The 57,671-nt window shown below is 60.1% G+C and carries 51 protein-coding genes and 1 riboswitch (2 of these 52 only partly in view); of the genes, 32 read left to right on the top strand and 19 right to left on the bottom strand.

Features of this window, described 5'->3' with window-relative positions:
* From murC to ligA, 11 genes are all read left to right on the top strand, one after another.
* A protein-coding gene (gene murC, locus C5L12_RS00540; RefSeq protein WP_105370063.1) for a UDP-N-acetylmuramate--L-alanine ligase crosses the window boundary here: on the top strand, positions 1-266 show its final stretch. Its footprint begins 1,150 nt before the window's first position; 266 of the gene's 1,416 nt are visible here — the last part of the coding sequence; its start codon lies off the left edge, out of view; its stop codon occupies positions 264-266.
* Entirely contained in the window at positions 263-1,237 is a 975-nt protein-coding gene (murB, locus tag C5L12_RS00535; protein WP_105370062.1) for a UDP-N-acetylmuramate dehydrogenase, read from the top strand. The genes murC and murB overlap by 4 nt, the downstream gene beginning before the upstream one ends.
* 192 nt (positions 1,238-1,429) lie before the next feature.
* Positions 1,430-2,116, top strand: coding sequence for an aquaporin Z (aqpZ, locus tag C5L12_RS00530; protein WP_105370061.1), 687 nt, complete (start codon positions 1,430-1,432; stop codon positions 2,114-2,116).
* Between the two features lie 291 nt (positions 2,117-2,407).
* Positions 2,408-3,334: a D-alanine--D-alanine ligase gene (locus C5L12_RS00525; RefSeq protein WP_105370060.1), complete on the top strand. Its 927-nt coding sequence runs from the start codon at positions 2,408-2,410 to the stop codon at positions 3,332-3,334.
* Positions 3,322-4,254 carry a cell division protein FtsQ/DivIB gene (locus C5L12_RS00520; protein ID WP_162712328.1) on the top strand — a complete coding sequence of 311 codons (933 nt, stop codon included), beginning with the start codon at positions 3,322-3,324 and terminating at the stop codon, positions 4,252-4,254. Before C5L12_RS00525 ends, C5L12_RS00520 begins: the two co-directional genes overlap by 13 nt.
* The gene (ftsA, locus tag C5L12_RS00515) at positions 4,251-5,582 is read left to right on the top strand and encodes a cell division protein FtsA (protein WP_105370058.1); all 1,332 of its coding nucleotides are present in this window, start codon (positions 4,251-4,253) and stop codon (positions 5,580-5,582) included. The genes C5L12_RS00520 and ftsA overlap by 4 nt, the downstream gene beginning before the upstream one ends.
* Before the next feature lie 87 nt (positions 5,583-5,669).
* Positions 5,670-7,460, top strand: a complete 1,791-nt coding sequence (ftsZ, locus tag C5L12_RS00510; RefSeq protein ID WP_105370057.1) for a cell division protein FtsZ — start codon at positions 5,670-5,672, stop codon at positions 7,458-7,460.
* Positions 7,461-8,341: 881 nt separating this feature from the next.
* Positions 8,342-9,298, top strand: a complete 957-nt coding sequence (lpxC, locus tag C5L12_RS00495) for a UDP-3-O-acyl-N-acetylglucosamine deacetylase (RefSeq protein ID WP_105370342.1) — start codon at positions 8,342-8,344, stop codon at positions 9,296-9,298.
* 217 nt (positions 9,299-9,515) lie between these two features.
* Positions 9,516-10,358, top strand: a complete 843-nt coding sequence (locus tag C5L12_RS00490) for an outer membrane protein assembly factor BamD (RefSeq protein WP_425350717.1) — start codon at positions 9,516-9,518, stop codon at positions 10,356-10,358.
* A 24-nt stretch (positions 10,359-10,382) separates the two neighbouring features.
* The gene (gene recN / locus C5L12_RS00485) at positions 10,383-12,056 is read left to right on the top strand and encodes a DNA repair protein RecN (RefSeq protein WP_105370055.1); all 1,674 of its coding nucleotides are present in this window, start codon (positions 10,383-10,385) and stop codon (positions 12,054-12,056) included.
* Between the two features lie 69 nt (positions 12,057-12,125).
* Positions 12,126-14,285, top strand: coding sequence for an NAD-dependent DNA ligase LigA (gene ligA, locus C5L12_RS00480; protein WP_105370054.1), 2,160 nt, complete (start codon positions 12,126-12,128; stop codon positions 14,283-14,285).
* A gap of 3 nt (positions 14,286-14,288) precedes the next feature.
* Here the strand turns inward: ligA and C5L12_RS00475 are convergent, their stop codons facing one another.
* A complete protein-coding gene (locus C5L12_RS00475) occupies positions 14,289-14,828 on the bottom strand; it encodes a GNAT family N-acetyltransferase (RefSeq protein WP_105370053.1) in 540 nt (179 codons plus the stop codon).
* A gap of 277 nt (positions 14,829-15,105) precedes the next feature.
* On the opposite strand from C5L12_RS00475, the gene C5L12_RS00470 reads away from it, so the two are divergent.
* Together C5L12_RS00470 and C5L12_RS00465 are read left to right on the top strand one after the other, a co-directional pair.
* A complete protein-coding gene (locus C5L12_RS00470) occupies positions 15,106-15,696 on the top strand; it encodes a 3'-5' exonuclease (RefSeq protein WP_105370052.1) in 591 nt (196 codons plus the stop codon).
* An 82-nt stretch (positions 15,697-15,778) separates the two neighbouring features.
* Positions 15,779-16,276 carry a CreA family protein gene (locus tag C5L12_RS00465; protein ID WP_105370051.1) on the top strand — a complete coding sequence of 166 codons (498 nt, stop codon included), beginning with the start codon at positions 15,779-15,781 and terminating at the stop codon, positions 16,274-16,276.
* A 4-nt stretch (positions 16,277-16,280) separates the two neighbouring features.
* On the opposite strand, the gene C5L12_RS00460 is transcribed toward C5L12_RS00465, so the two are convergent.
* The 4 genes from C5L12_RS00460 to C5L12_RS00445 all read right to left on the bottom strand — a co-directional run bounded on the left by C5L12_RS00460 (position 16,281) and on the right by C5L12_RS00445 (position 21,046).
* Positions 16,281-17,939, bottom strand: coding sequence for an FAD-binding dehydrogenase (locus tag C5L12_RS00460; RefSeq protein WP_105370050.1), 1,659 nt, complete (start codon positions 17,937-17,939; stop codon positions 16,281-16,283).
* Positions 17,940-18,090: 151 nt separating this feature from the next.
* A complete protein-coding gene (locus tag C5L12_RS00455; protein ID WP_105370049.1) occupies positions 18,091-18,414 on the bottom strand; it encodes a hypothetical protein in 324 nt (107 codons plus the stop codon).
* 195 nt (positions 18,415-18,609) lie between these two features.
* Positions 18,610-19,077 carry a chemotaxis protein CheW gene (locus C5L12_RS00450; protein WP_105370048.1) on the bottom strand — a complete coding sequence of 156 codons (468 nt, stop codon included), beginning with the start codon at positions 19,075-19,077 and terminating at the stop codon, positions 18,610-18,612.
* A 1-nt stretch (position 19,078) separates the two neighbouring features.
* The gene (locus tag C5L12_RS00445) at positions 19,079-21,046 is read right to left on the bottom strand and encodes a methyl-accepting chemotaxis protein (protein ID WP_105370047.1); all 1,968 of its coding nucleotides are present in this window, start codon (positions 21,044-21,046) and stop codon (positions 19,079-19,081) included.
* A gap of 257 nt (positions 21,047-21,303) precedes the next feature.
* Here C5L12_RS00445 and C5L12_RS28010 point away from each other — a divergent pair, with 257 nt between their 5' ends.
* The 3 genes from C5L12_RS28010 (at position 21,304) to C5L12_RS00430 (ending at position 23,143) form a co-directional block, all read left to right on the top strand.
* Positions 21,304-21,462: a hypothetical protein gene (locus C5L12_RS28010; RefSeq protein WP_157948970.1), complete on the top strand. Its 159-nt coding sequence runs from the start codon at positions 21,304-21,306 to the stop codon at positions 21,460-21,462.
* Between the two features lie 126 nt (positions 21,463-21,588).
* Positions 21,589-22,188, top strand: a complete 600-nt coding sequence (locus tag C5L12_RS00435) for an SCO family protein (protein WP_105370045.1) — start codon at positions 21,589-21,591, stop codon at positions 22,186-22,188.
* A 76-nt stretch (positions 22,189-22,264) separates the two neighbouring features.
* On the top strand, positions 22,265-23,143 hold the full coding sequence (locus C5L12_RS00430; protein ID WP_105370044.1) for a 50S ribosomal protein L11 methyltransferase: 879 nt from the start codon (positions 22,265-22,267) through the stop codon (positions 23,141-23,143).
* A gap of 197 nt (positions 23,144-23,340) precedes the next feature.
* Here C5L12_RS00430 and C5L12_RS28320 read toward each other — a convergent pair whose 3' ends face one another.
* Positions 23,341-23,514, bottom strand: a complete 174-nt coding sequence (locus C5L12_RS28320; RefSeq protein WP_165924259.1) for a hypothetical protein — start codon at positions 23,512-23,514, stop codon at positions 23,341-23,343.
* Between the two features lie 254 nt (positions 23,515-23,768).
* Between C5L12_RS28320 and C5L12_RS00420 the strand changes: the two genes are divergently transcribed.
* Positions 23,769-25,601, top strand: coding sequence for an aminopeptidase P family protein (locus tag C5L12_RS00420; protein WP_105370042.1), 1,833 nt, complete (start codon positions 23,769-23,771; stop codon positions 25,599-25,601).
* A gap of 12 nt (positions 25,602-25,613) precedes the next feature.
* Here the strand turns inward: C5L12_RS00420 and C5L12_RS00415 are convergent, their stop codons facing one another.
* From C5L12_RS00415 to pncA, 3 genes are all read right to left on the bottom strand, one after another.
* Positions 25,614-25,928 carry an AzlD family protein gene (locus tag C5L12_RS00415; RefSeq protein WP_105370041.1) on the bottom strand — a complete coding sequence of 105 codons (315 nt, stop codon included), beginning with the start codon at positions 25,926-25,928 and terminating at the stop codon, positions 25,614-25,616.
* A gap of 1 nt (position 25,929) precedes the next feature.
* Complete coding sequence (locus tag C5L12_RS00410) at positions 25,930-26,646, bottom strand: AzlC family ABC transporter permease (protein ID WP_105370040.1); 717 nt, start codon at positions 26,644-26,646, stop codon at positions 25,930-25,932.
* A gap of 111 nt (positions 26,647-26,757) precedes the next feature.
* Positions 26,758-27,384, bottom strand: coding sequence for a bifunctional nicotinamidase/pyrazinamidase (gene pncA / locus C5L12_RS00405; protein WP_105370039.1), 627 nt, complete (start codon positions 27,382-27,384; stop codon positions 26,758-26,760).
* 228 nt (positions 27,385-27,612) lie between these two features.
* Between pncA and C5L12_RS00400 the strand changes: the two genes are divergently transcribed.
* The 3 genes from C5L12_RS00400 to bluB all read left to right on the top strand — a co-directional run bounded on the left by C5L12_RS00400 (position 27,613) and on the right by bluB (position 31,100).
* The gene (locus C5L12_RS00400) at positions 27,613-29,286 is read left to right on the top strand and encodes an NAD+ synthase (protein ID WP_105370038.1); all 1,674 of its coding nucleotides are present in this window, start codon (positions 27,613-27,615) and stop codon (positions 29,284-29,286) included.
* Between the two features lie 10 nt (positions 29,287-29,296).
* Positions 29,297-30,127, top strand: a complete 831-nt coding sequence (locus C5L12_RS00395; protein WP_105370341.1) for a TolB family protein — start codon at positions 29,297-29,299, stop codon at positions 30,125-30,127.
* Between the two features lie 26 nt (positions 30,128-30,153).
* Positions 30,154-30,338: riboswitch (cobalamin riboswitch) on the top strand.
* Between the two features lie 75 nt (positions 30,339-30,413).
* Positions 30,414-31,100 carry a 5,6-dimethylbenzimidazole synthase gene (gene bluB, locus C5L12_RS00390; protein WP_105370037.1) on the top strand — a complete coding sequence of 229 codons (687 nt, stop codon included), beginning with the start codon at positions 30,414-30,416 and terminating at the stop codon, positions 31,098-31,100.
* Here the strand turns inward: bluB and C5L12_RS00385 are convergent, their stop codons facing one another.
* The gene (locus tag C5L12_RS00385; protein WP_105370036.1) at positions 31,101-31,769 is read right to left on the bottom strand and encodes a hypothetical protein; all 669 of its coding nucleotides are present in this window, start codon (positions 31,767-31,769) and stop codon (positions 31,101-31,103) included. It abuts the gene before it with no gap.
* A 119-nt stretch (positions 31,770-31,888) separates the two neighbouring features.
* Positions 31,889-34,216, bottom strand: a complete 2,328-nt coding sequence (locus C5L12_RS00380; RefSeq protein ID WP_105370035.1) for an NADP-dependent malic enzyme — start codon at positions 34,214-34,216, stop codon at positions 31,889-31,891.
* A 216-nt stretch (positions 34,217-34,432) separates the two neighbouring features.
* Here C5L12_RS00380 and C5L12_RS00375 point away from each other — a divergent pair, with 216 nt between their 5' ends.
* Both C5L12_RS00375 and C5L12_RS00370 read left to right on the top strand, forming a co-directional pair.
* Entirely contained in the window at positions 34,433-35,248 is an 816-nt protein-coding gene (locus C5L12_RS00375; protein WP_105370034.1) for a UDP-2,3-diacylglucosamine diphosphatase, read from the top strand.
* A gap of 104 nt (positions 35,249-35,352) precedes the next feature.
* Positions 35,353-36,537 carry an MFS transporter gene (locus C5L12_RS00370; protein WP_105370033.1) on the top strand — a complete coding sequence of 395 codons (1,185 nt, stop codon included), beginning with the start codon at positions 35,353-35,355 and terminating at the stop codon, positions 36,535-36,537.
* Here the strand turns inward: C5L12_RS00370 and dgcA are convergent.
* Complete coding sequence (dgcA, locus tag C5L12_RS00365) at positions 36,507-37,490, bottom strand: N-acetyl-D-Glu racemase DgcA (protein ID WP_105370032.1); 984 nt, start codon at positions 37,488-37,490, stop codon at positions 36,507-36,509. The genes C5L12_RS00370 and dgcA overlap by 31 nt on opposite strands.
* A 117-nt stretch (positions 37,491-37,607) precedes the next feature.
* Between dgcA and C5L12_RS00360 the strand changes: the two genes are divergently transcribed.
* From C5L12_RS00360 to C5L12_RS00345, 4 genes are read left to right on the top strand one after another with little or no spacing between them, the layout of a single operon-like run.
* Complete coding sequence (locus C5L12_RS00360; protein ID WP_170109030.1) at positions 37,608-38,747, top strand: ABC transporter permease; 1,140 nt, start codon at positions 37,608-37,610, stop codon at positions 38,745-38,747.
* A complete protein-coding gene (locus C5L12_RS00355; RefSeq protein ID WP_105370031.1) occupies positions 38,747-39,592 on the top strand; it encodes an ABC transporter ATP-binding protein in 846 nt (281 codons plus the stop codon). The genes C5L12_RS00360 and C5L12_RS00355 overlap by 1 nt, the downstream gene beginning before the upstream one ends.
* A gap of 8 nt (positions 39,593-39,600) precedes the next feature.
* Complete coding sequence (locus tag C5L12_RS00350; protein WP_105370030.1) at positions 39,601-40,971, top strand: MlaD family protein; 1,371 nt, start codon at positions 39,601-39,603, stop codon at positions 40,969-40,971.
* 31 nt (positions 40,972-41,002) lie between these two features.
* Positions 41,003-41,617, top strand: coding sequence for an ABC-type transport auxiliary lipoprotein family protein (locus C5L12_RS00345; protein ID WP_105370029.1), 615 nt, complete (start codon positions 41,003-41,005; stop codon positions 41,615-41,617).
* A gap of 93 nt (positions 41,618-41,710) precedes the next feature.
* Here C5L12_RS00345 and C5L12_RS00340 read toward each other — a convergent pair whose 3' ends face one another.
* Positions 41,711-47,731 (bottom strand): apolipoprotein A-IV repeat region-like domain-containing protein, encoded by a 6,021-nt coding sequence (locus C5L12_RS00340; RefSeq protein ID WP_105370028.1) that lies wholly within the window; start codon positions 47,729-47,731, stop codon positions 41,711-41,713.
* Between the two features lie 473 nt (positions 47,732-48,204).
* Here C5L12_RS00340 and C5L12_RS00335 point away from each other — a divergent pair, with 473 nt between their 5' ends.
* Positions 48,205-48,573 carry an Hpt domain-containing protein gene (locus C5L12_RS00335; protein ID WP_105370339.1) on the top strand — a complete coding sequence of 123 codons (369 nt, stop codon included), beginning with the start codon at positions 48,205-48,207 and terminating at the stop codon, positions 48,571-48,573.
* Between the two features lie 134 nt (positions 48,574-48,707).
* Positions 48,708-49,028 carry a 2Fe-2S iron-sulfur cluster-binding protein gene (locus C5L12_RS00330; RefSeq protein WP_105370027.1) on the top strand — a complete coding sequence of 107 codons (321 nt, stop codon included), beginning with the start codon at positions 48,708-48,710 and terminating at the stop codon, positions 49,026-49,028.
* Between the two features lie 347 nt (positions 49,029-49,375).
* On the opposite strand, the gene C5L12_RS00325 is transcribed toward C5L12_RS00330, so the two are convergent.
* Positions 49,376-49,987, bottom strand: coding sequence for a DUF922 domain-containing Zn-dependent protease (locus C5L12_RS00325; RefSeq protein WP_170109029.1), 612 nt, complete (start codon positions 49,985-49,987; stop codon positions 49,376-49,378).
* A gap of 190 nt (positions 49,988-50,177) precedes the next feature.
* Between C5L12_RS00325 and folP the strand changes: the two genes are divergently transcribed.
* The 3 genes from folP to folK are packed head-to-tail and all read left to right on the top strand — an operon-like array spanning position 50,178 to position 51,855.
* The gene (gene folP, locus C5L12_RS00320; protein ID WP_105370338.1) at positions 50,178-50,975 is read left to right on the top strand and encodes a dihydropteroate synthase; all 798 of its coding nucleotides are present in this window, start codon (positions 50,178-50,180) and stop codon (positions 50,973-50,975) included.
* A gap of 3 nt (positions 50,976-50,978) precedes the next feature.
* Positions 50,979-51,344 carry a dihydroneopterin aldolase gene (gene folB, locus C5L12_RS00315; RefSeq protein ID WP_105370025.1) on the top strand — a complete coding sequence of 122 codons (366 nt, stop codon included), beginning with the start codon at positions 50,979-50,981 and terminating at the stop codon, positions 51,342-51,344.
* Positions 51,328-51,855, top strand: coding sequence for a 2-amino-4-hydroxy-6-hydroxymethyldihydropteridine diphosphokinase (folK, locus tag C5L12_RS00310; RefSeq protein ID WP_105370024.1), 528 nt, complete (start codon positions 51,328-51,330; stop codon positions 51,853-51,855). Before folB ends, folK begins: the two co-directional genes overlap by 17 nt.
* Positions 51,856-51,866: 11 nt before the next feature.
* Here the strand turns inward: folK and C5L12_RS00305 are convergent, their stop codons facing one another.
* From C5L12_RS00305 to C5L12_RS00290, 4 genes are all read right to left on the bottom strand, one after another.
* Complete coding sequence (locus tag C5L12_RS00305; protein WP_105370023.1) at positions 51,867-52,421, bottom strand: hypothetical protein; 555 nt, start codon at positions 52,419-52,421, stop codon at positions 51,867-51,869.
* A gap of 105 nt (positions 52,422-52,526) precedes the next feature.
* On the bottom strand, positions 52,527-53,603 hold the full coding sequence (locus tag C5L12_RS00300) for a YcjF family protein (protein WP_105370022.1): 1,077 nt from the start codon (positions 53,601-53,603) through the stop codon (positions 52,527-52,529).
* On the bottom strand, positions 53,600-55,069 hold the full coding sequence (locus tag C5L12_RS00295) for a YcjX family GTP-binding protein (RefSeq protein WP_105370337.1): 1,470 nt from the start codon (positions 55,067-55,069) through the stop codon (positions 53,600-53,602). Before C5L12_RS00295 ends, C5L12_RS00300 begins: the two co-directional genes overlap by 4 nt.
* A gap of 93 nt (positions 55,070-55,162) precedes the next feature.
* A complete protein-coding gene (locus tag C5L12_RS00290; RefSeq protein ID WP_105370021.1) occupies positions 55,163-55,672 on the bottom strand; it encodes a SixA phosphatase family protein in 510 nt (169 codons plus the stop codon).
* A gap of 269 nt (positions 55,673-55,941) precedes the next feature.
* Between C5L12_RS00290 and dksA the strand changes: the two genes are divergently transcribed.
* Positions 55,942-56,361, top strand: coding sequence for an RNA polymerase-binding protein DksA (dksA, locus tag C5L12_RS00285; RefSeq protein WP_105370020.1), 420 nt, complete (start codon positions 55,942-55,944; stop codon positions 56,359-56,361).
* Positions 56,362-57,074: 713 nt separating this feature from the next.
* On the opposite strand, the gene C5L12_RS00270 is transcribed toward dksA, so the two are convergent.
* Positions 57,075-57,671 carry the 3' portion of a flagellar biosynthetic protein FliO gene (locus tag C5L12_RS00270; protein ID WP_105370018.1) on the bottom strand. It continues 387 nt past the right edge of the window, so the window shows 597 of its 984 coding nt (coding positions 388-984); its start codon lies off the right edge, out of view; the stop codon is at positions 57,075-57,077.

The raw sequence follows: 57,671 nt of genomic DNA, 5'->3' as shown, positions 1-57,671 counted from the left end.
ATGCCGACAGCATCATTCTTGCGCCGGTCTATGCGGCAGGGGAAGAGCCGATCGATGGAGCGAATTCGGAGGCGCTCGTCACCCGGATCCGCTCGGGCGGCCATCGCGATGCTCGCCATATGGAGTCGCCGATAGAACTCGCTTCGATTGTATCTGCCATTGCGAAACCGGGTGATTTCGTGGTTCTTCTGGGGGCTGGCAACATCACGCAATGGGCGGCTGCCTTGCCGAAGGAACTGGAAAGCATATCGGGACGACAGGAATGAAACAGGTGAATGGGGAAAAGCTGCTGGCGTCGCTGGGGGATGGCGTCAATCAACTGCGCGGGCGGCTTACGCCCGATGCGCCAATGGATCGTGTTACCTGGTTCCAGGCCGGCGGCCTGGCCGAACTCATGTTCCAGCCCCATGACGTCGACGATCTTGTCAGCTTCCTGAAGCTCCTGCCGGAGGACGTGCCGCTGACAGTGGTCGGAGTCGGCTCGAACCTCCTGGTCCGCGATGGCGGTATACCCGGCGTCGTATTGCGGCTCTCGGCGAAGGGGTTTGGCAGTATCGACCTTGTCGGCGAAAATCGCATCCGGGCCGGTGCGATCTGCCCGGACAAGCATATTGCTGCCATGGCGATGGACAACGGCATCGGAGGCTTTGCCTTCTACTACGGTATTCCCGGATCGATTGGCGGTGCGCTTCGCATGAATGCCGGCGCAAACGGTACCGAGACGGCGGACCGGGTGGTCGAGGTCCACGCAGTCGACCGGAAGGGCAACAAGCATGTCTTGTCGAAGGCGGACATGGGATATTCCTATCGCCACTCATCGGCTGCGGCGGACCTGATCTTCACCCATGCGATCTTCGAAGGTTATGCGGAGGATCGGGCCAAGATCCGCGCCGAAATGGATACGGTTCGCCAGCATCGCGAGACGGTGCAGCCGATCAAGGAAAAGACGGGCGGTTCTACCTTCAAGAATCCCGAAGGTCACTCCGCCTGGAAATTGATCGACGAGGCAGGTGGGCGGGGCCTGATGAGCGGCGGTGCGCAGATGTCTTCACTCCACTGCAACTTCATGATCAATATCGGCCATGCTACCGGTTATGATCTCGAGTATCTCGGTGAGACCGTTCGGGCGAGGGTCTTCGAACATTCCGGGATCAAGCTCGAATGGGAAATCAAACGGCTCGGCATCTTTATGCCGGGACGTGAGGTAAAACCGTTCCAGGGCGTGACGACCGAATGATCTGGGCCTTCGGCTGACGTCGTCAGGCCCACCAATCCCGTGGTACACTTCCAACAGCATCCCCCTGGAATGGCGGCGCGTTTGAGCATTTTCTCATTCATTGCGCATTCATGAGCAGTGGTCAGATAATTCCCTGGCATTGAGCGAGTCATCACGCTGGCAGGGGCCGGCGGCGCTCTTGGGGGATACAAGATGTTTAAGAAGCTTTTCGCCGAGTTTCTCGGCACGTTCTGGCTGGTGTTCGGCGGATGCGGCAGTGCAGTTCTGGCGGCTGCCTTTCCTGAAGTCGGCATCGGCCTTCTCGGCGTTTCTCTGGCGTTCGGCCTGACGGTCGTTACCATGGCATATGCGGTAGGCAGCGTCTCCGGTGGTCATTTCAACCCGGCGGTATCCATTGGCCTGATGGTTGCAGGCCGGTTCCCCGCCTCCAGCCTGATTCCATATGCCATCGCGCAGGTGGCCGGCGCGGTTGCAGCGGCCGCCGTGCTTTATCTGGTTGCTTCGGGCAAGGCTGATTTTCAGCTCGGCGGGTTCGCCTCCAACGGTTATGGCGAGCATTCGCCCGGCAGCTATTCCCTCCTTTCGGCGCTGGTGATGGAAGTGGTGATGACGGCCTTCTTCCTGTTCATCATCCTGGGAGCTACCAGCCATCGGTTCCCGGTTGGTTTTGCCCCTCTGGCGATCGGCCTGGCTTTGACCTTGATTCATCTAGTCTCGATTCCTGTCACCAACACTTCGGTCAACCCGGCCCGTTCCACCGGCGTGGCGCTGTTTGTGGGAGACTGGGCGCTCAGCCAGCTCTGGCTCTTCTGGGTAGCGCCGATCCTGGGTGCGGTACTGGGCGCGATTGCCTGGAGGGCTGTCGGAGAAGCTGAATAACCGCGATTCTTCCCGGCCACTAAACAGCCCGCGGGACGACCTCCCGCGGGCTTTTTTGCATCTAACTGCCATCGGCTTATTTTTATCTTCTTGATTAGAGAGTCTTGTTAAGATGCTGAAACAAAAGAAACAATAATGGATTTCAACTGGGGCATTAACGAAAGTAAACGGTTTGTTAACCATATTGAGGCACTAATATAGGCATGCCTTGGGTGTGGCGGGAATCGCTGAAGAACAAGGCTGGCGCAAGCGCCGCAACGTAGCGTGAAGTCCTTTTTTCGGGAGTGATTGATGAGTGACAAGCATGTGGCTGTTCTGATGGGAGGTTTTTCCTCCGAGCGGCCTGTCAGCCTGTCCTCGGGCAATGCCTGCGCCGAGGCGCTTCAATCCGAAGGTTATCGCGTCACTCGCGTCGATGTTGGCCGAGATATCGCCGCCGTCCTTTCCGAAATCAAGCCGGACGTGGCCTTTAATGCCTTGCATGGGCCGTTTGGCGAAGATGGTACGATTCAGGGTGTCCTGGAATATCTGGAGATTCCCTACACCCATTCCGGCGTTCTCGCTTCTGCGCTTTCGATGGATAAGCATCAGGCAAAGCATGTCGCCAAGGCGGCCGGGATTCCGGTTGCGGAGGCCAGGGTTATGGATCGGTTCGAGATAGGGGGTGTGCATCCGATTACGCCTCCCTATGTCGTGAAGCCGGTCCGGGAGGGATCGTCCTTCGGTGTCGTGATCGTTCAGGAAAATCAGTCGCATCCGCCGCAGGTGATCGGATCCGCCGAGTGGCGTTACGGGGATCGGGTTCTCGTTGAGCGTTACATTTACGGACGGGAGCTGACGTGCGGCGTTATGGGCGATGTGGCTCTCGGTGTGACCGAGGTCATTCCGACCGGCAATGCTTTCTATGACTATGATGCAAAATACGCTCAAGGTGGTTCAAAGCACGTCATTCCTGCGCAAATTTCACCGAATGTTTACCAAAAGATTCAAACAATAGCGCTTAAGGCGCATCAGGCGATGGGCTGCCGGGGCGTCAGTCGTTCGGACTTCCGCTACGACGACCGTTTCTCCGAGGATGGTGAGGTTATCTGGCTTGAGATCAACACCCAGCCAGGCATGACTCCGACATCGCTGGTGCCTGAAATGGCCGCACATGCCGGCCGATCGTTTGGTGAACTCGTCCGTTGGATGGTGGAGGACGCTTCGTGCTTGCGTTGATCGGCAAAAGAGCGGATGGACCGCAGGGCCGTTCCCAGAGGCTTTACTCCAGTGCGGAGGAGCGGCGTGTGCTGCCGCGGCCGTTGCGTCGGGCCGTACGTTTTTGTGTCAGCCTTGCGACTGGGCGCATCCATATTCCCGAGCACACCGGAACGGTTGCGACTTTCGGCTTCTTCGCCGTGGTCGGTCTCTATGGCATGTCGCTGGGCGGCCATACCCAGACTGTTGCTCAGGCAACCACAGCTGCCGCAGGCTTTGCCATCGAGGACGTGCGTGTCTCCGGCAACGACCAGACCTCGGAAATCGATATTCTCCAGCTTCTTGGCCTTGATGGTACGACCTCGCTCGTCGCTCTCGATGTCGATGCGGCGCGCCGCAAGCTTTCAGAGCTTCCCTGGGTGCGGTATGCGGAGGTCCGCAAGGTCTACCCGAAGACGATCGAGGTTATGCTGAAAGAGCGCGAGGCTTTCGGTATCTGGCAGCATGGTTCCGAGCTTTCGCTGATTGAGAGGAACGGTAGCATCATCGCCCCTTTGCGCGACAACAAGTTCGCTTCGCTTCCGCTCTTTGTCGGACGTGACGCGGAAACCGCTGCTACTTCGTTCGAAGGTGAAATGTCTGCCTGGCCGGAGCTCAGAAGCCGGGTCAAGGCCTATGTTCGTGTCGCCAGCCGCCGTTGGGATCTGCATCTCGACAACGGTGTCGTGCTGAAATTACCGGAAGCCAATGTCGGCAAGGCGCTGGCTGTGCTCGCTCGTCTTGAAAAGGAGCAGGGTGTGCTGGAGCGCGATGTCGCCGCAGTCGATCTGCGTCTGGAAGACCGCACAACCATCCAGTTGACTTCCGGCGCCACGGAGCGCCGCAGGGAGGCCCTGGAGGCGCGGGCAAAGACCCTGAAGAAGCAGGGAGAGCAGTTGTGAGCGTTTTTGGTTCTTCGCACTTTGGGTTGCCGCGCATGAAGCCTCTGTCTTCCAAGCGTTCGCATGTTGTTTCGGTCCTTGATATCGGTTCCACCAAGGTGGTCTGCATGATCGCCCGGCTGACGCCGCGTCAGGAAAGCCAGGTATTGCCGGGCCGCACCCACAATATCGAGATCATCGGCATCGGCCATCAGCGTTCGCGCGGCGTGAAGTCCGGCGTTATCGCTGATCTGGATGCCGCAGAAAGCGTCGTCCGGCTTGCAGTCGACGCTGCCGAGCGCATGGCCGGCCTCACTGTTGATAGCCTCATCGTCAACGTCTCTGCCGGCCGGCTGGCGAGCGACGTCTATACCGCCACAATCGATCTAGGCGGCCAGGAAGTCGAGGCGGCGGACCTCAAGAAGGTTCTGGTTGCGGCCAGCCAGCAGTCGCTGCGTCAGGACCGCGCCATTCTCCACTCCTTGCCGACCGGCTTCTCGCTGGACGGCGAACGGGGCATTCGCGATCCCCTGGCGATGTTCGGCGACGAACTGGGGGTCGACATGCACGTGGTCGCTGCCGAGCGCGCCACCCTCAAGAATCTCGAATTGTGTATCAACCGGGCGCATCTTTCGGTGGAGGGCATTGTCGCCACTCCTTACGCCAGCGGCCTTGCCGCCCTCGTCGATGACGAGGTGGAACTCGGCTGTGCGGCAATCGACATGGGCGGCGGCACCACCACGATCTCCGTCTTCGCCGAAGGCAAGCTCGTTCACACCGACGCAATCAGCCTCGGCGGGCATCACGTCACGACCGACCTCGCACGCGGCCTTTCGACCCGGATCGAAGACGCGGAACGCATGAAGGTCGTTCACGGCTCGGCGCTCGCAAACAGCGGTGACGAACGCGACGTGATCTCCGTTCCGCCGATTGGCGAGGACGATCGTGATCAGCCGACCCAGGTGCCGCGTTCCCTCGTCACCCGCATCGTTCGGGCCCGGATCGAAGAGACGTTGGAGCTCATCCGGGATCGCATACAGAAGTCAGGATTCAGCCCGATCGTCGGCAAACGTGTCGTGCTCACCGGGGGAGCCAGCCAGCTGACGGGTCTTTCCGAAACGGCTCGCCGTATCCTAGCGCGCAACGTCCGTATCGGCCGCCCGATGGGCGTCTCGGGTCTGCCGGCGGCAGCCAAGGGGCCGGCTTTTTCGACTGCGGTCGGATTGATGATCTATCCGCAGGTCGCGGACATGGAAACACATGCTTCGCAAAGCGGGCTGATCGCTTCGCTTGGCAGCGGAAACGGCCGGCTGGCCCGCGTCGGTCAATGGCTGAAGGAAAGTTTTTGATACAGCGGTATCTGCCGGCTGCGTCAGAGAAAAGTTGGAATGAATTGGCCGGCGGCGATGCGGCCTGAGAGAGAAGGAACTGGTGCAATGACCATCAAGCTGCAAAAGCCTGACATCACCGAGCTGAAGCCTCGGATTACCGTGTTCGGCGTCGGTGGCGGCGGCGGTAACGCTGTCAACAACATGATCACGGCCGGGCTGGAGGGCGTCGATTTCGTCGTCGCCAACACCGACGCCCAGGCGCTGACCATGACAAAGGCCGAACGGATCATCCAGATGGGTGCCCGGGTTACCGAAGGTCTCGGTGCAGGCTCGCAGCCGGAAGTCGGTCGCGCCGCCGCTGAAGAATGCCTCGACGAGATCGTCGATCATCTGAACGGCACTCACATGTGCTTCGTGACCGCCGGTATGGGCGGCGGCACGGGCACGGGTGCAGCGCCGGTCGTCGCGCAGGCCGCCCGTTCCAAGGGTATCCTGACGGTCGGCGTCGTCACCAAGCCGTTCCATTTCGAAGGCCAGCGCCGCATGCGCCTTGCCGAATCGGGCATTCAGGAACTTCAGAAGTCGGTCGACACGCTGATCGTCATCCCGAACCAGAACCTTTTCCGCATCGCCAACGACAAGACGACCTTCGCGGACGCCTTCGCAATGGCCGACCAGGTTCTCTATTCGGGTGTTGCGTGCATCACCGACCTCATGGTCAAGGAAGGCCTCATCAACCTCGATTTCGCTGACGTCCGTTCGGTGATGCGCGAGATGGGCCGCGCGATGATGGGCACCGGCGAAGCCTCGGGTCCCGGCCGCGCCATGCAGGCTGCGGAAGCGGCGATCGCCAACCCGCTCCTCGACGAAACCTCGATGAAGGGCGCACAGGGTCTCTTGATCTCGATCACCGGTGGTCGTGACCTGACGCTCTTCGAAGTGGACGAAGCCGCCACGCGTATTCGCGAAGAAGTCGATCCGGACGCCAATATCATTCTTGGCGCGACGTTCGACGAAGCGCTGGAAGGCCTCATCCGCGTATCGGTCGTTGCGACCGGCATCGATCGCGGTGCGGCGTCCGTCGATATCCGCGCTGCGGAAATGCGCGCCGCCGCAAAGCCGATTGTCCGGCCGTCGGCTGCGGTGCCGGCAGCTTCGGTTGCACAGCCGGCTCCCGCTCCGGTCATGCAGGCGGCTCCCGTTCCGGCCCCCAAGCCGGCTTTCGATCCGATCGCCGAGACCATCCGGATGGCGGAAGCGGAAATGGAGCGTGAACTCGCCATCGCCGAACCTCAGCGCGCTGCCCCGGCGCCTCAGCCCGCGATGCAGCCGCCGCAGGAAGAATTCCGCCCGCAAAGCCGCATTTTTGGTGTTGCTCCGGTCGAAGCTCCGGCTCCGGTCATCAACCGTCCTGCACCGGCGCCGCAGCCTGCGCCGATGCAGGCCCACGTTCAGCCGCAGGCTCCTCAGATGAGCCAGCCCGCGCCGCGCATGGCGCAGCCGCAGCATCACGAGCCGGTTGCTCCGTCGATGTCGCCGGTCATGGAGCCTGTACGCATGCCTAAGGTGGAAGATTTTCCGCCGGTGGTGAAGGCGGAGATGGATCGTCGCTCTCAGCCGGTACAGCACGTGCAGGAAGAGCGGGGTCCCATGGGTCTCCTGAAGCGGATCACCAATTCGCTGGGACGTCGTGAGGAAGAGGAGCCGGTCAATGCCGACATGACCGCGCCGGCGCCGGCTCAAGCTTCCCAGCAGCGCCGTCCGCTTTCGCCCGAGGCAAGCCTCTATGCTCCGCGCCGTGGCAATCTCGACGATCACGGCCGGGCTGTTCCGCAGGCTCATCATGAGGAAGATCAGCTGGAAATTCCGGCCTTCCTGCGGCGCCAGTCGAACTAGGTTAACGGCAGTCACCAAACGTGAAGAAGGCCCGGATCATAGATCCGGGCTTTCCTTGTTGTGCGCCCAGCATGGGCGCATTCTTGTGGGTGGAAGTCCCACCGTAAGCTGGTCATGGCGAGCGAAGTGAAGCGCAACTGCGGAAGGGCGACCGACCGTGGGGAGGAAGCGTGGATCGAACCTGCGGGCCGATGGACAAGAACCGGATATGAGGCGGTGCCGACCAGGGCGAGCGGGCAACATTCCGCGAAGCTCTTGTGACCAAGGGGCGGTGGCGTAAATCCGGCGGTCGTGCAGCGAAGGAATGCGTTCTTACCTGGGGAGATCTCGCCTTGTGCCTGAAAGGGCGACGGTGTCGAGCCGGAGCGAGAAGTCAGCAGAGGCCGTAGTAGGAGCGCCTTGCGCGAACGAAGGGCCGAAGGAGCGGAAGGGAGAGCCGCTGGTTATCGGATTTGAATGGTCTCAGATGGTCGCGTCAGCGAAGCTCGCCGATCTGGAAGATAGGGTGAAGCCCGAAGGGCCACGGCAGCGAGAAATCAAATCCGCCGAACCAGAATAAGCAAACCCAGGCGCCAGGCCGGGAGAACTACGGGCCTGACGACCTCAACTGCTCCAACCGCCCGGTGCGGACCCGCATGCCGGGTGGTGTGGGAGGGGCGGAGCCAATAGGCTCCCCCCTATCCCGATTTCTCAATCAAGACTTAGAGTTAGCAACGTTACAATTCGAAACGAACAGTGATTTGGAATGTTCCGGATGGCTGCGTATGAAGGATGCTGAAGAGACGCCGAAAAGACCCGCCGATTCAGACGGTCGGCTACAAAAGGCGCTAAGAATTTCGGATCTTCTGGTTTGCGGATCCGACGAAAAGAAGGCAGCAGGAATGACCATCGGATTGCTCGGTTTCCAGAACACCATTGCCGCTCCGGTGAGCCTCAAGGGTATCGGTGTTCATTCTGGAGCTCCAGTCGGTATTACGTTCCAGCCTGCGGAAGCGGGCACGGGCGTGGTCTTCAGCCGTATTCTCAATGATGGCAGCTCCGTCGAATATCGCGCCGTTTCCTCCCATGTAGGTCAAACGGACCTCTGCACGGTTCTCGGCAGCTCGCCCGCGAAATGGGTTGCCACGATTGAACATGTGATGGCAGCGCTCTACGCGCTCGGTGTCGACAACATCGTCGTCGAAGTCGACGGCGGCGAGATGCCGATCATGGATGGCAGTTCCTTGCCGTTCATCGAAGCGATCGAGCAGGTCGGCCTCGTCAATCAGGGCGTCAAGCGGCGTTACATCCGCGTCATAAAGCCGGTGCGGATCGATTCCGGTGCTTCCTGGGCCGAGTTTCGCCCTTATGACGGCACCCGGTTTGAAGTCGAAATTGACTTTTCCTCGCCGCTCATCGGCCGCCAGACCTGGAAGGGCGACCTGACGGCCGCTACCTTCAAGCAGGAGCTTTCACGCGCACGCACCTTCGGCTTCATGCGTGACGTGGAACGGCTCTGGGCGGCTGGTTATGCGCTTGGTTCGTCGCTGGAAAATTCCGTCGTGATCTCCGACGACGATACGATCGTCAATGTCGAGGGCCTGCGTTACGAGGACGAGTTCGTCCGTCACAAGACGCTCGACGCTGTTGGTGATCTGGCGTTGGCCGGTGCCCAGTTTATTGGCTGTTACCGTTCTTATCGAGGCGGTCACAAAATGAATGCCAATGCGCTGAAGGCGTTGATGAGCGATCCGACCGCCTATGAGGTGGTCGAGGCTCCGTCTTCGCGTTCGGCGCGCGTGCGGGCAGGTGAGTTCGTACCGGTCAGCATGCCGGAAATGGCACCCTGGTCCGCCTGATAGAACTCCGATCCAGTCGACTTGGCCGCTTCTTCGGGAGCGGCCTTTTCTTTTGGGAGGATGCCGATGCTGGCATCAATGCCACAAAAATGCATTAATGCCACAGCATTGCGTTGCTCTCCCTTTGCTTTTATGGCTAGAACGGCCTGCTCGGGGCAGGGCGTTTGTGCGCGGGACGATCAGGAACTGTCTAATGAATCATGTAAGGTCTGTTGGAATGCGTAAGACGGCAAGATTAGCGCTTGTCTCGCTGGTGCTTATCGGCGCCGGGTTTGGCATAACCGCCTGCCAATCGGACCGAGATATCGACATTACCAAGCTCGGCATGGAAACGGATCCGCCGGAGGCCCTCTACAATCAGGGGCTTGCCAACATGAAGGCCGGCAATCTGTCGGAGGCTTCGCGAAAGTTCGACGCGATCGACAAGCAGAACCCGTTTACGGAATGGGGGCGCAAGGCGCTGGTCATGAGCACCTTCACGAAATATCGGCTTGGCCGCAACGACGAAGCGATCGCGACCGGCAACCGCTATATGAACCAGTATCCGCAGTCGCAGGATTCGGCTTATGTGCAGTACCTCATCGGCCTTGCTCATTCGAAGCAGATCGCTGACGTGACGCAGGATCAGCGTGCCGCCAACCGTACGATCGAAGCTATGAACAAGGTCGTGAAGGACTATCCGGATTCGGAATATGTGGAGGATGCACAGGCCAAGATCCGGTTTGCGCGCGATCAGCTCGCCGGCAAAGAAATGCAGGTCGGCCGCTATTACCTGGAGCGCAAGGAATATCTTGCCGCGGTAAGACGTTTTCGGAATGTCGTGGAGCAGTTTTCGAATACCAACCAAGTGGAAGAGGCACTGGCGCGACTCACCGAAGCCTATTATGCGATGGGCATCGTGGAGGAAGCCCAGACTGCGGCAGCTGTGCTTGGGCGAAACTATCCGGACAGCCAGTGGTATGCGGATTCCTACAAGCTGCTGCAGGGCGGCGGTGTAGAGCCTCGCGAAAACCGAGGCTCGTGGATTTCGCGCGCCGGGGCCAAGCTCATCGGCGCCTGAGACTGGGCGCGGTATCGAGGAAACATGCTGAGCCAGTTATCGATCCGGGATATCGTTCTGATCGAGCGGCTGGATCTTGCCTTCGAGACCGGCCTGTCGGTGTTGACCGGTGAGACGGGTGCGGGCAAGTCTATCCTCCTTGATAGTCTCTCGCTTGCGCTAGGCGGTCGCGGCGATGGAGGGCTGGTTCGGCATGGTGAGGAGAGGGGGCAGGTCACTGCGGTCTTCGATGTGCCCGGCAACCACGACGCTCGCCGGCTCCTGCGTGAAAACGGCATAGATGACGATGGCGACCTGATTTTCCGGCGCGTCCAATCCGCCGACGGCCGCACGCGCGCCTCCATCAACGACCAGCCGGTGAGCGTGCAACTCATGCGGCAGGCGGGTCAACTGCTCGTCGAGATTCACGGCCAGCACGACGATCGTGCGCTGATCGATACGGATGTCCATCGCACGCTGCTGGACGCCTTTGTCGGCCTGACGGAAGAAGTGCAGGCTATTTCCGGTCTCTATCGCTCCTGGCGGGACGCGGAGCGCGCATTCAGGACCCACCGAGCCAAAGTGGAGGCTGCCGCGCGTGAAGCCGACTATATCCGCGCATCGGTCGAGGAGCTTGAGGTACTGGCGCCGCGCGACGGCGAAGAGGACGAGCTTGCCGAGCAGCGCTCCCGCATGCAGAAGGCCGAGCGTATTGCCGGCGACATTTCTGAGGCCTCCGAATTTCTGAATGGTAATGCATCGCCGGTGCCGCTGATCGCTTCGCTGGTCCGCCGCCTGGAGCGCAAGAGCCATGAGGCGCCGGGCCTTCTTGAAGAAACCGTCGAACTCCTCGACCAGGCCCTGAACCACCTTTCGAATGCGCAGATGGAAGTAGAGGCCGCGCTGCGCAAGACGGAGTTCGATCCGCGGGAGCTGGAGCGCGTCGAAGAGCGGCTTTTTGCGCTTCGCGCCGCTGGCCGCAAGTATTCGGTCGCGGTGGCCGACCTGCCTGCGCTTGCCGAAAAAATGGTGGCCGATCTTGCCGATCTCGATGCGGGAGAGGAAAGACTCCTTGAACTCGAGAAGCTCGCGGTCGCGGCAAAGATCGAATACGATCAAGCGGCTTCCGTTCTGTCGGAGAAACGCCGCCACGGCGCCGAAGCCCTGGCAGAAGCGGTCATGGCTGAATTGCCGGCGCTGAAGCTCGAGCGAGCGCGCTTCATGGTCGACGTGACGAGCGATCCCGAAGCCGCGACCGCCGAGGGTATCGACAGGGTAGAGTTCCACGTCCAGACCAACCCCGGCACGCGGCCTGGTCCGATCATGAGGGTAGCTTCGGGAGGCGAGCTGTCGCGGTTCCTGCTGGCGCTGAAGGTGGCGCTGGCGGATCGCGGCTCGGCTCCGACGTTGGTCTTCGACGAAATCGATACGGGCGTCGGCGGCGCGGTAGCGGATGCAATCGGTCAGCGGCTGAAGCGGCTTTCGGAAAAAGTGCAGGTGCTCTCGGTCACCCACGCCCCGCAGGTGGCTGCCCGTGCCGCGACGCATCTTCTGATCTCCAAAGGACCGGCGGGCGAAGGTTCTGAAAAAATCGCCACTCGCGTTGCGACGATGGAGCCGGAACACCGGATGGAGGAAATAGCCCGTATGCTGGCCGGCGCTTCCGTCACCGATGAGGCGCGCGCAGCGGCGAAGCGCCTGCTTGCCGGAAGCGGCTGATCTCGTCTCTTCCCATCGGCAAAAATTGCTCTACAAAAACGACTCCGCGATACCCGAGGAGCCGTTGCCATGTCCGCCGAACAGACGCCCGTCGAGAACCTGACCGAAGAACAGGCCGCAGCCGAGCTGGCCTTCCTCGCCGCCGAGATCGCACGCCACGATGAGCTTTATCACGGTCACGACACGCCGGAGATTTCGGACGCAGAATACGATGGACTGAAACGGCGCAACGATGCGATCGAGAAGCAGTTTCCGCAGCTCGTCCGCGCCGACAGTCCGTCGATCCGGGTTGGGGCGGCTCCTCTGCCGACTTTTGCGCCGATCACCCATTCAAGACCGATGCTGTCGCTCGACAACACGTTTTCGGACGAGGACGTGCGGGATTTCATCGGTTCCGTCTATCGTTTCCTGGGTCAGCTTCCGGATGGATCGATCGCTTTTACCGCCGAGCCGAAGATCGATGGGCTTTCCATGTCAATTCGCTACGAGCAGGGCAGGCTGGTGAATGCCGCGACCCGCGGCGACGGCACGACGGGTGAAAACGTCACCGAAAACATCAAGACCATCAAGGAAATCCCGAATCGCCTGCCGTCCGACGCCCCGGGGGTCGTCGAAGTTCGCGGTGAGGTCTATATGACGAAAAGCGACTTCCTGGCGCTCAACGAGAAGATGGCGGCGGAAGGCAAGCAGACCTATGTCAACCCGCGCAACACGGCTGCCGGATCGCTCCGCCAGCTCGACGCAAAGGTGACGGCGAGCCGCAATCTGAAATTCTTCGCCTATGCCTGGGGTGAAATGTCGGAAATGCCGGCCGATACCCAAATGGGCATGGTGGAAAAATTCAGGGATTGGGGTTTTCCGGTCAACCCGCTAATGAAGCGCCTGAATTCCGTGGAAGACATCATTGCGCATTACACCGATATCGGCCTGAAGCGCCCGGACCTCGACTATGAGATCGACGGTGTGGTCTACAAGGTCGACCGGCTCGACCTGCAGGCCCGCCTCGGATTCCGTTCGCGCAGCCCGCGCTGGGCGACGGCGCATAAATTCCCGGCCGAGCAGGCTTTTACCAAGGTTGAAAGAATCGACATTCAGGTCGGCCGCACCGGGGCGCTGACGCCGGTTGCGCGCCTGACGCCGGTCACCGTCGGCGGCGTCGTAGTCACCAACGCGACGCTGCACAACGAGGACTATATCAAGGGCATCGGGAATTCCGGTGAGCGCATCCGCGAGGACGAGCACGATATCCGCATCGGCGACACGGTTATCGTGCAGCGGGCGGGCGATGTCATTCCGCAGGTGCTCGACGTCGTCATGGAAAAGCGCCCTTCCCACGCTGTGCCCTACGAGTTTCCGAAGAAATGTCCGGTCTGCGGCAGTCATGCGGTGCGCGAGCGCAACGAAAAGACCGGCAAGCTCGATTCGGTCACCCGCTGCACCGGCGGTTTCGTCTGCCGGGCGCAGGCGGTCGAGCACCTGAAACATTTCGTCTCGCGGAATTCCTTCGACATCGAAGGCCTGGGCGCAAAGCAGATCGACTTTTTCTTCGAGAACCAGGACCCTGCACTGCAGATCCGCACCGCGCCGGACATTTTCACGCTGAAGAAAAGGCAGGAAGCCTCGCCGCTTACCAAGCTCGAGAATATCGAGGGTTTCGGCAAGGTAAGCGTGAAGAAGCTCTTCGATGCGATCGACGAACGCCGCAATATCGCCCTTCACCGCTTCATCTATGCGCTCGGCATCCGCCATGTCGGCGAGACTACGGCGAAGCTGCTGGCGCGCGCCTACGGCACCTATGAGGCCTTCGAAGCCGCGATGAGGGAGGCGCAAAGCTTTTCAGGCGACGCCTGGGATGACCTCAACAATATCGAGGGCATAGGCGAGGTGGTTGCTCGCGCCATTGTTGAGTTCTTCAGGGAGCCGCGCAATGTCGAGGTGATAGCACGCCTCCTTGAGGAGGTGACGCCGCAGGCGGCGGAGCAGATTGCCGCAAGCGGCAGCCCTGTCGCCGGAAAGACTGTGGTCTTTACCGGAGCGCTCGAAAAGTTCACTCGGGATGAGGCCAAGGCTCGTGCGGAAGGTCTCGGTGCCAAGGTGGCAGGGTCTGTTTCGAAAAAGACCGACTTCGTCGTGGCCGGTCCGGGCGCCGGTTCCAAGCTCGACAAGGCAAGGGAACTCGGCGTCCAGGTGATGGATGAGGACGAGTGGCTGGCTTTCATCAGCCAGTGATCGTCAACCCTTTAGACGAGCCATCGAATAAGCATCGATATATTGGCCGTCGCGGAAGGCGAATTCTCTCAAATGACCTTCCTTCACGAAGCCATTCTTCTCGTAGAGACGGATCGCTTTTACGTTGTCGACGAAGACTGTCAGTTCGACACGGCGCAGATCCAGCCAATTGTCGGCGATGTCAAGAATGGCCATCATCAATGCGTTTCCGACGCCGTTTCCCACGAAATCATCGTTCACCCCGATGCCGATCGACGCTGCGTGGCGTCGTCGACCGAGCATCGGTCCCAGAAATACGTCGCCGACGATCTGACTGTTGCGTTCCGCCACCAGTCTTTTTGCTCCTGGATTAGGGGATTCGAGCCCTTTGCGGGTCTCCTCGACCGTCTGGAAGGGCAGGCGTAGCGTGCCGTAGCGGTAGCCGTACATATTGGCGAGCGCGGTAATCTTTTCCGCATCGGCAGGGCAGGCGGCGCGGATCAGCACATCGCCAAACCTTTCCGGTCGTGGCGGCTTTTCGCGGGCGTCTTGAATGCGTTTCATTTTGCTCTCCTTCGTTGGGCGCCGAAGCAGAGCGGAATGACCGAACCCTGCCGCTTCGGCAGGGTTGGTGGACGGATGACCGGTTAACGCGCCAATACCGCCACGCATCCTGCGGGGTGAATGGTCAGGGTAAGATGCATGTGGGCGGCGAAGCTGATCATGGAGCGTATGAAGCCAGAGGTTGTGTGGCGCGTCAAGAGATGATCGATGACAACCGTCTTTGCCGAATCAATCGGGCAACGATAGAAGTCAGTGCATATTCGTTCGGAACCAGCCCTTGAAGACCATCGCCATCGACTTCGAAACAGCCAACGAACAGCGCGCCAGCGCCTGTTCCGTCGGGCTTGCATGGATTGAGGATAACAAGGTCGTGCGCGTCGAAGAGAGGCTCATTCGCCCGAAGGATATGCGTTTTTCTTCATTCAACGTGGCGATCCACGGGATCCGGCCGGAACATGTCGAAGACGCCGGGGAATTTCCTGAGGTGATGGAAGAGTTTGCCGATGATTTCCGTGGGGCGACAATGATCGCTCACAACGCCGCCTTCGATTTCAGCGTGTGGCGCGCCTGTTTGGACGTCTATCGGCTTGGCTATCCCGAACTTTCCTATCTCTGCAGCGTGAAGATGGCAAAGAAGGTCTGGCCGCATCTCGGTTCGCACAAACTCAATGTCCTTGCCGGACATCTGGGATTACGGTTTGCCCATCATAATGCGGCAGAGGATGCCGCAATTTGCGGTCAGGCGGCGATCGCCATCGCCCGTTCGCTTCAGGTCTCGCACGTGCGCGACATACCCGCGATGATCGGAATGAAGGTCGGGAGGCTCTTTTCCGGCGGTTATGATCCCTGCACCTGCAGGCTGAAATAGACCCCTACTGCGAGGGGCCTGCTTGTTTCTGCTCCGGCGCTTCTTATCTCAGATCACGGATCGTTTACCGGAGCCCGCACCCATGAACCGACTGGCCTGCCTCGTATCTGCCGCCGCGCTTTCGTTCTGCGCCCTTGCGGCACCCACGTCTGCCGAAGTTATCGGCAAGGTAGGGGTCGACTGGATCGGCAACGACATTATCGTCGAGGCGATTGCCGATCCGGAAATCAAGGGCGTGACCTGCCACGTCACCTATTTCGACCGGAGCATTATCGACCGCCTCAAAAAGGGCAACTGGTTCGAGGACCCCTCGAACAGTTCCATCGCCTGCCGCCAGACAGGCCCGATCGAGATCGGCGAAATCGACCTGTCCCGAGGGGGCGAGGAAGTGTTCCGCGAGGGCCGCTCGTTGATCTGGAAGGACCTCCTCGTCAAGCGCATCTATGACCAGGCGAACGATACGCTGGTCTATCTTGCCCATTCGCGGCAGGTCGTGGAAGGATCGGCCAAAATGGCGATCTCGACCGTGCCGCTCTATGGCCAGCAGGTTGTCTGGAAGAACGGCAAGCCGAAGCCGTGAGATCTTACGCGACTGTTGCCGCCGCGGCTTGTCCTGCCGTTCGGCCGGAGAACAGACAGCCTCCGAGAAAGGTACCCTCGAGCGAGCGGTAACCGTGCAGACCTCCGCCGCCGAACCCAGCCGCTTCTCCCACCGCATAGAGGCCGGAAATCGGCTGGCCGTCCTGTCCGAGAACGCGGGCCGAGAGATCGGTTTCAAGTCCTCCCAAAGTCTTGCGGGTCAGAATATTGAGTTTTACCGCGATCAGCGGCCCGTGGGCGGGATCGAGAATCCTGTGCGGTTTGGCGGTGCGTACCAGCCTGTCGCCGAGAGAGCGCCGGGCGTTGTGTATGCCCATGATCTGCGCATCCTTGCAGAAGGGATTGTCGATCTGCCTGTCCCGCGCCAGGATTTCGCGCTCCAGATCCTCCGGTTTCAGGAGATCGTTACCGGTCAGCCGGTTCATGCCGTCGACCAGTTCGGCAAGGGTCTCTGCGACGATAAAGTCTTCTCCGCGTTCCTTGAAGGCTTCCATCGGTCCGGTCGCCCGCCTGCCGACCGCACGGCGCGCCGTCAGCCTCCAGTCGCGGCCGGTCAGATCGGGATTCTGCTCTGAGCCGGAAAGCGCAAACTCCTTGCGGATGATGCTCTGGTTCAGGACGAACCAGCTGTAATCGTAGCCCGTACTCAAGATATGCTGCAGCGTGCCGAGCGTGTCGTAGCCAGGGAAAAACGGTGCCGGCAGACGACGACCGGTGGCATCGAACCACATCGAAGACGGACCGGGGAGAATGCGGATACCGTGATCCTGCCAGACCGGATTCCAATTCCGAAGGCCTTCCGTGTAGTGCCACATGCGGTCGCGGTTGATCACACGGCCGCCGGCAGATTCGGTGATGCCGATCATCCGTCCGTCGACGTGTTTCGGCACGCCCGAGACCATGAAGGCGGGCGGCTTGCCCAACCTTTCCGGCCACATCTGCCGCACGAGGTCCTGATTGCCGCCGATGCCGCCGGAAGCAACGATCACCACGGGCGCTCGAATTTCGAAGTCGCCGACTGGCGTTTTTGATGTTTCTGCGCCGCGGGCGGCGGAGCTGGCTTCCAGAATGGTACCAGCAACACCGACCACCGCATGACCCGCGGTGATGAGTTGATCTACGCGATGACGCCACAGGAAGCGGATTTTCCCGGCTTGCTCGGCTTCGCGCGCTCGGCGCTCAAAGGGTTCTACCACGCCGGGACCTGTTCCCCATGTGATGTGGAAACGGGGCACCGAATTGCCGTGCCCTGTCGCCGGTCCGCCGCCGCGTTCGGCCCAGCCGACGACAGGGAAGAGGCGATGTCCCATCTGTCGCAGCCAGGAACGCTTCTCGCCCGCTGCGAAGCCCACGTAAGCTTCTGCCCAGGCGCAAGGCCAGAAATCGTCGTCTCGGTCAAACCCGGCCGTTCCAAGCCAGTCCTGCCAGGCAAGGCTGAAGGAATCCTTGATGCCCATGCGTCTCTGCTCGGGTGAATCAACGAGGAAGAGGCCGCCGAGCGACCAGAAAGCCTGGCCGCCGAGGTTCTGCTCCGGCTCTTGCTCGACGATAATAACGGAGCGACCGGCATCGGATAGTTCCGTGGCAGCCACCAGGCCAGCCAAACCCGCGCCGACGACGATGACGTCTGCTACATCGCTCACACCGCTCCTCCCAAAGCGCGGATGGCAGCAGCTCCTGCCGCAACACCCTGCCAGATACAGTCATGGGGCGCGACATGAGTCAATCTGACCGAGCGCACGAAAAAAACCGGGCCCGCGAGCGGACCCGGTTTCCGATGGTATGGATGGCGGATCAGCGGATGTAGACGATCCGGCTTCCGTCCGCAGCGGTATCGATCCCTACGACGTTGTTCAGCTCGACATTCTTCTGCAGAAGGCCGGCGCGGAGAGCTGAATCTCGATCAAGTTTGGCCTGAGCCTGACGGATCATTGCCGGGGTGGGATGGACGATACTATCAGGGATATCGAGACGATTGGCGCTGTTGTCGATTTCCGGATCGGTATAGACGATGGAAAAATCGGTTGCGGGTCTTACAGCGCTGCCCATGTCACGGGCATAAGTACTGCCGATGGCGGCGGTAGACATCAGAATTGCGAGAGCAAAGGCCTTTTTCATGATCATTCTCCTATCTTCGTAACCAGCCGAAGAGTTTTGAAGCGGTTCGGTTGGGCGTTTGCGGTCGGAGAACTCGCAGTGCGAAGAAGTGGTTCCGAATACTATTCTTAAAAATATTTAATGATTACAACAAATTAATCTTCCGCCACGCTGCCGTGTGGCGGAAGTTGTTCGTTGTCTTTCGCAGTGCAAAAATCAGGCGGCTTCGCGGGACAATTCGTCGGCGATGACCGTGTCGAGGTTGAGGAAGCAGACCATGGTCTTTTCGAGGGCCACGATGCCGCGGCAGAAGGCGCGCTGGGCCTCCGGGATGATCTCGGGGGCGGGCTGCAGGTCCTCTCCGCGAATCGTCATCATGTCGGAAACCTGTTCAACCAGCAGGCCCACCAGTTTGCCAGCAATGTCCGTGACGATGATCGCCGAACGTTCGGAAGGTTCCGTCATCTTCATGCCGAGACGGCAGGCCATGTCGATAACCGGGATCACGGCACCGCGCAGATTGATCAGACCCAGAACGTAGGGGGGCGTATGCGGCATGGGAGTGACCGGCGCCCAGCCGCGGATTTCGCGGATGGCCATGATGTCGATGCAGAATTCCTGGTCTCCAAGATGGAAGGAGACGATTTCAAGGTAGGCGCCGGACTGCTTGATGGCATTCGTCATGTCAGAACTCTTCCCATTGATTTGAGGAACCCACGGCCTTCGGCTTGGCGGAGGTCGGGTTGTTGTCGAAGGCTCCCGCGAGCTTGTTCATCAAGTTCAATGCGGGGGATGGTTTGCCGGGCGGCGTCGAGGTGCCCGCCGTATCGACGGCGCGCGGACCGCCGGCGCCACGAATTTGAAACTGACTCATCAGCCTGTTCAGGTTTTCCGCGTCGCTCGCCAACGAGTGGGTTGCGGCAGTGCTCTGCTCCACCATCGCTGCGTTTTGCTGGGTTGCCTGGTCCATCTGGCCGATTGCGCTGTTGATCTCTGTCAGTCCGGTTGATTGTTCGCGCGCAGAAGTGAAAATCGCGTGAACGTGACCATCGATTTTCAAAACATCCTCGCCGATACGGGTCAGGGCCTCGCCGGTCGCTTTGACGAGATCCACCCCGGTCTTCACCTCCTGGTTCGAACGGGTGACGAGCGCTTTGATGTCTTTAGCGGCACCGGCCGCGCGTCCGGCCAGCTCGCGCACTTCCTGAGCCACCACGGCAAAACCCTTGCCCGCTTCGCCCGCGCGGGCTGCTTCCACACCCGCATTCAGCGCCAGGAGGTTCGTCTGAAAGGCAATTTCGTCGACGACGTTGATGATCTTGCCGATCTCGGCGGTTGCGTCCTCAATCCGTCCCATGGCAGCCGTTGCGTCGCGGACGACCGTTGCCGAGCGTTCCGTATAAGCCTTGGTGTGGCTCACCATTTCGCTTGCCTCTTCGGCGCGGTGGGTAGCGCTGCGGACGGTTGCGGTGATTTGTTCGAGCGCCGCCGAGGTTTCTTCGAGCGACGCGGCCTGCTGCTCCGTCCGCTTGGCGAGGTCGTCGCTGGCCGAGCGCATCTGATTCGCGCTGGCACCGATGGAGCCGGCGTTGGAGGCGACTTCGCTCATTGTGCGGCGCAGGCGTTCGACGACCCGGTTGAAATCCTCGCGCAGGCGCTCCAGGTCGCCGCGGAAGGAGTGATCGATGGTGACGGAGAGATTGCCATCGGCGAGCAGGTTAAGTGCCTTGCCGAGCGATTGCACGGCATCGCGGATTGCTTCGGCTGCGGCTCGCTGATCTGTTTCGCGGGCAAGGCGTTCCTGATCGCTGAGCTGCCGTTGCTTTTCGCTGTCTGCTTCAAGTTGGCGTTTCTCGATCGCGGACAAACGGAAAATATCCGTTGCGCGCGCCATCTCACCAATCTCGTCGCCGCGTTCTGCACCCTCGACCGGTGTCGCATAGTCACCGTTGACAATCCGCTGCATGCTGGCCCGCACACCGGAGATGCCTCGACGGATCGCACCTCCGTGGACGATCTGGAGAATTGCCATGATGAAGAGGGCGACAAGTCCGCAGCCGATCTGAACGTAAAGCGCCCGGCCGGACACGGAATTGGCTTCCGCGACCCGTTCCTTGACGATCGTGCTGCCCTTTTCCGCAAGGGTTCGCAGCGCTATGTCGAGCCGCTCGCCGGCGCCGTCGATCGTATCGTCGATCTTCGCGTAATCTTCGTTGGGCGCCCCGGTTTCGACCATCGTCTTGAGATCGCTCTGGATCGCTTTGGAGACCGCGGCGAGATCAGCTTCGAAGGTGGATACGAGTGCTGGTGTGCCGATCTCGGCAGCAAGCGCGTTCATATCGCTCACGCCGAGGTTCATCTGCCGGATGGAGGATGCAATCGCTTTCAAGCGCTCGGGAGCCACGCGCTTTTCTTCGCGATCCACGATGGTATCCATCGCAACGAGTATGAGCTGCGAATTGGCGATCCGCATCTGGTTGACGGAATCTACCTGGTTGTGAATGTGCGTTGCCCGTTCGAGGGCCAGTTCAACCTGATGGCCTTCGTACCATCCGACGACAAGCATGGCGCCGATACCGGCGAAGGCAGCTCCGGCCAGTGTCCAGAGACGTTGGTTCACGGAAAGCGTCTTGCTAGAACGACCATTCGTCATGCAGCTTGAATTCCTTTTGCGCCGGATAAGATCGGCGGATTTTCACTACGATGGGGCAGGCGAACCGATTGCGCGACGTCATGTCTTGGTGGTCGGAGTGTCACAGGGCAGCGAGAGGCTGCCGGCGCGGCTTCTCGCTTCGGGCCGACTCTCCGAGCCGTTTCGCAGCCTCAAGCTCTCAAAAAGATATTAAGTCTCTGCTAATCTTAGTCGGCAAAGGGCTTTCGAAAAATCATGTATAGCCCTAGAATGAGGCCATGAACCCGGATGCCACCAACGCTCATCGCGTGCCGATAATCGCCATCGCGAGCCTATTTTTCCTCGGCCTGGGAGGAATGGCTTTCTATGGCTGGTTGCGGTTTGGCTCTTCCATCATGCTGGTGCTCGACGAGGGTGGCCTCTCCTGGTGCTTTTGAGCGAAGCATTGCGCCCGTGGGACAAATTAGCGCGACGACGGCGTGTTGAATTGCGCGAGACCGACTTCCCATCTATCTCTTCAGGAACTGCAGCCTGACTAGCAGGCGCGAACTGAGAGAATTCCAATGAAGACCTTTCGCACCATCCTCTGGGTCGCTGTCGTGGCACTCGCGGGCGTCCTTGTCTGGCTGACGGTGGAAATGAGCAAGTCGAGACAGGAGCTTGCGGAAGGCCCCTTCGGGGTTCCGTTCCAGCTTGTCGCCCAGGACGGGCAGCCGGTCACCGAAAAAGCCTTTCAGGAAAAGCCGACGGCGCTCTTCTTCGGGTTCACGCATTGCCCGGAGGTCTGCCCCACAACACTTTTCGAACTGAACGGCTGGCTACGGCAGGTCGATCCTGACGGAACAAAGCTCAACGGTTTCTTCGTCAGCGTCGATCCGGAGCGCGATACGCCAGAATTGCTCGGCCAGTATATCTCGAACGTCACCGATCGGGTGAAAGGCATTTCGGGGCCTCCCGAAAAAGTCAACGAGATGATCAAGGGCTTCAAGGTCTATGCGAAGAAGGTCCCGGTCGACGAAAAGGATCCGAAGGGCGACTACACCATGGATCATACCGCTTCCGTTTTCCTGCTGGATAACGGCGGACGCTTTGCTGGCACCATCGCTTACGGCGAAAATCCTGACGTTGCCGTCAAGAAGCTTGAGAATCTGATCAAAGGGTGACGCCTTCGCTGTTGAAGCCCCCCATGCTTCTGTGGCAATCCTCTCGGCCATTGATCATTAGCTGAGAGATATCTCCTTGAGCGAAATCCGCCTTTACGTCACGTCCACCGAGAAGGGCGCAGCACAGATCCTCGATATCCTCTCGGAAGTCTTCGGCGAGGAAGATCTTGCCATAGCGACCACCGAGGTCGACGAAAAGAAGGATATCTGGGAAGCCTCTGTCTACATGATGGCGGATGAAGAGGAAGCGGTGCGTGACCGTATGGCTGCAGGTATTGGCCAGGCCTTTCCCGATGCGGTAATCACGCGCGAGGTCATTCCTGATATCGATTGGATTGCCAAATCACTGGAAGGCCTGAAACCGGTCAGGGCAGGGCGCTTTCTCGTTCATGGCTCGCATGACCGCGACAAGGTCAAGCCCAATGATATCGCGATCGAGATCGATGCCGGCCAGGCCTTCGGGACCGGCCATCACGGCACCACGGCCGGCTGCCTTGAAGTTATCGAGGATGTCATGCGGGCTCGTAAGGTCCGCAACGCGCTCGATCTCGGATCGGGAAGCGGCGTGCTGGCGATTGCGGTGCGCAAGTTGAAGAACATTCCTGTTCTTGCCACGGACATTGATCCGGTCGCGGTCCGCATCGCCAAGGAGAACGTGCGCCGCAACGGGATCGCCACCGGCATCCGATTAGAGACGGCGTCCGGATTCCATTCACCCGCTTTCCTTCAAGAGGGACCATTCGACCTGATTATCGCCAACATTCTGGCGCGTCCGCTCATGAAGATGGCGCCGCAACTGGCCGCGCATCTGGCCCTTGGAGGCTCCGTCATTTTGTCCGGCATTCTGGCAGGGCAGCGGTGGAAGGTGCTGGCCGCCTATAACGGCGTGCGGCTCCGTCATGTCCGGACGATCTGGCGGAACGGCTGGGTGACAATCCATCTCCAGCACGGCTGAAACATTCCGCATTGCAGCATTGAATTTACCGCATGGCTGAGGCGCCTCCATAGAAAAAAGGCGGCACTTGTGGTGCCGCCTTGGATCAGCTTGTAGTGCTGATCGTACCCGCGAGCTGGGAGGAGGAGCTGCTCAAGCGGGTCTCGTATTCCGAAAGCCGGGGCGAGTGAGGGAGGATCATCGCGCCGGCCAGAAAATCAGAATACGTAGCTGGTGGCGCCTTTGCGGCGCAGTTCTTCGCGGCTGGTGCCCAGACCCTTCAGCGTTTCGTCGTCGAGGTTCAGCAAGGCGCCGTTGACGTAGCGGGCAACCTGACGTTCACGAGCTTCTACCACGCGGTTGAAAGCACTGCGGAAGAAAGAATTGGCCATCGGAGTAATCCTTTTGGAGCGGGCCTTGTTTGGCGCCCGTTCGGTGATTGAGATATAGGTTATTTTGCACTGCACAAGGAGAGGGCTTCCATCATGGGTGATATGCGTCCAGCGCATAGGACGACATGAACCTCGCGTTAATTTGACGCTAGATGTGTTCCGTCATCCATCTTCGGACTGGCTGGCACACCCCGCCAAAAATCGTCTAACATGGCATGGTGTTGTCGGAATCAAGCAGCCGGAAATTTGCACCCATGTTTCAGTCTTTCGAAGTAAAGTCGTCCCCGCAATTCGGCCGTGAGCGTGTCATCGCGTTGAGGGCGAGGCTGGCCGAACTTGGCATCGATGGGTTTCTCGTGCCGCGTGCCGACGAATATCAGGGCGAATACGTGCCCGCGTCAGCCGAACGGCTTGCCTGGCTTACCGGCTTTACCGGTTCGGCTGGCATTGCACTCATCACGCAGGGTGAAGCCGTGGTTTTCGTTGATGGACGTTACGTGACGCAGCTTGCCGAGCAGGTGGACGGTACGGTCTTCACCGGCGGCGACCTCGTCAACGAACCGCCGCATATCTGGCTGCCGCGCCATGCGCCCAGAGGATTCCGGTTAGGTATCGATCCGTGGCTTCATGCGGGTGCCGAAGCGCGGCGGCTGGAAAAGGCGCTCGGGCAGATAGATGGCGCGCTGGTGCTTCTGGATGGCAATCCGCTCGATGCTATCTGGAATGATCGTCCGTCCGAACCGCTCGGCCCTGTTTCGATCCAGAAGCAGGAGCATGCGGGCCTGCTTGCGGGCGAAAAAATCGCGGAGATCGCCAGGCAGGTGAAAGAGAAGAACGCAGCGGCGGTCCTCATAACCGACCCGTCGTCCGTCGCATGGATATTCAATATCCGCGGCGACGATGTTCCGCATACGCCGCATCCTTTGAGCCGCGCCATCATTCCGGCCGAAGGCAAGGCTGAAATCTTTCTGGATCCAATGAAGACCGGTATCGAGGTCTCAGCCTATCTCGCGCAGCTTTCCGTTCAGCGCCCGCCGTCCGAATTTCTCGCCCGACTGTCGGCTTTTGCGAAGGATGGCGGAAAGATCCTGATCGATTCCGAGCTGACGCCGCTGGCGCTGACGAAGGCTATTGCCGCTGTCGGCGGCGAGGTGGTGGAGGCTTCCGATCCCGCAAAACTGCCCCGGGCCTGCAAGAACAGGGCCGAGCTGGATGGCTCGGCTCAGGCCCATCTGCAGGATGGTGCGGCGATGGTGGAATTTCTCCATTGGCTGGATGCGCAGCCGCCCGGTTCCATTACCGAGATCGATGCGGTGAAGGCGCTGGAGGCGGCCCGTACTCGCGTGGGCCAGAACATGCAGAACCCGTTGAAGGATATTTCCTTTGACACAATCTCCGGGGCCGGCGAGCACGGTGCTGTCATCCACTACCGGGTGACGACCGAGACGGACCGCAAACTTGAGGCTGGCGAACTTTTCCTGATCGATTCCGGTGCCCAATATATCAACGGTACGACCGACATCACCCGCACTGTCGCTGTTGGAGCCGTACCGGAAGACCGGAAGCGCTTCTTCACACTGGTGCTGAAAGGCATGATCGCCATCAGTGCGGCGCGTTTTCCGAAGGGGACGCGGGGCTGCGATCTCGATCCGCTCGCCCGCATTGCGCTCTGGAGGGCGGGAGGCGACTACGCCCATGGAACGGGCCACGGCGTCGGCTCCTATCTTTCGGTCCACGAGGGGCCGCAACGCATCTCACGGCTGGCGACACAGGAGCTATTGCCGGGCATGATTCTTTCCAACGAACCGGGTTACTATCGCCCCGGCTCCTTCGGCATCCGCATCGAAAATCTGATCTACGTGAAAGCTGCGGAAGAGATCGACGGCGGCGATCAGCCGATGCTCGCCTTCGAGACCTTGACATGGTGCCCGATCGACCGCCGGCTCGTCTTGCCGGCGCTGATGACCTCGGAAGAGCTCGAATGGCTTAACCGCTATCATGCAGACGTGCGGGAAAAACTCATGCCGCTCGTCGATAATCAGGCGGTCAGGGATTGGTTGGTGGAGGCCACCGAGCCGCTGGCGTGAGCCGAGGAACGATCAGAAGCCGAGCAGGTGGCGGCTCGCCATTGCCGCCGCCCAGCCGGCGGCGAGCATGATCAGACCCGGATAACGCAAGCTGACGAGAAGCGCCACCGACATGGCGATCTTCACATCCCATCCGCCATTGAAGAAGGCGGGTGCGACCAGTGTGGTCAGGACAGCTGCTGGCACGGCATTCAGCGCCTGTTCCATCCGGGGAGGGATGGTCTTCATCCGCGTGATCAGGACATAACCGCCGACACGCGTGAGAAAGGTCGCAACTGCCGCGGCGAAGATCAGCAGGAGCATTTCCGGGTTGAGAACCTCGCTCATGTCAGGCCTCCGCCTTCTCTGCCATAGGCTCCGGTTCGCTCGCCGGCAGCGGCAGCAATGCCGCCACCGCGACCCCGACGGCTGCGCCGATGCTGACATGCCATGGGGAACCGACAAAGTGATAGGCGGCGATGGAACCGAGCGTGCTGGCAAGCACTACAGGATAGAAACCTGAGCGCCTGCGGAAACCGAGCACCAATCCCATGAAATATGTCGGCAACAGCACGTCGATCGCCAATGTCCGCGGGTCGCCCATCATGCTTCCGAACCAGGCTCCGACGGTGCTGAAGAATAGCCAGGGAAAATAGATCGACAGCCCGAAACCGAGATACCATTCAAAGCTGACACCCCGGCCGTCCTCACCGCGCTTCACCGACTCAGCAAATTGCGGGTCCGTCAGCAGGAAAAAGGCGAAGAATTTCTGGACCGGCGAGAAGTGGGTGATGAAGCGCGTCAGCGCTGCCGAATAAAGGATATGCCTGAAGTTAACCGCGAAGACCGAGAGCACGATCAGCCAAGGGGCGACATGGTGGTCGAAGAGTTCGATGCCGACCAACTGGCTTGCCCCCGCGTAGACGGTGGCGCTCATGATGGCCGCATCGAGCACCGACAAGCCATTGTCGACAGCCACGGCACCGAACAGGATCGCAAAGGGCGCGGAGGAAATCGCAATGATAGCTCCGCCCTTCAGGCCATCGATGATGTCTTCGCGCTTCATGAAAAAGTCCTTTGGGACGCTTTAGGGCCGTGCCGAATTCAACGCAATTGAATATGGCTGATGGAACGATCGATTTCGCTGACTGTCATTGGCTGCAGCCGTTCCCGCCGATCAATCAGCTAGCACGTCCTTGCTCGAGATGATGTCGACGCCGTTGGCTTTCATCTCGGCTATCGCAGCCACGACTCCTTCCGGATCGATCCCGCGGCTGGCATCTTCTATGAACCGCACCTTTACATCCGGCAGCATCTCGACCGCATCGAGCACCGAATATCTGACGCAATAGTCGGTGGCGAGGCCGCAGATATCGAGTTCCGTCACCTGCTGCGCCTTCAGATATCCTGCGAGGCCCGTCAATGCCGCCTGATCGTTGTCGCGGAAGGCGGAATAGCTGTCGACAGCGGGGTTTTCGCCCTTCTGCTGAATATAGTCCACGGCTGCGATGTTGAAGTCCGGATGGAATTCGGCGTCGGGTGTTTCCTGCACGCAGTGATCGGGCCACATCACCTGCAGCTTGCCGGAAAGCTTTCCCATCTCGAAAGGCTTTTTACCTGGATGCTGTGAAGCGAAGCTCCCGTGATTTTTCGGGTGCCAGTCCTGAGACGCGACAATGACGTCGTATCCACCGTCCTCGATCAGCCGATTGGCGATCGGCACCACGTCGTCTCCGTGCGGCACGGGCAGGTTGCCACCAGGGCAGAAGCCGTTCTGGATGTCGATCAGCAGCAGGGCCTTCATTGCGACTTCCTCCGAGTCTTGCTTCCAACAAAATGCCCATCATGGCGCCAACGATCAAGCCGGCCAATGCAAAGCGCCTTTCTAGGCAGATCCGAAGGTACCCTTTGGGTTCTGCCTATGGAATGCCTGCAGCGATTACTCTGGTGTCCGCTCATCCGCTTGAAACGTCGCAAAAAATTCCCCCGAGCGATGTTGCCGGCGTCATCGGCGGGCGCTAAATCGTGAGGCATGACACAGGATATCAGCCAGACACTCCGTATCGCCGTCGCTCAGCTCAACCCAACTGTCGGCGATATAGCCGGCAACCTGGCCCTGGCGCGGGAAGCGCGCAGGGACGCCGCCGGCGAAGAGGCAGACCTTGTTCTCTTCACCGAGCTTTTTATCTCCGGATACCCGCCAGAAGATCTCGTCCTCAAACCGGCTTTCCTGGCTGCCTGCCAGAAGGCTGTCGAACAGCTGGCAGCCGATACTGCCGATGGTGGTCCCGGCGTCGTCATCGGCTTTCCGCGACAGGGGGAGGCGGGCCGGCACAACTCGGTTGCCTTGCTGGACGGTGGCAAGATCGTTGCGATACGGGACAAGGTCGATCTGCCGAACTATGGCGAGTTCGATGAAAAACGCGTTTTCACGGAAGGGTCGATCTCGGGGCCTTACAACTTCCGGGGCGTCAGGATCGGCATTCCGATATGCGAGGAGATCTGGAACGACATGGGCGTCTGCGAGACGCTGGCGGAAAGCGGAGCGGATATCCTGCTCGTGCCGAACGGTTCCCCTTATTATCGGGGCAAAGTGGATATCCGCCATCAGGTCGCCCTGCGTCAGGTGATCGAAAGCGGTCTGCCGCTGCTGTTCGCCAACCAGATCGGGGGACAGGACGAGCTTGTCTTCGACGGCGCAAGTTTTGCTTTCAACGCCGACAAGACACTCGCCTTCCAGATGAGCCAGTTTGAACCGGCAATCACCGTGACCGAATGGAAGAGGGCCAACGACAGCTGGCGTTGTACGCGCGGCCCGATGGCGCGCATTCCCGAAAAGGAGGAAGCGGATTACCGCGCGTGCCTGCTGGGCTTCCGCGACTATGTCAACAAGAACGGCTTCAAATCGGTGGTTCTCGGGCTTTCAGGCGGTATCGACTCGGCGCTCTGCGCGGCCATTGCCGTGGATGCCCTGGGAGAGGAACGGGTGCGCACGGTGATGCTGCCCTATCGCTACACGTCAGAAGAGTCGCTCAAGGACGCGGCCGATTGTGCCAAGGCTCTTGGCTGCCGCTACGACATCGTGGCGATTGCCGAGCCGGTCGACGGATTTTCATCGGCATTGTCGGAATTATTCGAGGGAACGGACGAGGGCATCACGGAGGAGAATCTGCAGAGCCGTGCGCGCGGGACGATCCTGATGGCGATCTCCAACAAGTTCGGTTCCATGGTGGTGACGACCGGCAACAAATCGGAAATGTCGGTAGGTTATGCGACGCTTTATGGCGACATGAACGGCGGCTTCAATCCGATCAAGGATCTTTACAAGATGCAGGTCTACGGGTTGTCCGCATGGCGCAACGAGCATCTGCCGCCCGGCGCGTTGGGATCCGGCGGCGAGGTCATCCCGAAGAACATCCTTGCCAAGGCGCCGTCTGCGGAATTGCGTCCCAACCAGACCGACCAGGATTCGCTGCCGCCCTATCCGGTACTCGACGATATCCTCGAATGCCTGGTCGAGCTGGAAATGGGAACGGAGGAGATTGTAGCCCGGGGTCACGATCTGGTGACCGTCCACCGAATTGAGCACCTGCTTTATCTTGCCGAATACAAGCGGAGGCAATCCGCCCCCGGTGTAAAGATCACCAAAAAGAACTTCGGCAGAGACCGGCGCTATCCGATCACCAACCGGTTCCGGGACCGGTGACGGCATGGCGCTGCGGAGTTCTGTCGAGATCTACAATATTCGCACCCGGCAAAACCGGGTTGTCTGGCAGACTGACGCCTCGTTCGAAGCGCCGAACTGGTCGCCGCGTGGTGACTATCTGATGCTCAACAGTGACGGGCTGATTTATCGGCTGTCACCGAAGGGTGATAGCCGACCCACCCTAATCGATACGGGTTTTGCGCGCGGGTGCAACAACGATCACGGCATTTCGCCGGACGGCTCGCTGATCGCCATTTCGGACAAGGTAGAGTTCGGCAAGTCGGCAATCTATGTGCTACCGGCGGAGGGTGGTGATCCCCGGCTGGTGACGGAGAAACTGCCCTCCTACTGGCATGGGTGGTCGCCGGATGGCCGAAAATTCGCCTATTGCGGCATCCGCGACGATCTCTTCGATATCTATACGATCGATAGGGAAGGCGGCGAAGAAACACGGTTGACTTTCGGAGAGGGGCGGAACGACGGGCCCGACTATTCTCCCGACGGCGAATGGATCTATTTCAACTCCAGCCGTACCGGCCTCATGCAGATCTGGCGCGTACCTGCGTCGGGAGGCGCAGCGGAACGTATCACCGACAGCAATTACGGCGACTGGTTTCCTCATCCGTCACCAAAAGGAGACAAGATCGTTTTCATCTCCTACGACGCGACGGTATTCGATCATCCGCGCGACCAAAACGTCCGCGTGCGGCTGATGGACATGGATGGCGGTCATGTGGAGACCTTGTTCGAGTTGTTTGGCGGGCAAGGCACAATGAATTCGCCCAACTGGTCGCCGGATGGAAACGAGTTCGCCTATGTGCGCTACTTCCCTGTCGCATGAGGGGCTTGAATGCGTGAGGCCGCTCATGCATAACCGCGACGTCAGGTGCCTGCCGCTGGCAGGAGAATCGGGAATCCGGTGAAAGACCGGAACGTGCCCAACGCTGTGAGGCGGACGCTTGCCGCAAAGTAGATGCCACTGGGATTTCCGGGAAGGCTGCGGCGAGCGGATGAAGCCAAGTCAGAAGACCGGCCTGTCGAGATAGACCGACCCGCGTGGACGGCGGCAAGGTTTTTTTGGTGCCCTGCTTTATTACGCAGGGTGTCAGCATTGTTGGGGATTAACGATGCGACCTGATCTTTTTGCCGATGCCTTGATGCCTGCAGAAGAATTCCCGGAACGTGACCGTGCTGCGGTCTACCGAGCGATAGAGACGCGCCGTGATGTGCGCGATCAGTTTTTACCCGAGCCGCTTCCGGACGATCTCGTTGGGCGGCTACTTGGGGCGGCGCATGCTGCGCCGTCGGTCGGTTTCATGCAGCCGTGGAATTTTATCCTGGTGCGTGACCCGGAGGTCCGTGAAGCCGCCTGGCAGGCCTTCTCGCGGGCCAATGAGGAAGCGGCGGAGATGTTTCCGCAAGAACGACGCAAGGTCTACCAAAACCTGAAGCTGGAGGGCATCCGCAAGGCGCCGCTCAGCATTTGCGTCACCTGCGATCCCGAGCGGGCCGGCCCCGTTGTCATCGGTCGCACACATGATCCGCGCATGGACGTATTCTCGGCCGTCTGCGCGGTGCAAAACCTTTGGCTGGCGGCACGGGCCGAGGGTGTCGGTGTGGGCTGGGTCAGCATTTTCCACGAGGCGGACCTGCGCGCACTGCTTGGTATCCCTGAGGGAATCCAAATCGTTGCCTGGCTTTGCGTCGGCTATGTCGACCGCCTTTATCGAGAACCGGAGCTGGCGGTAAAGGGCTGGCGCCAGCGGCTCTTGCTCGAGGACCTGGTATTCAACGACAAATGGGGCCGAGCTTGATCACTGCTGGGGTTGTGGGCCGGTAGACTTCGGATTGGCAAGATCAATGCTTGTATCCGGCAGAAACTGGGGGCCCACTATGCGAACCTTCTTGTTCGGATCGTAGGTGCGCTCCAACGGCGGAGGCGGCGGCAGGTTTGCCGCCTTCGTTTCCTTCGGATCTTTTGTCCGCAGGTCGGTCACTCCGGAATAGGGCTCCGGTTTCGGCAATTCGATCCCCTGAACCTTCAGCCGCTCTTTCCGCTCCTCTTCGACATCGGAAGGGAGGCAGCCGTTCGATTGGATCGACGCAAGAATGGCATTGCGTTCATCCGACGAGCGCCAGAGCTGGCGTGCATTCTCCCGATCCGCCGTCAACGCATCGCGCTCACGCTCCATCGCGCCAAGCGCATCGCGCATCTCGTCGCAGGCGCCGCCATTCGCGCTGCCGCCGAAGACGACGATGCTGCCGCCGCAGCCGCTGCGGCGCATCTCGATTCGATGCCGACGAATGTCGCCGTTGATCTCGCTGAGATGTTGCGAATAGCGCCGCATCTCGGCGGTGTTGCCGATGATTTGCGGAGCATTGTTGAGTTGCCGGTAAAGCGCCGCGCAGGTGCCTATATCCCGCGCGGAAGCCATGTCGGGTGCAAGCAGAATTGGAGCGATCAGCAGGTTGCGAATACGCATAAGTTGATGTCCGGCAATCTCTAGAATCGGTAAACCGCATCATGAGACAGGCCAGTTGACAATATCATAAGCACGCTCTCGCAATCTGCGGAGCCAGTACGGATTATGCGCCCACAGGCTTACGACTGCAGGGCGAAATCTGGTTGAGAGGCCTCGACAACCGCCAAGGCTGCCATATTCACAACGCCGCGCGATGTCACCGAGGGCGAGAGGATATGTGCAGGCAGCGCCGTACCCAGCAGGATCGGCCCCACATGAAGTGCATCGGTGAGATTGCGAACGATGCCCAGCGAGATATTGGCCGCGTCCAGGTTCGGGAAGATCAGAAGATTGGCCTCTCCGGTCAGCGAGCTGTCCGGCATGGCGCGCTTGCGCAGGTCCTCCGAAAGCGCGGAGCCGCCCTGCATCTCACCGTCGACTTCCAGTCGAGGAGCCCGTTTGCGCACCAGGCTGAGGGCCGCGCGCATCTTCTGTGCGCTTTCGGAATCGCGCGAACCGAAATTCGAATGGCAGATCAGCGCCGCTTTGGGGACGATGCCGAACCGCTGGACTTCCTGGGAGGCGAGAATGGTGATTTCGGCGATTTCCTGTGCGGAAGGATTGTAGTTCACGAATGTATCCGTGAAGAAAATCGCGCCCCGTTGAGAGATCAGGAGGCTCAGGCCCGAGAAGGCGCAGACACCCTCCCTTTTTCCGATAATCTGCTCGACGTCGCGCAGATGCCGATCATAACCGCCTTCCACGCCGCAAATCAGTGCGTCAGCCTCGCCGCGCTTGACGGCAAGCGCCCCGATTACTGTGTTGTTGGTGCGCACGATGGTGCGCGCAGTCTCCGGATTGATGCCCCTGCGCCCTACCAGAGCGAAATAATCATCGACATATTCGCGGTATCGAGGATCGTCTTCCGGATTGACGACTGCGAAATCGACCTCAGGCCGAATACGAATGCCAAAGCGCTGAAGGCGCGCCTCGATGACCGACGGACGGCCGATGAGGATGGGCGTGGCGGTCTTTTCCTCCAACAATACCTGCGCGGCGCGAAGCACGCGTTCATCTTCGCCCTCCGCAAATATTACGCGCTTTTTCTCGGCGGTCTTGGCGGCGGCGAAAATCGGCTTCATGACAAAGCCAGAGCGCCAGACGAAGCGGTTGAGCTGATCGAGATAGGCGTCGAAGTCCTGGATCGGGCGGGAGGCTACGCCGGTTTCCGCTGCGGCTTTTGCGACGGCCGGTGCGATGCGCAGGATGAGCCGGGGATCGAAGGGCGAGGGGATGAGGTAGTCGGCGCCGAAGACGGGCGTTTCGCCGGAATATGCGCGAGCGGCAACGTCGGAGACCTCCTCGCGGGCAAGTGCCGCGATCGCCTTGACCGCCGCCATCTTCATTTCCTCATTGATCGTCCGGGCGCCGCAGTCCAGCGCGCCGCGGAAGATATAGGGGAAGCAAAGGACGTTATTCACCTGATTCGGAAAATCCGAACGACCGGTGCAGATCATGGCATCCGGACGGGCGGCGCGGGCGAGTTCCGGCATGATTTCCGGCGTCGGGTTCGCAAGCGCCATGATAAGCGGCTTCGGCGCCATGCGGGCAAGCAGGTCCGGCTTGAGGACCCCGGCGGCAGATAATCCGAGGAAGACATCGGCATCGTGAATGCTGTCGGCCAGAATGCGCTTGTCGGATTTCTGGGCGTAGATTTCCTTCCACTCGTCCATGAGCGTGTTGCGGCCGTCGTAGACCAGGCCTTCTATGTCATGAACCCAGATGTTTTCCTTCTTCGCTCCGAGCGAAACGAGAAGATGCAGACAGGCAAGCGCCGCTGCACCGGCGCCGGACGTGACGATCTTCACGTCGCCGATATCCTTGCCGGCGAGTTCCAGCCCGTTCAGGATCGCGGCTGCCACGATGATCGCTGTGCCATGCTGGTCGTCGTGAAACACCGGGATGTTCATCTTTTCGCGCAGCCGGCGCTCGACCTCGAAACATTCGGGAGACTTGATATCTTCCAGGTTGATCCCGCCGAAGGTCGGCTCCAGCGCCGAGATGGTAGAAACCATCGTCTCGATGCCGCGGGCTTCGATTTCGATGTCAAAAACATCGATGCCGGCGAATTTCTTGAAGAGGACGGCTTTGCCCTCCATGACCGGCTTCGATGCCAGCGGGCCGATATCGCCGAGGCCGAGCACCGCCGTGCCGTTGGAAATGACCGCGACGAGATTGGAACGGGCGGTGAAATCGGCAGCCGCATCGGGATTGTCGCGGATCGCAAGGCAGGGAGCGGCGACACCCGGCGAATAGGCAAGTGCCAGGTCGCGCTGGTTTCCGAGCGGTTTGGTCGCCTGGATTTCGAGCTTGCCGGGGCGGGGATAGCGGTGGAAGAACAGCGCCTGCTCGTCGAGATCGCCCGTGGCCGGCACGGCCGGCGATTTCGGTTTATCCTGCGCGTTCATGGTTCCTCCTGGCTTGTTTTTTCTGCATGGGCTGATGGTAAGGAGAGACCCTCCTTACATCAATCGGTCGGGTGCGACAGCAGCTAATTTGCGGTGATAGCGGAAATGGAGCGATATCGGAGCGCCGCTGATCGGGGTTTTCCCGGAGCCTGTCATCATCCTGAAACACGAGTCTGGTTTTGAAAAACAAAGAAGCGGCGACGAAAGGACGACTTCGTGACCGGGCAAGTGGAAACAAGGCATTTCAGAACGCTCTTTATTTCGGACGTGCATCTCGGCTCCAAGGCCGCCCGAACTGACTTCCTGCTGGACTTCCTGCGTTATCATGAAGCCGATACCATTTTTCTCGTGGGTGACATCATCGACGGCTGGCGGCTGAAACGGAACTGGTATTGGCCGCAGGGCTGTAACGACGTTGTTCAGAAACTTCTGCGCAAGGCGCGCAAGGGAACACGCATAGTCTATATTCCCGGCAATCACGACGAATTCCTGCGGTCGTTTCCCGGCACGCATTTCGGCGGAATAGAGGTGGCCGAGCGAGCAATTCACGAGATGGCTGACGGCAGGAAATACCTCATCTTGCATGGCGACGAGTTCGATGTCGTCGTTCGCAACGCGCGCCTGCTCGCCTATCTTGGCGACTGGGCCTATGACGCGGCCATCGTCATCAACCTCGGCCTGGCTGCCATCCGCAGACGCCTCGGCATGCCTTACTGGTCTTTCTCCGCCTGGGCAAAGCTGCAGGTCAAACATGCTGTCAACTTCATTGGCGAGTTTCAGCGCGTCGTGGCCGAAGAGGCGCGCCGCCATAACGTGGAAGGCGTGATCTGCGGCCATATTCACCATGCGGTGATGGAGGACATCGACGGCATCCATTATGTCAATACCGGCGATTGGGTGGAAAGCTGCACGGCAATTGTCGAACATCAGGATGGCAGGCTCGAAATGATTTCCTGGCAGCGGGATACCGCTGCCGCTGAGATCAAGGCACTGGCGGCGCCGCAGATCGTCGAGGACATGCGGGCTGCCTGAACTGCGATACACGTCAGCTCTGCCCAGGGCCATTTCTTGCCATAGGCATAGGCAGGCCTCTGTGTTAGGTAAGCGGCAAGTTTCAGCAACCTACCCGTGAAATCGTGATTCCTACACAGACGGCGCCCGCCGCGCCCCGGTTCTTCCAATTGCGCTGCGCACTCGCCTATGGCGAACCACTGGGAGTGAACGGCGTCATTTTGCCTTATCTGCCGGTTTGGCTCGACGGACTTGCCTTTTCCGAATTCGAAATCGGGATTGTGCTGGCCGCGCAACTTCTCTTGCGGGTGTTCGCCGCGCCGGTGGCCGGCGTTTTTGCCGACCGGCTGGGGGAGCGGACGCTGATGCTTGTTTGGTCCGGCGCGTTGTCGTTGTCGACGGCGCTGGCCATGTTTTTTTCGGACACCTTTTGGCCTGTGCTGTTGATCGTCAGCCTCCAGGCGGCTTTCTTTGCGCCTTACGCGCCGATCGTCGAATCCGTCGCAGTCACAGGTGTCCGGCGTTGGGGATTCCAGTACGGCGCCATGCGCGTCTGGGGCTCAGTCGGCTTCATGGCTGTCGCGCTTATCGTCGGAGAGCTTCAGGGTTACTGGGGCTTTCAGACGATCCCGCCCGCAGTGGCGGTGGGATTTGTGCTAACAGTCTTGGTTGCGTTTGCCGTTCCGAGGCTCGGTCAAGCCGTGATTCGACCCGCCAATGCCGGTTTTAATCCCAGCTCGATCCGTCGTGTCGACTTGCATGTGTTAATGATCGGAGCGTCGATTGCTCAGGCTAGCCATGGAATGTTCTATACCTTCGGCACGATCCACTGGCAGCAGATCGGCTTCTCGAGCGGATCCATCGGAATATTGTGGAGCGCCGCGATCATTTTCGAAATCGTCGTATTTTTGACGGCCGGCAGGCTCGCGAAGTCCGTATCGCCTTGGACGCTGTTGCGGATCGGCTGCGCGGCGGCGATCCTGCGCTGGAGCCTGTTTCCATTCTCGCTGGGATTCTGGGGCTACATAGCGCTACAGGGCCTGCATGCGTTTTCGTTCGCCTTCGTGCATCTGGGACTTCAACAACGCCTGGTGGAATCGGTGCAGGAGCATCAGGAATCCACGGTGCAAGGCGCGTATGTCTTCTACAACGGCGTCTTCCTGGCAATTTCGACCATATTGTCCGGTTTCCTTTACCGGCAATTCGGGGTGACCAGTTACCTCGCGATGTCGCTTCTCGCCTTGATCGGGCTGGCGACGATCGCATTTGCGGCTCGCATTCAACCCCAGAGGTCAGGGTCTGGCGGATAAACCAGCGAACCCTCGTAGCGCAGGCCGGTCGGCCTATCCTTTGCAAGCAGCAATGGCCCGTCGAGATCGGCGTAATCGGCATCCTGCGCCAATAAAACAGCCGGAGCCATCGCAAGCGAGGAGCCGACCATACAGCCGAGCATGACCAAAAATCCAAGTCGCTGAGCCTCGGCCTTCATGGCCAGTGCTTCCGTCAGGCCGCCGGTCTTGTCCAGTTTGATATTGACTGCATCATAGCGATCGCGAAGGCTTTCGAGATCTTTTGTAGCGTGCACGCTTTCATCGGCGCAAACCGAGACCAAGCGCCGGATATTGGCCAGGGCCGCATCCTTGCCGGCGGGTAGAGGTTGCTCGATGAGCGACACGTTCAGTTCCGCCGCGACAGCCATGTGGTGCGAGAGATTTTCTTCCATCCATCCTTCGTTTGCGTCCACGATGATGCGTGCGTTCGGAGCCGCTTCGCGAACGGCGCGAAGCCGTGATTCGTCATCCTCGGTACCGAGCTTGATCTTGAGGAGCGGGCGTTGAGCATTTCTGCGGGCATCGGCAGCCATAACCGCGGGCTCGCCGAGTGAAAGCGTAAATGCCGTAACGAGAGGCTTCTGGCTGGCTGCGCCAATGAGGTCTGCTACCCGGAGGCCATCGCGCTTCGCCTCCAGATCCCAAAGCGCGCAATCGACTGCATTCCGTGCGGCCCCCGGTTTCATCCGGGTCTGCAATTCCTCGCGCGTCAGGCCGCTGTCGACAGCCTCCGCGATCGAGTGGATATCGGAAAGGACGCCATCAAGGCTTTCGCCATACCGTTTATAGGGCACGCATTCGCCGCGTCCGGAGAAACCGTCTTCGCGGATCGTGCAGGTAATGACTTCGGCTTCAGTTTTCGAGCCGCGCGAAATCGTGAATAAGCCGGCGATCGGAAAGGTTTCTATTGTGGCTTCGAGGTGACGGCGCATGGTTTTACGCATCCTTTTGACGCAAATACCTGTGAGGCCGCTTTATTGCTGATCCTGAAAATGCGATCAACCGTATCGTATTGAAACCTCAAATGACCAGTGACTGCGAAAGAAGCCGTGACGTCCAAGGCAGCCGAAATCAAGGCCGAAGATCTGCCAGGCGGCGAACGTTATCTTTTGGCGGGCGACTGGCGGGGGTCGACAATTTCTCCGATCCTGAAGGATCTTGATCGGCTGGAACGCGCCCAGGGCCAGGGCAGGCTGGAGATCGATCTCAACGGCGTCGGCGGCGTCGATACGGCTGGAGCGTGGCTGATTCGACGGCTGATGACGTCCAAGGTCGAACAGGGCCGCGACGCGGTGCTTACCGGGGGCGAAGGACCGATCCGCGAGCTGATCAGCGCATTGCCGGAAAAAGCGCCGGCGCCTTCTGCCGAGAATGGAAAGAAAGGCACGCTTTTCGAGCGTATATTTGCTCCGAGCGGCAAGATCATGGTGGGGCTCGGCGGCGATTTTTACGCTGCCATGCACATTCTCGGTTCGGCGGTCCGCGGCGCGCAGATGAAGTTCGGCCGAGGGGCCGGGGTTTCGCCGGCGTCAGTGGTCACCCATATCGACCGGATGGGCGTGCGGGCCGTGCCGATCATCGTGCTGATGTCGTTCCTGATCGGCGCCATCATTGCACAGCAGGGCGCTTTTCAGCTCCGGTACTTCGGCGCGGAAATCTTCGTGGTCGACCTTGTCGGCATACTTCAGCTTCGCGAGATCGGGGTTCTCCTCACGGCGATCATGATCGCCGGCCGCTCGGGCAGCGCGATTACCGCGGAGATCGGTTCGATGAAGATGCGCGAGGAAATCGATGCGCTGACCGTCATCGGCCTCAATCCGGTGGGCGTGCTGATCTTTCCGCGCCTCGTGGCGCTTACAGTGGCATTGCCGCTCCTCACCATCATCGCCAATTTTGCCGCCCTTTTCGGCGCGGCGGTTGTTGCCTGGGCTTATTCGGGCATCACTTTCGACACATATCTGTCACGTCTGCATGAGGCGATCGACCACACGTCCGTTGCATCCGGAATGATCAAGGCGCCGTTCATGGCACTGGCGATCGGTATCGTTGCCGCCGTGGAGGGCATGAAGGTCGGCGGCAGCGCCGAATCCCTCGGGCAGCACGTCACGACCTCTGTCGTGAAAGCAATCTTCGTCGTCATCCTCATGGATGCGCTTTTCGCCATCTTCTATTCGGCAATCGATTTTTGATGGGGGCGGGGTTGGAAGAGGCGGTAGAGGGTAGCGGCAAGGACAAGCCAAACGGCGGCCAAGTCGTGCTTTCGGTACGTGATGTCACTGTCGGCTTTGGTGATCAGGTGGTGCTCGACCGTTTGAACCTTGACGTCTATCGCGGCGAAATTCTGGGTTTCGTGGGCGCTTCGGGCACCGGCAAGTCCGTTCTTATGCGCACGGTTCTCGGCCTTTTGCCGCACCGGTCAGGCGTGATCGAAATCCTCGGCATCGACTATGACAACGCCTCGGAAGAGGAGCGCATGCAGGTGGACATGCGGTTGGGTGTGCTGTTCCAGCACGGGGCACTGTTTTCGGCGCTGACCGTCAAGGAGAACATCCAGCTTCCGATGCGCGAATATCTCGACTTGCCACAATCCTTGATGGACGAGTTGGCTTATCTGAAGATCGAGATGGTGGGTCTGCCGCCGGATGCCGCCAACAAATACCCATCGGAGCTTTCAGGCGGCATGATCAAGCGTGCCGCCCTGGCCCGCGCGCTTGCGTTGGACCCGGATCTTGTATTCCTGGACGAGCCAACGTCGGGTCTCGATCCCATAGGGGCAGCCGATTTCGATGCGCTGATTGCCAAGCTGCGCGACACTCTCGGGCTGACGGTTTATATGGTAACACACGACCTCGACAGCCTTTTTTCGGTCTGTGACCGTATTGCCGTGCTTGGTCAGAAACGGGTATTGGTGGAAGGTACTCTTGAAGATATGTTTGCTCATGACGATCCATGGGTTCAGTCGTATTTCCGCGGAAAGCGGGCGCGGTCTGTCGTAATTCAAGAAAAGCAGCCGGCTGCGGAAGTAGAGAAGTGAACTAATCCATGGAAACCAGAGCCAATTACGCCCTTGTCGGTTTCTTCACGCTGCTGGTGATCGCCGCCGCCTTTGGTTTCGTCTACTGGATGGCGCAATCCGGTCGTGGTGGACCTACGGCTGAGCTCGCCATCCGCATCCCCGGATCGGCGAACGGCCTTTCCGTCGGCTCACCGGTCCGTTTCAACGGTATTCCGGTCGGTTCGGTCCGTAACCTCACCATCGATCCAGACGATCCGCGCTACTCGATCGCGTTCACGGAGGTAAGAGCGGATGCACCGGTCTACCAATCCACGCAAGCTGCTCTTGAAGTGCAGGGGTTGACCGGAGCGGCTTATATCGAGCTTTCAGGTGGCGCGAAGGGCGAAGAGAACATCCTCCAGAAGTCGTTGGAGACCGGTCGACCGGCCGTTCTGATCGCCGAGCAGTCGAGCGTCACGAACCTGCTCGCCACTGCCGACAAGATCCTCGACCGAGCCGACGCGGCGATCAGCGATATCCAAGGATTCGTCGCGGATGCGCGCGGGCCGCTCACTCAAACCATTCGCAACGTCGAAACCTTCACCGGGGCTCTGGCTCAAAATTCCGACAGCATCGACAAGTTCCTGAACAGCTTGTCCACGCTGTCTACGACGATTGATCGCGTCTCCGGCACATTGAATTCGACCCTTCAGGCCGCCGAGCGGCTGGTGAGCGCGATCGATGCCGAGAAGATCAACGCGGTCGTGGCCAATACCGAACGAGCCACCCGAAATATCGCGAACGCTTCCGACAATTTTGGCGATCTCGTCGCCAACGTCAGGAACGCGGCGGCAAATTTCGAACAGGCAGGAACCCAGGCCCAGAGCGTATTGCGGCGTGTCGATACGGTGATGAGTTCGGTTAGTCCGGAGCAGGTGAAAACAACTATCGGCAATATAACGGCCGCGTCGGAAGACGCCCGGCAGACGATTAGTTCGGCGCGCGACGTGGTCGACAGCTTCGCCAATCGCAGGGAAGACATCGATCGCGCGGTTGGCGACTTCACCGAACTGGCCAGAAAGCTGAATGAGGCATCCAGCCGCGTCGACGGCATTCTCGCCAAAGTCGATGGCCTCGTCTCCAGCGACGATTCGCAGGGGCTTTTTGCCGAAGCGCGCCGGACGCTCGAATCCTTCCGGACCGTGGCCGACAACATCAACGCGCGAGTCGGCCCGATTGCCGACAATCTGTCGCGCTTCTCCTCAAGCGGTTTGAGGGACATCCAGACATTGGTGAACGACGCCCGGCGCACCGTCCAGTCGCTCGACCAGACAATCAACAATTTCGACCAGAACCCGCAAAGGCTGATCTTCGGCGGGGAGACAGTGAAGCAGTATGACGGCAGGACACGCCGGTGACGCGGGACGCCATTTGGAGACTGGGATTTTGATGACTGGTACGGAGTTATTAACGCGACGCGCAAACCGCCGCCCGCTCCTCGTCGCGCTGCCACTGGTGGCGGCGCTTGTCACCGGCTGTGGCAGCAGCGCGAACAACGATACGTTCGATCTGTCAATCACCCCAGCAGGCCAGGGGCCTTCGGCACGCAACCGGCAGATCCTGATACCCGAGCCGACGGCCGTCAAGCTTTTGAACAGCGAGCAGGTGGTGGTTCGCGTTTCCCCGTCGGAAATCCAGTATCTTGCCAACTCCCGATGGGGAGATCGCCTGCCGGCTCTCGTTCAGTCAAAACTCGTCGAAGCGTTCGAAAACTCCGGTCGTCTCGGTGGCGTCGGTAAACCGGGGCAGGGCCTCGCCATCGACTATCAGGTGGTGACCGACATCCGGGCCTTTGAAGTAAGCGCCGGCAGTCCCCGGGTCGCCGTTGTCGAAATTTCGGCAAAGCTGCTGAACGACCGCAACGGCACTGTGCGCGGCCAGAGCGTCTTCAAAGCCACCTCGCCAGTCTCCGGCTCCGAGAACCGTCATTTTATCGAAGCGCTCGACAAGGCTTTTGCCAAGGTTGGGGCGGAGATTGTCGACTGGGCGCTCAAGTCGATATAGGGCGTCGTTTCACCGCCTGGGGCAGCAGCCAAATCCGCAACTAAAAAGGTCGTCTTTGAGGCGGCCTTTTTAGTCTGTCTATTGTCGTTGCCTTCAGTTGAACCGGCCAGCGGCATGGGCGAGCATCGTATAGACCTTGCCCGTATCCGATGTGAGGTAACTCTGGGTGACAGTCTTGTCGCGGTCAGTGCGGGCGACATCGGCGAGCAGCTTTTCGAAGTCCGCGATGTAGCGGTCGACAGCGGTACGGAATTCCGGCTCCCGCTCGTACTTGCGCTTGATTTCATCGAACGTCTGCTGACCTTTCAGCGTATAGAGACGGCGAGTAAAGACATCGCGTTCGCCGCGCTGGTAGCGGCGCCACAGGTCGACCGATGCGTCGTGATCGATCGCCCTGGCAATGTCCACGGAGAGCGAATTCAGCGACTCGACCATGTGGCGAGGATTGCGATTGTCTCCATTGCTGCGGGGTGCCGGCGCAGGTTCGGCCGCGCGCACCGGCTGCTGCTGGCGTGGTACCGGAGATTCACCCAGTTCATCGCGCGATGCGCCGCGGAGCAGATTGCTGATCCAGCCGTCATCGCTGGCATTGCCGCCGCGGGGGGCCGGTTCAGGCGCGCGTGAAGCCGGCGTCTGGGCAGGCCGATCAAGCGGAAGCGCGCCTCGCAGCGAGCTTGCGCCATATGTATCGCTGCGAGGAGCAGGCGGAGCGGGCTGCGGCGGGACAGGCGCAGGAGCGGCAGGCTGGGGACGAGCAGGTGCCGGAGCCGGACGGCTGGCGGAAGCCTCCGAAACTTCGAAATTCTGCGTCGAGCGTCCAACCAGGGCAGAAATGTCCTGGAGGGCCTTGATCTGTTCGGCGACCGCACGACGCATTGCGGCAGCGCTTTCTTTGGCCTCTTCCGGAAGATCGAAGGCACCGCGCTTGAGTTCCGAGCGGGTCGTATCCAGCTCGCGCCGGATGTCCTGGGCCGAACGCCGGATTTCATCGGTTGCGCCGGAGAAGCGATTGATGGCTTCCTCGACCGACTGGCGCAGCGTCTCGCGAAGTTGTTCTGCGGCACTGCCGGACCGGTCAGTGGCATCCGACAGAAGCCGCTCGACGTCGGTGAGGGACGCAGAGATACTTCCGCGCATCCGTTCGGAAAGGTCGCGCGTTCTTTTCTCGGCATCCGACAGGGTCGACTCGATGGCACGGGTGGCGTCGCCACCGGCATTGACTAGGGCTTCCCGCATCGCGTCGGCCGTTACTTCGGCGCGATGCTGGGTTTCACCGAGCGTGCGGCCGATGTCGGCGAAGGAGGCATGCAGGCTTTCACGCAGTCGCGAGCCGACCTGCAGGGAGCGTTCCTCGGCCTTTTCGAAAGCGCTGTCCACAAGGCCTGTGAGGTTGCGCATCGTCCCTTCGATTTCTTCCGAGCGCTTGAGCAGGCCGCCTGCCAGGCTGCGGAGCGCATTCTGACGTTCATCCAGGGTGCTGGCGAGGTTAGACTGCGCAGCACCGAGGAGGTCAGATGCCTCAGACAGCACTCTGGAATGTTCATCGAAGCGGCCGACGATACCTCCGACTTGCTCAAGAGTCTGACCAAAGACTTCGGACATCCTCTCGATGTTGGTTTCGAGCATGCGAGTCGAGCCGGACACAATATCTGCAACATGGCCCGCCGATTGCGAGAAGCGGCTGGCCGTTGCGCCGAGCTTGCGGTCGGCCTCGGCGAGATGCTCAGCAGCGACGTCCGTGGTACTGCCGATATCCTGCGCTGCCTGCTGAACCATGGCGCTGATGCTGGAATTGCTTTCAGCGAGCTTGTCGATGAGGCTGTTCACAGCCGCGGACAATCCCTGCTCAACATAGCGCATGGTGCCGGCGGCATTTTCAGTGCGCTGGGTGATGGCCGCCAGGGTATCGTTGGTTCGGGTGGCGATGGCGTCGATGAGGGCGGAATTCTCGCTACGGATCCGGGCGGCGGTTTCCTCGGCCGTCGCAGAAAGGCGTTCTGCACCCTGCTGGGCGGCGCCCGTGATCTGCTCCACTGCAGCGCGACCGGTCTCGGCATATTCCTCGACCATCGGTTTTGCCTTTTCGTCGAGAAGGCGGCTGAGTTCGGCCGAACGGCTGGCGAGCATGGAGTTCAGGTCGCGAGTACGGTTGTCGAGCGCCGAACGGATTGCCTCGCCGCGAGCCGCAAGCGCGCGGTCGACGGCGTCCATGGCATTGTCAAGCTGGTCTGCCGTTTCCGTGAGCGTGGTGCGGATATCGTTGCCGCGTTCGCCAAGCGCCTTCTGGGCATCGTCCAGAGCCTCCGAGATCGCCGTCACCTGCTTCTTCACGAGGCTATCGGCTTCGGCGACCTTGTTGACGATCGCGTTTCCGGCTTCGGAGAAGGCATGCGCGACAGTCGCAGCTTGGCCGGCCAGCCTGTTCTGCGTCTCGGAAATCCGCCCGACGATCTGGATTGAGCGGTCCTCGATCGCCTTGGTAAATTCGCTGTTGCGATTTGCCAATTCTTCCGTGAACTCGGCGCCTGCGCGGGCAAGCACTTCCGCCGAGCGTGTGGCCTCGCTGTCCATGCTTTGCGCCGCGGCGCTGACGGCTTCGCGCAACGTCGAGGCGAGGCCGACGGCCTTGCTTTCGATTGTCTTGGTCACATTATCGAGCCCGATCGTCAGGGCGCGGTCGATCGTGCCGAGACGCTCTTCGATACGGGCGGTGCGTCCGTCCATCGTGTCGGCGATCCGGTCCGTGGCCTCGACGGCAACGCGCTCCAGCTCCGCCGTGCGGCTATCAAGCGCGGCCGAAAGATTGCTTCCGGCGTCGTTGACAAGCTGGGTGGCATTCACCACTTCGCCACGGATGCGATCCTCAAGGCCGCCGAACGTCGATTCGATCCGGCTACCGGTCTCCTCGAGAGCCCCCTGAACGCCGCCGACAGTCTGGCGGATACGATTGGAGAAGGCATCTGCCGACCGACCGATCTCGCCGGCGGCGTCGGAAAGGCGAACGGCCAACGTGCCGACGTTGTCGCGCAGCCGCTCTTCCAGCGATTGCCCGGCGGTGTCGATGGCGTCCTTCAACGCGCTGTTCTGAGTCTCGAGCGTCATCTCCAGCATACCGGCGCTCGCCGCGATGGACGTGCTCAGCGATGTTGCCTGATCCTGCATCAGGTCGCCGATCTGGTTGCGCGCGTCGCCCAGCGTGTTGGCAAGCAGGCCGGTCCGCTCTTCGAGCGTTTCCCGCATTTGGTCGTGGCCGGAACTGAGGGTTGTCTCGAGCTGCTGATGGCCGAGGCCGATGGTCGCCGCAATCCGCTCCTGCGTGGAGCTCATGACGGTTTCCATCCGCTCCAGGCCGCCGGCCAAGCCTGCTTCAAAGCGGCCCGTGCCGTCGGTAAGAGCGCTTTCGATGCGATTGCTGGCGTTGCCCACGGCTTGTTCGAGCCGCTCTCCGCCCGATTCCAGGATACGCGAAAGCTCCGCGGTGCGGTTTTCCAGCGAGAGGTCGAGATTGAGCTGGTTATCGGCATAGGCGTTGTGGATAGCCTCTGCCCGGGCCGCGAAAGACTGCTCGATGCGGCTGTCGGCATCGGATAGCACATTCACCAGCGCCGAGGCCTTGGCGTCCAGCATGCCGGAAAGACGATCTTCGCCAAGCGCGAACGACGTTGCGATTTCCATCGACTTGTCGTCCAGGAGTTCGGCGAGCTTATCGCGGTTGGTGTTCAGAGCTTCATGAATCTCGAACGTGCGACGCCCGAGATCGCCGCTCATGCGTTGTTCGGTTTCGGACAGGGCACGCGCGATGGCTTCCGACTTTTCGTCGAGCATGCCGGTGAGCCGGTCCTCGCCAAGCGCAAAGGACGTGGCGATCTCCATGGACTTGTCTTCGAGGATCTCGGAAATCCGCTCGCGATTGGTCTCCAGCGAGGCCTGCATCTGCGACGCGTGGCGCCCGAGATCGCCGCTGAGCCGTTGCTCGCTTTCCGACAAAGCGCGCGCGATATGATCCGCCTTTTCATCGAACATGCCCGCGAGCCGCTCCGGCGCGTTCGACATCAGAGCGTCGATAGCTGCGGTTTTCTGGCTGAGCACCTCGGTCAGATGGTCGTGGCTGCCGGAAAGCGCAGCGATGATCGCACCCGAGCGGATTGCCAGTCCCTGTTCGAACTTGGTCTGGTTTTCTGTGAGCGTATTCAGAAGAGCGCTGTTGCCATCCGTCAGGGTGCTCTCGATCTGTCGATGAGCGCCTGTGAGGCCCTGCTGGAGCTCGCTCGTACGAGACGCGAGCACTTCCTGGATCTCTGCGGTCCGGGAACCCAGAACATCCTGGATTTCCGCGGTGCGAGAGCCGAGAACGTCCTGGATCTCTGCAGCGCGGGAGCCCAGAGCGTCCTGGATTTCGCTGCTGCGCGCAGACAGTGCATCGGAAAGCTCGCGCGAGCGGCTTTCGAGCATGGAGTCCAAAACTTCCTGGCCGGTGCCGAGGGTGGTGGCAAGCGCGAAGGATTGATCTGTCAACGACGAGCTGATGCGTTCGATGCTGGAGCTGAGAATATTTTCGATAGACTCCGAGCCGCTCGCCACCGTCTCGTTGATACGCGCCAGGCTGTCCATCAGCTTGCTGTCGAGCGAACCGGCCCTCTGATCGAATGCGGAGGTAAATTGAGAAACGCTGTCGTCGAATGTGGTGCTGAGGTGACCCACGGTCGCCTGCAGGCGCTCCTCGAAGAAACTGGAGCGCATGTCGAGGTCCATGACGACATCCTCGACGGTCGTCTGAAGGCTCTGGCGGAAGGAGGAACCCTTTTCCTCCAGCGAGCTGTTGAGGCTCGACAGTATTTCGTCGAGCGAGCCGGTAAGGGTCCTTTCGCTGCTGGAAAGCCCTTCCGTAATCTCTCGCGTGCGGGCCAGCAGGGTCTCGTTGAGCTGCCGGGTGCGATCTGCGAGCGCGGCATTCAATTTCTCGGTGTTGGCGTCGAGAGACGAGGCGCGGGTTTCGAACTCGGTCAGGAGCGCCTGGCCGCGCGTCGAGAGCACCGAGGTAAGCTGATCCATCCGCTCATCAAATTCATGGGCGAGCGCAAAGCCGGAGGAGTTCAAGGTTTGGAGCAGGTTTTCTGCCTTGGTGGTCAGCAGCGTTCCGAGCGCCTCGCCGGCGGCATCGGACTTCTCCATGAGTGCGGCTGCCCGGGTATCGATCATCGAGGCGAACGCTTCGCCCGAGGTCGCAAGGCGGATCGAGATCTCTTCCGTGGCCAGCGAAAGCTCTTCCTTGAGCTGATCGTGGGCGCCAACGATCGACGAGCGGATACGCTCGGCATGATTGACGATCGCATCGCGCTCTGTGCCGAGTTCGTGAACGAGACCGCGGACGCGCAGTTCATTGTCGGTAAAGCTGCGCTCGAGTGCGTTAACTTCCGAATGTACCAGCGTTTCGAGTTCTGTGGCGCGGGCGATCGTGCGTTCGATGCCTTCGTTCATCGCGGAGACTTCACGACGTACGGCTTGGCCGACGCTCATGATGCGCTCGGAGGCGATGGTCTCCGGCTCGGAAAGGCGAAGCGCCACCTCGGCCATGGAGCGGGCGGCGTTTCTGAGGTCCTGTGCCCGCGCCATCATGATGGCGAACGCGAAGAACAGCATGATCGGGATGAGGATCCCGACTGCGAGGGCGACAATGCCTGGAGCGGCAAGCACGCCTGCAACGGAGGTGATTTCCCAAAGCTGGTTGCCGTAGATGACTTGCCCCAGCCCGATGCCGGCCACCGCCCAAAGAAGGGAAATGATCACAGCATTACGGATAGCGGAGCGCATGGCGCCGCCTTCGAGCGTCCTGAGGATCGCGCTGGCGCTGCGTCTGCCGGCATCGTTCGCAGGCTGGAACGTCGGCGACTTGGCTGCAGCTTCGGAGACGGCCGACCTGAACGACTCGGCGGGCTCCTCTTGATGTTGCGGAGAAGACGGACGCTGCTTGGGTGTGTCTGACACTCTTGTCTCCGAGGCATGGGGCGCGGATCTGCTGCGCGGCGACTCATCGTTGAAATTGATCTTCAGAGCTTCTTCCAGCGCCTGGAAAGCCGTCTCGTCGATCGACTCGCTGCTCGTTTTCTTCGCCATGCGGTTACGCCTCGTTACATACTCGCCCGGCAATCCCATCAGACGCGCTGCCGCCCGCAGACCGACAGATGGAACACTGCCTGCCGGAAACCCGTGCCTCATCATGGGGCTTGAGTTTCCTATTCATTTTCATGTCGGACGGCCGTTCTTTCAAACGGATGATAATGAAAGCTTACCAACCTGCCATCCGTGGCAAAAGGAGAATATTCCCCGCCACCTTAGTCGTACTGTAGTGGCACATTCGGCTCCCTGGCACAATTAAAACGCCGGCCAGGGAGATCCGGCGCTGAATGTTGTTAACAGAATTTAAACCATCGCCAGATGCAAAAGTCCTAAAATCTCGGGAGCTTAGCAGAAATTAACCATATGGGAAGATTTCAGCCCCGATTGTGCCGGAATTTAACGGGATAGCCGGCTCCGACCCGCACAATTCGGGACATGTAAGAACAACAACAAGGAAACTTCCCATGGCAGTGGCAGCCGTCAGTATTGCGTTTGACGCCCCCGAACACCAAGGCGGCGCTTGCCCGTCTCAATCCCGACCGATTGATCTTGTCCATCTCGCGACACAGACCATGGGCGACAAGGCTCTGGAGGTTGAGGTGCTTCAGATGTTTGCACGCCAGGCTCGGCGGGCGCTACAGGATCTTGCCGTCGCGGACACGACCGCTACCGTCGCAATAGCTCATCGCCTGAAAGGGGCGGCCAACGCAGTCGGCGCCTTCAAGGTCGCTATTGCGGCCCAGAAGCTCGAGGACAGTGGCGCAGATACGGCCCTCAAGGCAGCTGTCGGGGCTGTGGTCGTGGAAGCGGAGAACTTCATTAACAAGCTCTGCCGCTGAGAGCGCCCCTTTATACATAGGGCGCCCGTGGAACAGCCCGCGGCGCCCGAAAATGTTGACTGCGCCGGGGTTTTATTGGAAGACAGCGCGCTTAAATAGAGCAGCAACCTTCAACATCCCGGATTTCCAATATCATGACGAAAATTTCGATCGTTGCCTTTGACGGAACGCGCTTCGATATCGAGGCCGAGCCGGGCTCCACGGTTATGGAGAATGCGGTTCGCAATTCCGTTCCCGGCATCGAGGCCGAATGCGGCGGTGCCTGCGCCTGCGCCACCTGTCATGTCTATGTCGATGAAGAGTGGACCGAAAAAGTCGGCCCGCCGTCTCCGATGGAAGAAGACATGCTCGATTTCGCATTCGAGGTGAAGCCGACCTCGCGTCTTTCCTGTCAGATCAAGGTCAAGCCGGAACTCGATGGCCTCGTGGTCAACGTGCCCGAGCGGCAGGCCTGATCACGCTTCGGATTGCCGGCAAAAAAAAGCCTCGCTGCGCAGGAACGGCAAGCGAGGCAAGGCGGGCGCATCACCGACAGGCGAGGGAGGAGACACCTGCGGCTGAAGACGCGCCAGGAGAACAATACGCAGGAGACCGTTACGCGGAACGCTTGAAACCGCTGCTTGCGACGCCCGGCGGTACCGATAGCGCGCTGATTGGTTATACCTTCCGCCTCAATCTCTGGAACATGCGGCAGGTAAGTTATGTCTTAGTTTTATCCGAGATTCGTATTTTAGACTATCACCATAAATCACCTGTCATTGACAGGATGATGCGCAAGCTTCGCAAAAGGTTCGCGGGTGGTCTATTTGCCGCCCCGTTTCAGGCGGTATTGCAGCAGCCGCATCATACGGGCATCGAAATTGGCTGCCTCGACCTGATCGAATCGCAGCTGCTCGCGGTCATGCGCCTCCAGAATGCGGCGCGTCGTGTCCGCCACCCTTTTTTCCAACGCGTCGCAGCTTCTCTGGGAGGGAAGCGCCAATAGCTCTCTTTCCAGCTGACGGGCGTGGTTGCGGGCGATCTCGGCGTGCCTCTCCTCGTGCCGCTTGATATCGGCCGACAGGGTATCCCAGATGAAGCGGAGGTCGTTGGCGGCCCTGCCACGGTTGCTCCAGCGGGGAAGTATGATGCGGGTGCGAAGCGTCACACGAGCGCCGCCGATTGAGCAATTGCCGCCCTTTTCTACGTAGGTAGCGTCGCCCCCGAATTTGATTTCGGTCGCACCGGGATGGCGGTGACCCGAGGTGCGGGTTATCGGTCCTCGTTTCTCCAATTCCTTGTCGAGGTCTTCCGCCGTGCGACCGCCGATCCGGAAATAGGAATAGGTCTTGCTGATCAGAGGTTCGGCGGTGGCTGGCGCAGAGATCACGCAGGAGACAAGAATTGCACCGAAAAGTCGGTGGACTCTGCGCATCAAAAACATTCTGGGGCCTGCGACGTTGAACTTGGGGTTAGCTTGGGGCATAGCCAGAAGGAGCGCAACATAAAGGCATCAAATTTTGCGTGATCCTTCGACAGATGGGCGGCGGGTGGTATCGCGCTGCAACAGCACGTGGCGCGTGGGGCACGGCCGAACCCTCGAACTCGGTTTTCAAGGCCATATCATGGCGATCATCAATGTCACGCCTGATTCGTTTTCCGATGGCGGACGTCACGCGACTCTGGAAAGCGCCTTCGTTCATGCGATGGCTTGCGTAAAAGACGGCGCAGTCATCCTCGATATCGGCGGTGAATCAACGAGGCCGGGTGCGGCAGAAATTGCGCCTGCCGAAGAGCAGGATCGTGTCCTGCCGGTGGTCGAGAAGCTGCGCGCTGAGACGGACGCGCTCATTTCGATAGATACCTACCGCGCCGAGACAGCCAGGCTCGCGGTCGCAGCCGGCGCCCATATCATCAACGACGTGCACGGCCTGCAACGCGAGCCCCTTATTGCCGATTTCGCTGCGGCGACAGGCGCCGGGGTGTGCATCATGCATACTGGCCGTGGACGGGAGCAGGAGAGGCTTGCCGACAGGATCGACGACCAGGAGTTCTTTTTGACGGAGTCCGTGAGCATTGCACGAAAGGCTGGGGTGCCGGATGAGGCGATCGTGCTCGATCCGGGTTTTGGTTTCGCGAAGAACAAGGACGATGACCTGGAATTGATCGCCCGCTTTCCCGAGTTGCACCGGCTTGGTTTTCCACTGCTGGCCGGCACGTCCCGCAAACGCTTCATCGGCGCCGTGACGGGCCGCGAGCGGGCGGACGAACGTGATATCGGCACTGCCGCAACCACCGCCATGTTGAGGCTTGCAGGCGCGTCCATATTCCGTGTTCACAATGTCGCGGCCAACCTGGATGCGCTGAGGATGGCGGATGCCGTGCTGGCAGCGGCCAGTGCCCGTGAAGAGAAGAGAGGCTAATCCGTGGGCATATACACGATCACACTGAAAAACTGCGGCTTTTATGCAAAGCACGGTGCCTTTGAGCAGGAGGCCTCTCTCGGCCAGCGGTTCTTCCTGGACGTGGTGATGGACGTGGAGGCGGACGACGCTCTCGAAAATGACGATGTCGCGAGCACGGTTCATTACGGCATAGCCTACGAAATCGTGGAGAGGGTCGTGACCCAGAACCGCCGCAACCTGATTGAGACGCTTGCCAAAGACGTGGCCAAGGCATTGTGTGCATGGTCCCCGCAGATCAGGCGTGCGGATATTACGGTGCGCAAGCCAAGTGTCCCGATTCCGGGCATCCTAGATTATGCAGAGGTCCGTGTTGAACACTTTGCCTGAAGACGCCTTGCATATTGCTGCGCTTGGGTTGGGAGGCAATATAGGCGACCCGCCGGCAGCAATGGCGGAAGCTTTGCGACAACTGGATGCGAGGGATAGCTGCCGCGTCGTATCGGTCTCCAGACTTTATTCCACGCCGCCATGGGGCAAGACGGATCAGGCGGATTTTTTCAATTGTTGCGCGCTGGTGGAAACGCGGCTCGATCCGGAGGATCTGCTCGAAATTTGTCTATCGATCGAGCGTGCAATGAAGCGCGTGCGTCTGGAGCGTTGGGGGCCGCGCATCATCGACATCGACATCCTGACTTATGGTTCTCGTGAAATGAAGACCTCGAAACTGGAAGTGCCGCATCCGCGGATGACGGAGCGCGGCTTCGTGATCATGCCGCTTGCGGACGTCGCGCCTGATCTTATCGTGAAGGGAAAGGTGGTGCGCGACTGGCTTGAAAACGTCGATACGGCGGGCATCAAGGTCGCGGAGGAGAGCCGGGACTGGTGGCGGCGCGTGTAAGCGCGCGCCGTCTACTGTTTGATCGAGCCGACCGCGATCGAATCCATGTCGCGATCCAGGGAAAGCCCGATAACGGGTACCATCTGGTCCTCGACCTTGACCGAAATGGTGATGTTCATCTTGTTTTCGTCGCGCAGGCTGGCGACCATGGCGCCATTGAGCTTGGCACGATTGATGCCCATGACCACCTTGTCGCCATTGACCGAACCGGAAATGATATCAAGTCCCTTGCCGTCGGCACCATCCAGAAATCTTCCGGTGTAGCCGCGGCCGTTTTGGGTGATGACGGCAGACATGGGCTGCTGGAAAACGCCGACGCGGCAGGTCCCGTCGAGCTTGATACCGATGTCTCCCTCCGGCGTGGGAGCGCCAGTGAGATTGCAGCTGAATTTCGTGCCCTTGTATTTGCCGGCGACGATTTCACCAGGCCCCTTCCATACGCCGGCGACCGATTGAAAGAAGGCCTTGTCGCGGGGAGCAGCCTCGGCTTCGGGCGCCATGGCGGAGGTTGCCGCAACGGCTAGAACGGCGAGCCCGCCGAGAAGCGAAAAGAAGCGCGGATACATAAACTTTCCTCTGGCAAGCAGCGACTGTAAGAGGCCTGTAATTTAAGCTGGAATGGTTAACGAGTGGTATCGGCGACGGAGGCTGCGCCATCCTGCGCCCGCCGATCATTCACTTTTGGAACCGCCGATCGACGCGATATCCGAAAGAAAATCGCCTATTCCAGGCCGTTTGACTGCCCTGAACGGCAACGGTCTGCAGAGATCCATCGCAGCAATTCCAATGCGGGCGGTGAGCAAGCCATTGATCACTCCTTCACCCAGCCGGCTTGAGAGTTTCGAGGCCAATCCATGGCCCAGGACCTGCTGTGCAAGGCTGTCCCCAACCGCGATCGAGCCAGTTACTGCAAGATGCGCAATTACGTCACGCATGAGCCGCAGCAGACCGAAGGTTCCGGGCCTGCCACCGTAAAGCTCGGCCATGGCCCGGATGAGCCGCGTGACTTCGAAGAGCACATAGGCGAGATCGACAATGGCGCGCGGGCTGACGGCCGTGACGATCGAGACTCTCTTGGCTGAGCCGAGAATCAGCGAGCGGGCCTTACGATCGAGCGGCGCCAGCAGTTCCCGTTCCGCGAGATCGAGAAGCTGCGGGCCGTCTATGATTTCGTCCTTGGTGGCGTCAAGCGCCGTGCGGCCCTTGGCGGTCTCCGCGCGGTGACTGAGCAGTTTGCCGAGTGCGGCCACGACCGAGCGCGCGGCCAGCGGACGGGGGGATCGGACCGCTTCCTCCGCCTCCGCCTTCAATGTCTGGACGGCCGAAAGCCGCATCATTCCGAATATTTCGCGCCCCACGATCACCGCCAGCGCGAGCATTCCAAGCCCGAGCGCGGCCAGTGCCGCATAACCCAACCAATCGGCGCGCGCGAAGAGATCACGGATGACGCGATCGGCCCAGAGGCCGAAGGCTAGCGACAGGAAGGTACCAAAGGCGCCGATCGCGAGGTTGGCGAAGGAAAATCTTCTTCGGGCCCGAGGCTCGGCAACGGGGATCGCTTCCGTGGTCAACTCCGAGGGTGAGAGGAATGGATCCTGCTCGTCCGGTGTGATGGCGACGTTATCGGCAAAACTGCGCGGACTGCGCCGAGCGGGTGTAACCACGTCGCTTTGCGGCGTGTTCTTTTCTTCCACGTCAAAGGAAGCAGGCCGACGGTTGCCGCTCTCGGATTTTTCGGGCGGTCTCATGCGAGGCGGTCTCCAAACAGAAACTGCATGGCGCGGTCCAATCGGATATGCGGAACGGAGAGTTTTACGCCGCCATTCGTCTCATCGAGTGCGGGCGGGCGGAAACGCACGACATTGAGTTCCGGAAGCTCCGCATTTGGTTCATCGAGATGTTGAAACAGCAAATCAGGATTTTCAGGCAAATCACCGGGAAATATAGCTGTTTTTCTGTTTCCGTCGAAGCATTCGCCATTGATCGTTTCGCCTGCGATGGGCGTGCCGACGATCACCGGCAAAAGATGGTTGCCTTCCTTCACCGTGGCTTCCCTGGTGGCACGGACCGAGGCGATCGCCATGACTTCGATGCCGGCGCCGGCCATGCCGATCCGCTGGATTGCCCGATCCACGAGCCGGCCGGTCAGCCTCTCCAGCCGGTCATGGCTTTCGTGGTGCAGGTGATCGGCCTTCGTCGCCGCCACCAGAACCTTGTCGATCTTGCGCCCGACCAGAGACGAGAAAAAGCTGTTATGGCCGGGCTGGAAGCAGGCGAGCACGTCCGCGAGTGCGCGCTCCAGATCCTGCACCGCTTCGGGGCCGCGATTGATGGCCTGCAGTGCGTCGATAAGGACGATCTGCCTGTCCAGTCGGGCGAAATGTTCGCGGAAGAAGGGTTTGATCACAACGTTTTTGTAAGCATCGTAACGCCGCTCCATCATCGCCCTCAGCGAACCTTTGGGTGCCTTCGTTGCAGGCAAGTTCGGCAGGGGCGCAAATGTCAGCGCCGGAGAGCCTTCCAGATCACCCGGCATCAGGAAACGACCGGGCGGCAGGGTGGAGAGGGAACGCTCGTCAGCCCTGCAGGCCCTGAGATAGGAAGCAAAGCTTTCTGAAAGTCGGCGCGCCGTCATTTCATCGGCCGGTGCGTCCAGATCGACGTTCGCCGCGAGCGTCAGCCATTCCTCCGAGAGAGCCCTCCTGATGCCGGTGCCGGCAAGCGCTACGGTCTTCTCGCTGAACTCGCGAAAGTCTTGGGCGAGAAGCGGCAGGTCGAGCAACCACTCGCCTGGATAGTCGACGATGTCGATCGAGATTCGGCCGCGGGAGAACATGCGGTTCCAGCCGCTCGCACTCTCATAGTCCAACGTGATGCGCAGCTCCGAAATGGCTCGTGTGGAATCCGGCCAGATTCGGTCCCGCACCAATGCCTGGATGTGGTCCTCGTATTGGAAGCGGGGGATTGCATCGTCCGGCTGCGGTTCGAGCCTGACCGCTGAAATCCGGCCGGACCGCATCGATTCGAAGAGCGGCAGGCGGCCATCGTTCAGCAGATTGTGGACCAGCGACGATATGAAAACCGTTTTGCCGGCGCGCGACAGGCCGGTAACACCAAGTCTAATCGTCGGATGAATGAGACCCGAGGCGCGGTCGGCGAGATTGTCGAGCGCAATGCGGGCGTCATCGGTAAGGCTGGTAAGCGAAGGCGGCAAAATGTCGTTCCGGGTCCAGAGTTTCCGATAATATAGGATGCGCAGAAAGCGACGCAAAGGCGACGCAGTATCTTACCTGGTCACGTCAGCCCCTCAGGCCGTCAAAAAATCCACCAGGGTCCAAGCGGTGGCGGTGCCGGCGGAGAACCCGCGATAGTCCAGAACCGCGAGGCCGGCGGGCGGATAGCCGCCTGGAATGGTGGCTATCATCTGATCTGAGCCGATCAGTGCTTCCAGCAGCTCTTCCATCGTCGGGTTGTGGCCGATCAGCATTACCGATTGGCTTTCCTTCTGACCTTCGAGAATGGCCAGATAGGTCCCGAGGGAGCCATTGTAGAGTTCGTCGATGTAAATCGGCTCGATCATCTCGCTGACGGCGCGACGGATCGCCTCGGCCGTCTGGCGGCAGCGCACGGCGGTCGAACTGATGACGATCTCAGGCAGATAACTGCGGTCCGCGGCTTTGTCTGCGACGATTTCAGCCTCTGCAAAACCCTGATTATCCAGCGGACGCTCGAAATCATGCTGACCCGGCTCCGCCCAGCCCGATTTGGCGTGGCGCAGGAGATAGATGCGGGAAGGAGGAGGAGTGATCGTCGTCATACCCGGCGCCGGAACTGAGATTGGAATGGATGGTTAGCCTTTCGGCGGGATGTTCGTCAACTCCAGGGAAGTTCCGGCGTTTCGCACTACAAGTCCGTCGGATGCGGCTGAAGAAGATAGGAGCAGGGAAATAAAAGCATAAAAAATAGCCGTTTAACTGATTTTTATGACAATTTTAAAAATGCTTTAAAGACCGGCGCAAGGCTTGAACCAGCATAGTTGAATAGGATATAGAGGCGCCGCATGAGATGTTCTTCAGGAGAATCGCGTTGAGTGAGAAGATCGATCTTGGCAATTATGTGCTCTCGGAAGACGACGAGTTCATGAATGCAAATCAGAAAGCGTATTTCCGGGCAAAATTGATCGCTTGGAAGAATGACATCCTGAGAGAAGCGCGGGAAACCCTGGGCCATCTGGCTGAAGAAAGCGCCAATCATCCGGACCTCGCGGACCGGGCCTCCTCTGAAACCGACAGAGCTATTGAACTTCGTGCCCGCGACCGTCAGCGGAAGCTGATTTCCAAAATCGACGCCGCCCTTCAGCGCATTGACGATGGCACCTACGGATATTGTGAGGAAACCGGAGAGCCAATCGGCCTCAAGCGGCTCGACGCTCGTCCGATTGCGACGCTGTCGATCGAGGCCCAGGAACGCCACGAGCGCCGCGAAAAGGTCTATCGAGACGAATAAATTTTCCGGTTCTGCAGCGAACTAGTTCAAGGCACGGTTTTTCCGTGCCTTCTTTGTTGTTCGCCCAGCATGGGCGCATTCTTGTGGGTGGAAGTCCCACCGTAAGCTGGTCATGGCGAGCGAAGTGAAGCGCAACTGCGGAAGGGCGACCGACCGTGGGGAGGAAGCGTGGATCGAACCTGCGGGCCGATGGACAAGAACCGGATATGAGGCGGTGCCGACCAGGGCGAGCGGGCAACATTCCGCGAAGCTCTTGTGACCAAGGGGCGGTGGCGTAAATCCGGCGGTCGTGCAGCGAAGGAATGCGTTCTTACCTGGGGAGATCTCGCCTTGTGCCTGAAAGGGCGACGGTGTCGAGCCGGAGCGAGAAGTCAGCAGAGGCCGTAGTAGGAGCGCCTTGCGCGAACGAAGGGCCGAAGGAGCGGAAGGGAGAGCCGCTGGTTATCGGATTTGAATGGTCTCAGATGGTCGCGTCAGCGAAGCTCGCCGATCTGGAAGATAGGGTGAAGCCCGAAGGGCCACGGCAGCGAGAAATCAAATCCGCCGAACCAGAATAAGCAAACCCAGGCGCCAGGCCGGGAGAACTACGGGCCTGACGACCTCAACTGCTCCAACCGCCCGGTGCGGACCCGCATGCCGGGTGGTGTGGGAGGGGCGGAGCCAATAGGCTCCCCCCTATCCCGATTGTGCAAGTCGCCCGATGGAGCGCCAAACTATTTATTGCGGGTCGCGGACATTTCGCCGAAGATCCGGGTAACTTCGGTTTGCAAGGACGGTTCGGGTGTTGCGCCAGTGACGAGCGGCACGGCCGCCTCGTGAGGCGGCGTCCGGCGGTTCGACTGGCCAAGGATTGCCGGGTCACGGGTGGCCAAGTTGTGCGCCATCTCTTCCTCGAGCAGCCGGTCAAAATCGCTGCCGAGCTGTTGCGGCTTGTCCGCCGCGGACTGGAGCGATGCAGGGACCGTTTGCGGGGTGACTGGCACGATGCGCGACTCCTCAGCGTCCTGCGACACCTCTGGACGGGCGACATCTATCCTATTGGCCGAGCTGGCGAGGGGATGGGCGGTGGTCGCGGCTGCCGCCAAAGCGGCAATCGGTCGTGACGGTTCGGCCTGTGCCTCGGGCGCCGGTCGAGCAGGCAGTTCTACTTTCGGCGCCGAGGTTGAGGCTGGGGCCGACGTTCCTGCGGCCCGCACGGGCATCGCTGACGATGAGCGGGGCGGCTCGCGAAGCGGGAGACCCTCCCGAACGGCCTGGCCACGGGGTTCCGCTGCAGACGGTCGCTGGGGCGGGGCTGGACGCGGCTCGAC

It is taken from the genome of Neorhizobium huautlense (assembly GCF_002968575.1).
In the GTDB taxonomy this organism is placed as follows: domain Bacteria; phylum Pseudomonadota; class Alphaproteobacteria; order Rhizobiales; family Rhizobiaceae; genus Neorhizobium; species Neorhizobium huautlense.
The sequence above is the reverse complement of the archived record's forward strand: the minus strand, read 5'-3'. Positions and strand labels throughout refer to the sequence as shown.

Excerpts from the sequence above, each read along its gene's own strand:
- aqpZ (WP_105370061.1), top strand. The coding sequence starts at position 1,430 with ATGTTTAAGAAGCTTTTCGCCGAGTTTCTCGGCACGTTCTGGCTGGTG.
- C5L12_RS00340 (WP_105370028.1), bottom strand. The coding sequence starts at position 47,731 with ATGGCGAAGAAAACGAGCAGCGAGTCGATCGACGAGACGGCTTTCCAG.
- pncA (WP_105370039.1), bottom strand. The coding sequence starts at position 27,384 with ATGAAGGCCCTGCTGCTGATCGACATCCAGAACGGCTTCTGCCCTGGT.
- folP (WP_105370338.1), top strand. The coding sequence starts at position 50,178 with ATGGCGATCATCAATGTCACGCCTGATTCGTTTTCCGATGGCGGACGT.
- murB (WP_105370062.1), top strand. The coding sequence starts at position 263 with ATGAAACAGGTGAATGGGGAAAAGCTGCTGGCGTCGCTGGGGGATGGC.
- C5L12_RS00445 (WP_105370047.1), bottom strand. The coding sequence starts at position 21,046 with ATGACGAATGGTCGTTCTAGCAAGACGCTTTCCGTGAACCAACGTCTC.
- C5L12_RS00350 (WP_105370030.1), top strand. The coding sequence starts at position 39,601 with ATGGAAACCAGAGCCAATTACGCCCTTGTCGGTTTCTTCACGCTGCTG.
- C5L12_RS00455 (WP_105370049.1), bottom strand. The coding sequence starts at position 18,414 with ATGAAAAAGGCCTTTGCTCTCGCAATTCTGATGTCTACCGCCGCCATC.
- C5L12_RS28320 (WP_165924259.1), bottom strand. The coding sequence starts at position 23,514 with ATGGCCAATTCTTTCTTCCGCAGTGCTTTCAACCGCGTGGTAGAAGCT.
- lpxC (WP_105370342.1), top strand. The coding sequence starts at position 8,342 with ATGACCATCGGATTGCTCGGTTTCCAGAACACCATTGCCGCTCCGGTG.
- C5L12_RS00465 (WP_105370051.1), top strand. The coding sequence starts at position 15,779 with ATGAACCGACTGGCCTGCCTCGTATCTGCCGCCGCGCTTTCGTTCTGC.
- C5L12_RS00400 (WP_105370038.1), top strand. The coding sequence starts at position 27,613 with ATGACACAGGATATCAGCCAGACACTCCGTATCGCCGTCGCTCAGCTC.
- C5L12_RS00385 (WP_105370036.1), bottom strand. The coding sequence starts at position 31,769 with ATGCGTATTCGCAACCTGCTGATCGCTCCAATTCTGCTTGCACCCGAC.
- C5L12_RS00490 (WP_425350717.1), top strand. The coding sequence starts at position 9,516 with ATGCGTAAGACGGCAAGATTAGCGCTTGTCTCGCTGGTGCTTATCGGC.
- C5L12_RS00355 (WP_105370031.1), top strand. The coding sequence starts at position 38,747 with ATGGGGGCGGGGTTGGAAGAGGCGGTAGAGGGTAGCGGCAAGGACAAG.
- C5L12_RS00415 (WP_105370041.1), bottom strand. The coding sequence starts at position 25,928 with ATGAGCGAGGTTCTCAACCCGGAAATGCTCCTGCTGATCTTCGCCGCG.
- dgcA (WP_105370032.1), bottom strand. The coding sequence starts at position 37,490 with ATGCGCCGTCACCTCGAAGCCACAATAGAAACCTTTCCGATCGCCGGC.
- ftsZ (WP_105370057.1), top strand. The coding sequence starts at position 5,670 with ATGACCATCAAGCTGCAAAAGCCTGACATCACCGAGCTGAAGCCTCGG.
- C5L12_RS00475 (WP_105370053.1), bottom strand. The coding sequence starts at position 14,828 with ATGAAACGCATTCAAGACGCCCGCGAAAAGCCGCCACGACCGGAAAGG.
- C5L12_RS00420 (WP_105370042.1), top strand. The coding sequence starts at position 23,769 with ATGTTTCAGTCTTTCGAAGTAAAGTCGTCCCCGCAATTCGGCCGTGAG.
- bluB (WP_105370037.1), top strand. The coding sequence starts at position 30,414 with ATGCGACCTGATCTTTTTGCCGATGCCTTGATGCCTGCAGAAGAATTC.
- C5L12_RS00330 (WP_105370027.1), top strand. The coding sequence starts at position 48,708 with ATGACGAAAATTTCGATCGTTGCCTTTGACGGAACGCGCTTCGATATC.
- C5L12_RS00345 (WP_105370029.1), top strand. The coding sequence starts at position 41,003 with ATGACTGGTACGGAGTTATTAACGCGACGCGCAAACCGCCGCCCGCTC.
- C5L12_RS28010 (WP_157948970.1), top strand. The coding sequence starts at position 21,304 with ATGAACCCGGATGCCACCAACGCTCATCGCGTGCCGATAATCGCCATC.
- C5L12_RS00290 (WP_105370021.1), bottom strand. The coding sequence starts at position 55,672 with ATGACGACGATCACTCCTCCTCCTTCCCGCATCTATCTCCTGCGCCAC.
- C5L12_RS00435 (WP_105370045.1), top strand. The coding sequence starts at position 21,589 with ATGAAGACCTTTCGCACCATCCTCTGGGTCGCTGTCGTGGCACTCGCG.
- C5L12_RS00380 (WP_105370035.1), bottom strand. The coding sequence starts at position 34,216 with ATGAACGCGCAGGATAAACCGAAATCGCCGGCCGTGCCGGCCACGGGC.
- C5L12_RS00305 (WP_105370023.1), bottom strand. The coding sequence starts at position 52,421 with ATGTATCCGCGCTTCTTTTCGCTTCTCGGCGGGCTCGCCGTTCTAGCC.
- ligA (WP_105370054.1), top strand. The coding sequence starts at position 12,126 with ATGTCCGCCGAACAGACGCCCGTCGAGAACCTGACCGAAGAACAGGCC.
- C5L12_RS00450 (WP_105370048.1), bottom strand. The coding sequence starts at position 19,077 with ATGACGAATGCCATCAAGCAGTCCGGCGCCTACCTTGAAATCGTCTCC.
- C5L12_RS00325 (WP_170109029.1), bottom strand. The coding sequence starts at position 49,987 with ATGCGCAGAGTCCACCGACTTTTCGGTGCAATTCTTGTCTCCTGCGTG.
- C5L12_RS00300 (WP_105370022.1), bottom strand. The coding sequence starts at position 53,603 with ATGAGACCGCCCGAAAAATCCGAGAGCGGCAACCGTCGGCCTGCTTCC.
- C5L12_RS00525 (WP_105370060.1), top strand. The coding sequence starts at position 2,408 with ATGAGTGACAAGCATGTGGCTGTTCTGATGGGAGGTTTTTCCTCCGAG.
- C5L12_RS00410 (WP_105370040.1), bottom strand. The coding sequence starts at position 26,646 with ATGAAGCGCGAAGACATCATCGATGGCCTGAAGGGCGGAGCTATCATT.
- recN (WP_105370055.1), top strand. The coding sequence starts at position 10,383 with ATGCTGAGCCAGTTATCGATCCGGGATATCGTTCTGATCGAGCGGCTG.